This window comes from Aeromicrobium phoceense (assembly GCF_013868155.1).
Lineage (GTDB): Bacteria > Actinomycetota > Actinomycetes > Propionibacteriales > Nocardioidaceae > Aeromicrobium > Aeromicrobium phoceense.
In genome coordinates, this window is sequence record NZ_JACEOG010000002.1 from 273,509 (window position 1) to 328,816 (window position 55,308).

Below are 55,308 nucleotides of genomic sequence, written 5' to 3' on the forward strand. Positions count from 1 at the left end.
GACACGGGCGCCCTCCGGACGGCGATCGAGGGCCGGCGCAGCGCCGCCTGAGTCGTGCGGGACTTCGTCGGCTTCGCGAGGATGGGCGCGTGACGGTGTACCTGGCGTGGACCGCGGCGCAGCTGGACGATCTCGACGGCCCGTGGCAGGAGGCGCGTCCGATCGCGCCGGGCCTGCTGCTCATCGAGAGCACCGAGACGCTCTCGGTGGTCTACCACGCGCTGAAGTGGTCGCTGCCCGGCGACGAGGCGCTCATCGTGACCCCGGTCGACCGCACTCCGAAGTCTCGGGGGATGGCGCCGGGGACGACCACGTGGCTGCGGGAGCGGACGAGTCCGGGCGGGTCCGTCAGCTGAGGTCGAGGTCCTTGAACCAGGACTCGGTGACGTAGTCGGTCTCCCAGCCCAGCGAGCGGTACAGCTCGTCGGCCTTGGTGGGGGAGTCGGCATCGACCTCGAGGGACACCCGATCCCGACCGCTGCGGGCCGCATCGGCGATCACGGTGGCCAGCAACGACTTCGCCACCCCTCGTCCGCGTGCCGCCCGGTTCACGCCGATGTACTCCACGTAGGTGCCCGGGGTGCCGCCCTCGGGGGCCGCGCTCGACGAGCACACCACGGTGCCCGCCGGCACGTGATGGCCGCCGTCGGTGTCGACGTACGCGAGCCACCAGTGGTCCCAGCTGTGGCCGGGATCCTCCCGCAGTCGCTGGACGAACTCCGAGAAGCTCTCGCGGTAGGAGTTGAAGTGGTCCTGGAACGAGGTCTCGAGCATCTGGTGCACGACCTGCAGGTCCGCCGCGACGGGCATCCCGTTCTCGTGCCGCTCGACCGGCCGGACGGTGACGCCGGCGCGGGGCTCGAGCGAGGCCTCGTCCGCGGTGACGGGGCGCTCCATGTGCAGCCACGTGCGGCGCTTGGCGTAGCCCGCCTGCCTCAGCCAGCCGGCCTGGCGCGTGTCACCGGCGAAGGGACTCTCGTCGAGCCGGGTGGCGGTGACGCCGCGGAAGCGGGCCATCGCGACGGCGGCATCCTCCGCCCAGGCGTAGAACGCCTTTGCGATCGCGTCGATCTGCTCCACGTCGCGGTCGAAGTATCCCCAGATCAGCGCACGCCCGGCGGCCCGGTCGTGCACCGTGATCCACGCGCGCGGCACGTCGTCGTCACCCACGGCGACGAGCTGCCGGCGGGTCCAGCTCGCCTGCCCCGCCACCTCGGACTCGATCCCCGCGGGATCGACGTGTGCCTCGCCCGTTCCCTGCAGCTCGTCGAGCCGTCGCAGGGCGACCAGGGCGTCGATGTCGGCGTAGCCGGGAACCCGTGCGCGCCACGGCTCCGGGAGGTTGGGAAGGTCCTGGTGGGTCGCGCTCGTGGTGTCGGGCATCGGGACCATTGTGGTGGAAACGGCGCGAGGCGTCGCCTCCGCCCCGACGTGCCGCCCCGAGCTCAGACCCGCGTGAGGGCCTTGTCGCGGCGCGCCGCCACGGCCGATCCGGACTCCCGGCGGGCCATGCGCTGCAGCAGTCGCGGAGCCAGGACCATCCCGATCACGGCCCACACCGTCAGCACCGCGACCGCCTGCCAGACCCGCCATTCCCCGCCGGGTTCGAGGGTGGCGGCCCAGTCGGGGAGCAGCGCCGCGCGCATCCCGGCCGCGAGCCAGTGCAGCGGGAAGAGCTGCCCGACGACCTCCACCCAGCGCGGCAATCCACCCGTGCTGAAGATCCCCGAGGCGTAGACGAGGGCGCCGATGACGACCATGCCCCAGCCGCCCACCGAGCGGGGGTTCTTGAAGATCGAGCCCAGCACGAAGCCGATCGGCGCGCAGGCCAGCAGGCCCAGCACGATCAGCGCCACGACGCCGAGGAGTCCCGGCACGCCGCGATGCCAGAGGCCGTCCACGAGAGCCGTGGCGGCCGCGAGGATGATCGCGGAGCCGAAGATCGTCTCGTACGTCACCCGCGCGGACTGTCCCACGACATAGCCGCGCATGCCGCGCGGGACACTCTTCGCGCGCAGCAGGGTGCCGTCCTCGCGCTCGGTCACGACCACCGTGGCCAGCCCGTAGGCCGCGCCGAAGACCACCATCATCGCGAGCGCGTTGGGCACGATGAAGTGGGCCACGCTGATGTCGGCGTCCTCGATCATGTTGTCGCGGTTGAGGTACAGCACGACCGCGAGGATCCCGTTGAGGAGCACGTAGTACATCAGGTCCTCGGGGGCGCGGAGGCTGTTGCGGAACTCGATCCAGCCGCGCCGCATCCCGGAGCGGACGGCGACGTCGACGGTGCTCACGCGACCACCTCCCGCGGCTCGTCGGACTGCTCGTGCCGGGCCACCATGGCCAGGTAGGTGTCCTCGAGGGTCGACCGGCGGACCTCGAGGTCGGTGATCCCGTCGGGGTGACGTGCGAGGAGGTCGCGCACGAAGTCGGTGCCGTCGGCGGTGGTGTGCACGTGGGCCTCGCCGTGATGGGTCCACCGCACCTCGGTGGTGCCCGAGATCTGCTCGGCGAGGGAGGCCGCGCTGCCGTCGGCCACGATGCGTCCGTGGTTCAGGATGAGGATCCGGTCGGCGAGCTTCTCCGCCTCGTTCAGGTCGTGCGTCGTCAGCAGGATGGTGGTGTCCTCGAGGTCGCTGAGCCGGCGCACGAGGGCGTGGAAGTCCCGGCGGGCCACGGGGTCGAAGCCGACCGTCGGCTCGTCGAGGAACAGCATCTCCGGGCGGCCGACGATGCCGATCGCGACGTCCAGCCGGCGCCGCTGGCCGCCCGAGAGCGACTTGACCTTCGCGCTGGCCTGGGCCGTCAGGCCGACCCGGTCCAGCAGCTCGTCCGTGTCGTAGGGGCGCGGGTGGTCGGGCGTGGCGTACGGCGCGTAGTACGAGCCGAACTGCTCGAGCAGCTCGCGCACCTGCCAGCGGCCATGGTCGCGCCACGACTGCAGCACCACGCCGACCCGCGAGCGCCACGCCTCGTCGGCCGTGAGCGGCGACTCGCCGAGGACGCGCACCTCGCCGTCGGACGGCTTGCGGAACCCCTCGAGGATCTCGATCGTGGTGGTCTTCCCGGCGCCGTTGGGGCCCAGCAGGGCCACCACCTCGCCGCGGCGCACCTCGAAGTCCAGGCCCTTGAGGACCTCCCGAGGCCCGTAGGACATGCGGAGTCCGGACGCGGTGACGACCGCGGGCTGCTGCGACGGGTCTGGATCCACGGGCTCGCTCTCGACGGGGGAGGTTCGTCCGAACCTAATGCCGCCGCGGCGCCCGCAACAAGGACCCGCGGCTCACGGGCGAGTGGAGATCAGCGGTGCGATCTCGCGAGCGACGTCGCGCGGCGCGTCGACCCAGAAGCCCACCCGGTCCGCGACGAGCTCGCCCTTGGACGAGCGCAGCGTGGTGACACCCGTGAGCTCGAGCTCGAGGTTGGTGCGGCCGCTCACGCCGAGCAGCAGCAGGTCGTCCTCGTGGTGCACGGAGCGGATCGTCCCCGGCATCTCGTGCTCGACGAGCCGGCACCCCGCCACCGCGGAGAGCGGGACGTCGACCCAGGTGCGGGCGCCGCAGCGCAGCCGCAGCCGGTCGTCGTGCAGCAGGTGCGGGCGGACCCGGTAGGACGCCAGCAGCCCGAGCATCCACAGGACGCCCCAGACGCCGAGCACGAGCAACGGAAGCCGGATGGCGTCGGCCCACGCGGCATCGACGTGGCGCAGCACCAGCTCGACCGCGACGGTCTCGGTGGCCGAGCCGAAGATCCACAGCCACAGCATCGGGCCGACGAGCTGCGCGTAGCCGATCGGCGTCGCACCGGCCGGCACGTCCGGACGGCGGGCGATCCAGCGGACGAGGGAGCGGTAGAGGGCGAGCTCCAGCAGCAGCGCCTCCCGCGCCAGGCCGAGCAGCCGCCGGGTGGTCACGTGCTTTCCTGCATGAGTCGCAGGAAGGTCGCGATGGTCTCGTCGAGCGTGGACTCGAACGCGGCCAGCCTGCGCTCGGGAACGTCGCCGAAGAGCTGCCGCGCGAGATTGGCATGGCTCTCACGGAGGTCGCGGATCGTCCGTTCGCCGACCTCGGTCGGGGTCACCAGGATGGCGCGGCGGTCGGTGGGGTGCGGCTCGCGGGTGACGTGTCCCGAGGCGACCAGGCCGTCCACGAGCCCGGTGACGTTCCGCGGCGTCACCTCCAGAGCGGCGGCGAGCGCCTGCTGCGTGCTGGGGCCGGACAGGCCGAGCATCCAGAGCACGTGGGTGCGGGCCGTGGTGAGTCCCGACTCCCGCTCGAACCGGCTCAGGTCGGCCGCCATCAGCGACGAGAGGTGCAGCAGCTTGTCGAGCACGGTCGCCGGTTCGCGGGTCACATCGTGAGTCTACTTCACCATGTACCACGTTCACGAATCGCGATTGGATTGGGAAAAAGCAGAAGGTCCGCCCTCGACGGACGGACCTCGGTGGTGCCAGCGTGCCCCCGGCAGGATTCGAACCTGCGCTCCCGCCTCCGGAGGGCGGTGCTCTATCCCCTGAGCTACGGGGGCCGCTCGCGGTGTGGGATACCGCGGGGACCAACGGTAGCGCACGAGTAGGTTGTAGCCGTGCCCCCCACCGTGCTGGTCGTCGACGACACGGCGTCCATTCGCTTCCTGATCCGCACCAACCTCGAACTGGCAGGCTTCGACGTGATCGAGGCGGAGGACGGACAGGACTGTCTCGACGTCCTCGCGTCCCTCGACGAGCTGCCGGGCCTCATCACGATGGACATGATGATGCCGCGCATGGACGGCGTCACCGCCATCACGCGCATCCGGGCCGATGCGCGTTACGCGGGCGTGGGGCTGGTCATGGTGTCCACCCAGAGCCAGCAGATCGACCTCAACCGCGCCGCGGCGGCCGGCGTCGACGACTACGTCACGAAGCCGTTCGACCCGGACACGCTCGTCGCGACCGTGCGCCGGGTCCTCGAATCCCGGCAGTAGCCCACGCAGATAGGCTGTGCCGGTGACCCCCGACCAGCTTTCCGACGCCATCGTCGCCGCCCTGACGTCCCTCGTGGACGCGGGCCGCGTGACCCTTCCCGACCCGGTCCCCGCCCAGGTCCGCGTCGAGCGACCGAAGGTCAAGGAGCACGGCGACTACGCCACGAACATCGCGATGCAGCTGGGCAAGAAGGCCGGCATGAACCCGCGCGCGTTCGCCGAGCTGCTCGCCGCCGAGCTGGCCGCGTCCGACGGCATCGCCGGCGCCGAGGTGGCCGGCCCCGGCTTCCTCAACATCCGTGTCGCTGCGGGTGCCCAGGGCGAGATCGCGCGCCACGTCCTCGAGGCGGGGGAGGCCTACGGCTACGCGCCGCCCTCCGGCCGCAAGGTCGACATGGAGTTCATCAGCGCCAACCCTACGGGTCCGCTGCACCTCGGTCACACCCGCTGGGCGGCCGTCGGCGACGCGATCGGCCGCGTGATGGCGGCGGCGGGCGACGAGGTCACCCGTGAGTTCTACATCAACGACCGCGGCAACCAGATGGACAAGTTCGGTGCCTCCCTGATGGCGCGGGCCCACGGCCAGGAGCCGCCCGAGGACGGCTACCTGGGCGCCTACGTCGCCGACCTCGCCGCCCGGATCGTCGAGGACGCCCCTTCGATCATGAGCCTGCCCGAGGACGAGCAGCTGGTGGCCTTCCGCGAGGCCGGCTACACGCTGCAGCTGGGCGAGCACCAGTCCGAGCTGGCCGAGTTCAACACCCACTTCGACGTCTGGTTCTCCGAGCGCTCGCTGCACGAGTCCGACGCCGTCGAGCGCGGCATGGTCAAGTTGCGCGAGCAGGGCCGGCTGTTCGAGTCCGAGGGCGCCACGTGGATGCGCACCACCGACTTCGGCGACGACAAGGACCGGGTGCTGCTGCGCGGCAACGGCGAGCTCACCTACTTCGCGTCCGACACGGCCTACTACGTCGACAAGCGCGACCGCGGCTTCGACACCTGCATCTACCTGCTCGGCGCCGACCACCACGGCTACGTCGGGCGCCTCAACGCGATGGCGGCCTGCGTCGGCGACACCCCGGGCGAGCAGATCGAGGTCCTCATCGGCCAGCTCGTGAAGATCATGCAGGACGGCAAGGAGCTCAAGCTCAGCAAGCGCGCGGGCACGATCGTGTCGCTGCGCGAGCTGATCGACCTCATCGGCGTCGACCCGCTGCGGTACACGCTGATCCGGTACCCGGCCGACTCGCCGCTCACGCTCGACGTCGCCGAGATGACGCGCAAGAGCAACGACAACCCCGTCTACTACGTGCAGTACGCGCACGCCCGGCTGTCGTCGATCATCCGCAACGGCGCCGACCTGGGCCTGACCGCCGACCTCGACCGGTTCGACCCGTCGCTGCTCGTCGAGGACCGCGCCGGCGACCTGCTGCGCGCCCTGGCGGAGTTTCCGCGGGTCGTGGCGCGCGCCGCCGAGCTGCGCGAGCCGCACCGGGTCGCCCGGTACCTCGAGGACACGGCCTCCACGTTCCACAAGTTCTACGACGTCTGCCGGGTCCTCCCGCAGGGCGACGAGGAGCCCACGGACACCCACCGCGCCCGGCTCGTGCTGGTCGCGGCCACGCGCCAGGTGGTCGCCACCGGGCTCGACCTGCTGGGCGTCTCGGCGCCGGAACGGATGTGATGATGCGATCGCACGAGGCAGGCGCCCTGCACGGTCAGGCCGGCACCCGTGGCCCCGAGTGGCTGCGCGAGCCCGACGACTCCAACGAGCTCGTGCCGCACCTGTGGTCGGCCAACGTCAGCAAGATCGACGGCGTGCTCACGATCGCGGGGGAGCCGGCCACGGACCTGGCGCAGGAGTTCGGCACCCCGCTCTACGTCGTCGACGAGGACGACTTCCGGGCGCGGGCCCGCGGCTTCCGCGAGGCGTTCCCCGACGCCGACGTCTACTACGCCGGCAAGGCGTTCCTGTGCGTCGCCACGGCTCGTTGGATCGCCGAGGAGGGCCTCAACCTCGACGTGTGCACCGGGGGAGAGCTGGCGGTCGCGCTGCGCGCCGGGTTCCCGCCCGCCCGCATCGGCCACCACGGCAACAACAAGTCCGTCGCCGAGCTGCGCCGGGCCCTCGAGGTCGGCGTCGGCCGCATCGTCATCGACTCGTTCGAGGAGATCGACCGGCTCGCCGCCCTCAGTGCCGAGCTCGACGTGCGCGCGCCCGTGATGGTGCGGGTCACCGCCGGCGTCGAGGCGCACACGCACGAGTACATCTCCACCTCGCACGAGGACCAGAAGTTCGGCTTCTCCATCTCCGACGGCGCCGCGCTCGAGGCCGTCCGCCGGGTACTGGCCGCCGACGGGCTGGAGTTCCTCGGTCTCCACTCGCACATCGGCTCGCAGATCTTCGTCACCGACGGCTTCGAGGTCGCCGCGCGGCGCGTGCTGCGCCTGCACGAGCAGATCGCCCGCGAGCTCGGCGTCACCGCGCCCGAGCTCGACCTCGGCGGCGGCTTCGGCATCGCGTACACGACGCAGGACGACCCCCGGCCCGCCGAGGACCTGGGCCGCGAGATCGTGAAGATCGTCACCGACGAGTGCGCCGCCCTGAAGATCGACGTGCCCCAGCTGTCGATCGAGCCCGGCCGCGCGATCGCCGGGCCCTCCACCTTCACGCTCTACGAGGTGGGCACCACCAAGGCCGTGGGCCTCGACGGCGGCGGCTCGCGGATGTACGTCTCGGTCGACGGCGGCATGAGCGACAACATCCGCCCCGCGCTCTACGGCGCCGACTACTCGTGCACCCTCGCGTCGCGCGAGTCCGAGGCCCGCCCAGTGCTCGCCCGCGTCGTGGGCAAGCACTGCGAGTCCGGCGACATCGTGGTGAAGTCCGAGTTCCTGCCCTCGGACATCGCCGCGGGCGACCTGCTGGCCGTGCCGGGCACGGGGGCCTACTGCCGCTCGCTGGCCAGCAACTACAACCACGTGCCGCGCGCGGCGGTCGTGGCCGTGCGCGACGGCGAGGCGCGCCTCATCCTGCGCCGCGAGACCGAGGACGACCTGCTCGCCCTCGACGTCGAGTGACCTGACGCCCTCCCCGCGCCGATCGGCGCAGGCGCGGACAGGGGCACGAGCGGCAGCGCGTCGCCGCTAGTCTTGCCCGGTGACCACGTCCGCTCCCGCCCGCCCGATCCGCATCGCGATGCTCGGCTGTGGTGTCGTCGGCACCGAGGTCGCCCGGTTCCTCCTGCGCGACGCCGAGGAGCTCGGCCGCCGCGTCGGTGCACCGGTCGAGCTGGTCGGGATCGCCGTCCGTCGCCTCGAGCGCACGCGCAGCCTCGACATCCCCTCCGAGCTGTTCACCACCGACGCCAAGGCCCTCGTCACCCGGGGCGACCTCGACGTCGTCATCGAGGTCATCGGCGGCATCGAGCCCGCCCGCGAGCTCATCCTGGCCGCCCTCGAGAGCGGCGCGTCGGTCGTCACCGCGAACAAGGCCCTGCTGGCCGAGGACGGCGACACCCTCTACGAGGCGGCGGTCAAGGCCGAGCGCGACCTCTACTACGAGGCCGCCGTCGCCGGTGCCATCCCGATCGTCCGCCCGTTGCGCGAGTCGCTCGCCGGCGACCGGGTCGAGCGGGTGCTCGGCATCGTCAACGGCACCACCAACTTCATCCTCGACGCCATGACCACCACGGGCGCGGGCTTCGACGACGCGCTCGACGAGGCCCAGCGCCTCGGGTTCGCCGAGGCCGATCCCACCGCCGACGTGGAGGGCTTCGACGCCGCCGCCAAGGCCGCGATCCTGGCCGGTCTGGCGTTCCACACACGCGTCACCATCGCCGACGTCCACCGCGAGGGCATCACCGAGGTCACCGCCGCCGACGTGGCGTCGGCCTCCGAGATCGGCTCGGTCGTCAAGCTGCTGGCGATCTGCGAGATCGACCCCGAGGGCACCGCGGTGTCCGTGCGCGTCCACCCCGCGATGATCCCGGCCACGCATCCGCTGGCCAGCGTCCGCGGCGCCTACAACGCCGTCTTCGTCGAGAGCGAGGCCGCCGGCCAGCTCATGTTCTACGGGCCCGGCGCCGGCGGTGCACCCACCGCGAGCGCGGTCCTCGGCGACGTCGTCACCGTGGCCCGCCATCGCGTCGACGGCGTCTTCGGCCCCGGCGAGACCGTGCACGCCCAGGTGGAGGTGCTCGACATCGGCCGGGCCCGCACGCGGTACCACGTCCAGATCGACGTCGAGGACCGTCCGGGTGTGCTGGCCGCCGTCGCGGAGGCGTTCGCCGTCCACGACGTCTCGATCAAGACGGTCCGCCAGGAGGGCCGCGGCGGCGACGCCCAGCTCGTCGTCGTCACCCATGAGGCCGACGACGCCGCACTCGCGGCGACGGTGCGTCAGCTCCGCGACCTCGAAATGGTGCGCGGGGTCTCGTCGGTCATGCGAGTCGAAGGAGTGTCGTGATGGCCAGCCCGTGGCGCGGAGTCATCGAGGAGTACCGGGACCGGATCCCGCTCGAGCCGGGCGCGACCGTCGTGTCGCTGGGGGAGGGCGGCACGCCGCTCATCCACTCGGCGTGGCTGTCCGGCCTCGTCGCCGGCGACGTCTGGGTGAAGGTCGAGGGGAACAACCCCACCGGCTCCTTCAAGGACCGCGGCATGACCACGGCGATCTCCGCCGCGGTGGCCGAGGGCGCCAAGGCCGTCGTGTGCGCCTCCACCGGCAACACCTCGGCGTCGATGACGGCCTATGCCGCGCGCGCAGGGCTCACCCCGATCGTGCTCGTGCCCCAGGGCAAGATCGCGGCCGGGAAGATGGCCCAGGCGGTCATGCACGGCGGTGACATCATCCAGGTCCGCGGCAACTTCGACGACTGCCTGAACATGTCGCGCGGGCTGGCCAAGGAGTACCCCGTCGCGCTGGTCAACTCGGTCAACCCGATGCGCCTCGAAGGTCAGAAGACCGCCTCGTTCGAGATCGTCGACGTGCTCGGCCGGGCGCCCGACATCCACGTCCTCCCGGTCGGCAACGCCGGCAACATCAGCGCGTACTGGAAGGGCTTCGTGGAGTACCACGAGTCCGGCGACGCCTCCTCGCGTCCGCGGATGTGGGGCTTCCAGGCCGCCGGCGCCGCGCCGCTCGTGCGGGGCGAGATCGTCACCCACCCCGAGACCATCGCCACCGCGATCCGGATCGGCAACCCGGCCTCGTGGACGCTGGCCGAGAACGCCCGCGACGAGTCGGGCGGCCGGATCGACGCCGTCAGCGACGAGCAGATCCTGCACGCCCAGCGCGAGCTCGGGCGCCACGAGGGCATCTTCGTCGAGCCCGCGTCCGCCGCGGGCGTCGCCGGTCTGCTTGCCGCCGTCCAGGCGGGGGAGGTGCCGACCGGCCTGACGATCACGGTCACCGTCACCGGGCACGGCCTGAAGGACATCGACACGCCGCTGTCGCAGATCGGCTCGATCGTCGACACGGTCGTCGACGCCGACGTGCACGCGGCCGCCGAGGCAGCCGGGCTCGCATGACCTTCGTCGACGTGCCGGTGACCGTCCGGGTCCCGGCCACCAGCGCCAATCTCGGACCCGGCTTCGACTCCCTCGGGATGGCGCTGTCCTGGTACGACGAGGTCACGGCCGAGGTCACCACCTCGGGCCTGACGTTCGACATCGAGGGCGAGGGTGCCGACGAGGTCCCGCGCGACGAGACGCACCTGCTGTACCGCGCGATGGACGCCGCGTTCGACCTCCTCGGCGAGAAGCCGGCGGGCCTGCACCTGACGTGCCGCAACACGATTCCCCACGGCCGCGGCCTTGGCTCCTCGGCCGCGGCGATCGCCGCGGGCGTCGTGCTCGCCCGCGCCCTGGTCGTCGGCGGCGACGAGCGCGTCGACGACACCACGCTCTTCGGCCTGGCCACCGATCTCGAGGGTCACCCCGACAACGTCGCACCGGCGCTGTTCGGCGGCTTCACCATCTCGTGGATCGAGGGCGCCGCGGCCGAGACGCTGCGGCTCGACGTCGAGGCCGACGTCACCGTGTTCGTCCCGCCGGAGCCGGTCGCCACCTCCGTGGCCCGCGGCCTGCTGCCCGAGCAGGTCCCGCACGGGGACGCCTCCTTCAACGCCGGGCGCACGGCCCTGCTGGTGGCGGCACTCACCTCCGCGCCCGAGCGGCTGATCTCGGCCACCGAGGACCGGTTGCACCAGCCGTACCGCGCCGAGGCGATGCCCGACTCCTACAAGTTGGTCCGCCAGCTGCGTGTCGAGGGCGTGCCCGCGGTCATCTCCGGAGCCGGCCCGACGGTGCTGGCATTCGCGCACGGACTCGAGGCCTGGAGCCCGGCCGGATGGGCTCGACGCGAACTGCGCGTGTCGCCCGAAGGCGTGCACTTCCGGTCCTGAGTGCGTGTTACAGTGAAGTTGTCGGAGTCGAGTCTCTCTCCCCGACACCATGCCACCTCTCAGCCCGTCGGATACGGGCGAACCTGAACGAGACGCGACGTCGGCCAACCCGATAGGCGCCCACCCAGGAAGCGTGGCCTCCCGAAAAAGGACAACGTGTGACGGAATCAACCACGGTCGATCCCACGCCCGCGGACGGTGCCGACAAGGCCCCCGCGAAGGCCCCCCGCAAGACCGGGGGAGCGCTCGGCGGAAAGGTGATCGCCGAACTCCAGGAGATCGCCGCCGGCCTCGGCATCGAGGGTGCCGCCAAGATGCGCAAGGGTCAGCTGATCGACGCCATCAAGACCGCCCGCGGTGACGCGAAGCCGGTCGAGGCGCCCCGTGCCAGCCAGGACAGCCAGGACACGCTCATCGACGTGCCGGCCGAGACCACGACCAAGGCCAGGACGACGAAGCGCCCGGCGCGCGCCAGCCGCGCCGCCGGTGCCCCCAAGTCCTCCGCGCCGGTCGAGCAGGCCGAGACGCGCGAGAGCGACGCCGCCGAGACCGCCGGGCCGGCCGAGACGTCCGACCAGGGCGAGACCCGTCGCGACCGCTCGCAGGGCGAGAAGCAGTCCGACCAGGCTCAGGGCGACCGCTCGCAGGGTGAGAAGCAGGCCGAGAAGGGCCAGGGCGACCGCTCGCGCGGCGAGAAGCAGGCCGACAAGGGTCAGGACGACCGCTCGCGCGGCGAGAAGCAGGCCGACAAGGGCCAGGAGGATCGTCGCGACCGCGAGTCCGGCGACCGCGAGGGCAACCGCGGCCAGGGCCGCCAGGATCGCCAGGGCGGCAACCAGAACCGCCAGGACCGCCAGGATCGCCAGGACCGCCAGGGCGGCGGCCAGCGCACCCAGGGTGGCGGCCAGAACCGCGATCAGAGCCGCGACCAGAACCGTGACCAGGACGAGGACGGCGGACGCCGTCGCAACCGTCGCGGCCGCAACCGCGGCGGCAGCACGGGCCGCGGCCTCGAGGACAACCCCACCTTCACCGAGGACGACGTCCTGGTGCCGGCCGCGGGCATCCTCGACATCCACGACAACTACGCGTTCGTGCGCACCACGGGCTACCTGCCCAGCGAGAACGACGTCTACGTCTCGATGGCGCTCGTGCGCAAGCTCGGCCTGCGCCGCGGTGACGCGATCACCGGCCAGGTGCGCCAGCCCCGTGAGGGCGAGCGCAAGGAGAAGTTCAACCCGATGGTCAAGGTCGACTCGGTCAACGGGTCGGACGCCGACGAGGCCAAGCGCCGCGTCGACTTCTCCAAGCTGACGCCGCTGTACCCCTCGGAGCGCCTGCGCCTCGAGGGCCAGGCCGGTGGCCTGACGGGCCGCGTCATCGACCTCGTCTCGCCGATCGGCAAGGGCCAGCGCGGCCTCATCGTCTCGCCGCCCAAGGCGGGCAAGACGATGGTGATGCAGCAGGTCGCCAACGCGATCACCGAGAACAACCCCGAGTGCCACCTGATGATCGTCCTGGTGGACGAGCGTCCGGAGGAGGTCACCGACTTCCAGCGCACCGTCAAGGGCGAGGTCATCGCCTCCACGTTCGACCGTCCGGCCTCCGACCACACCACCGTGGCCGAGCTGGCGATCGAGCGCGCCAAGCGCCTCGTCGAGCTGGGCCACGACGTGGTCGTGCTGCTCGACGGCATCACCCGCCTGGGCCGGGCCTACAACCTGGCCGCGCCCGCCTCCGGACGCATCATGTCCGGCGGCGTCGACTCCTCGGCGCTGTACCCGCCGAAGAAGTTCTTCGGCGCGGCGCGCAACATCGAGGACGGCGGCTCGCTGACCATCCTGGCGACCGCGCTGATCGAGACCGGCTCGCGCATGGACGAGGTCATCTTCGAGGAGTTCAAGGGCACCGGAAACTGGGAGCTGCGCCTGCGCCGCGAGTTCGCGGACAAGCGGATCTTCCCGGCGATCGACGTCGACGCCTCCAGCACCCGCCGCGAGGAGCTGCTCATGGCTCGCGACGAGCTGGCCATCGTGTGGAAGCTGCGCCGCCTGCTCTCGGGCCTCGACGGCCAGCAGGGCCTCGAGCTCATCCTGGGCAAGCTCAAGAAGACGCAGAACAACGTCGAGTTCCTCATGGAGATCAACAAGACGATGCCCGGCGGTGCGAGCAACGGCGAGAACTGATCGCCGGCGGCCGCCGCGCCGCACCTGCTGAGCCTCGAAGGCCCGGTTCCCGCAAGGGGGCCGGGCCTTCGTCGCTAGGCTCGCCACATGACCACCGCCTGGGACTTCAGCGCCACCACGATCGACGGCATGGAGCAGCAGCTCGCCGACTACCGCGGCAAGGTCGCGCTCGTCGTCAACACCGCCTCGCAGTGTGGCTTCACGCCGCAGTACGGACCCCTGCAGGACCTCTACGACACCTACGCCGATCGCGGCTTCGTCGTGCTGGGCTTCCCGTGCGACCAGTTCGGCGGTCAGGAGCCGGGCGCCGAGGACGAGATCGCCACGTTCTGCGAGTCGCAGTTCGGCGTGCAGTTCCCGATGTTCTCCAAGGTGAAGGTCAACGGCTCGGACGCCCACCCGCTCTTCCAGTGGCTGAAGTCGGAGAAGAAGGGCGTCCTCGGGGGTGCGATCAAGTGGAACTTCACCAAGTTCCTGGTCGACACCGAGGGCACGGTGGTCAAGCGCTACGGCTCGACGACGAGCCCCGAGGACATCGCGAAGGACATCGAGGCGCTGCTTCCGGCCTGATCGCTGCCGGTCAGGAGCCGCTGGGGTCCTTGCGGCGCCGTCCGACCTGCTTGTCGTCGCCGGGCAGGATCGTGCGACGGGCGACGGGGCGCTGCTCGTTGCGCAGCGTCGTGTCCTCCTCGGTGAGGATGCGCCGGGCGCTGGTGGCCGTGATGATCGAGACGATCGTGAGGATGACCCACGCCAGCGCGGCGACGAGTCCGACGGCCGCGATCACGGTGATGGCACGGCTGCGGCCGTACTCGGTGGCGATGTAGACCCCGGCGCCGCCGATCACGAGGAGCATCACCAGCGTGATGGCAATGGTCTTGAGTCTCCCGGTCCCCATGAGGGTCATAGTAGGCGGTGCCTCGGGATTTGAGGACAGGGGAACACCCCGGGCCCGATTTGGGTTATACAAGGTGCCACTGGCAGAATCAATCCTTGGTTCCGGTTCACGGTCCGCACCCGCGTCCCGACCCGGCGACCCCACGAGAGGACATCATGAAGAAGGACATCCACCCCGCGTACGTGGAGACCCAGGTCACCTGCACCTGCGGCAACTCGTTCACCACCCGCAGCACGGCCACCGAGGGCTCCCTCCGCGCCGATGTCTGCTCGGCCTGCCACCCGTTCTACACGGGCAAGCAGAAGATCCTCGACACCGGCGGCCGCGTCGCCCGGTTCGAGAAGCGCTACGGCAAGAAGTAGGACTTCTCCGGCGCCGGTCGCTCTGATGGAGCGACCGGCGCCGTTGTCGTGTCCGGGCACCCGAGCGCAGGAGGTGACGACGTGTTCGAAGCAGTCGAGTCGTTGATCGGCGAGCACGCCGAGGTCGAGCAGCAGCTGGCCGACCCCGCCGTGCACTCCGACGCGCGCCGCGCCCGCGACCTCGGACGCCGGTACGCCGAGCTGACGGCGATCATCCGCGTCTACCGCGAGTGGCTGGACGCCGGCGAGGACCTCGTGGCTGCGCAGGAGCTGCACATGACCGAGGAGGCGGCCGACCTCGAACGCCGCGTCCCCGAGCTCGCCGAGCGCCTCGAGCGCATGCTCGTCCCGCGCGATCCCGCCGACGGCAAGGACGTGATCCTCGAGATCAAGGGTGGCGAGGGCGGTGACGAGTCGGCGCTGTTCGCCGCCGACCTGATGCGGATGTACTCGCGCTTCGCCGAGCGGCACGGGTGGAAGGTCGACGTGCTCGACTGCACCGAGACCGCGCTCGGCGGCTACAAGTCGGTCACCGCCGCGGTGAAGGCGAAGGGCACCCCCGAGCCGGGGGAGGCGCCCTACGCGAAGCTCAAGTTCGAGGGCGGCGTGCACCGCGTCCAACGCGTTCCCGTCACCGAGTCGCAGGGGCGCATCCACACGTCGGCCGCCGGTGTCCTGGTGCTGCCCGAGGCCGAGGACGTCGACGTCCAGGTCAACGACAACGACCTGCGGATCGACGTCTTCCGCTCGTCCGGACCGGGCGGGCAGAGCGTCAACACCACCGACTCGGCCGTGCGGATCACGCACCTGCCCACCGGGATCGTCGTGAGCTGCCAGAACGAGAAGTCGCAGCTGCAGAACAAGGAGCAGGCGATGCGCATCCTGCGCTCCCGCCTGCTCGACGCGGCGCAGGCCGAGGCCGACGCCGCGGCCTCCGACGCGCGCCGCTCGCAGGTGCGCACGGTCGACCGCTCCGAGCGGGTGCGCACCTACAACTTCCCCGAGAACCGGATCTCGGACCACCGCACGGGGTTCAAGGCCTACAACCTCGACCAGGTCATCGACGGCGCACTCGACGACGTGATCGGCTCGCTGGTCGAGGCCGACCTGGCCGACCGACTCGCGGCCCTCGAGGACCGCCCGTGAGCACCCGCCGCCTGCTGGAGGAGGCCGCCGCCACGCTCGAGCAGGGTGGGGTCGGGTCCCCGCGCCACGACGCCGAGGTGCTCCTGAGTCACGTCACCGGCACGCCGCGGGCGCTGCTCACGCTCACCGCGCGCGTCGACGACGTCCAGCGCCGCACCTACCTCGAGATGATCGCGGCTCGCGCCCGCCGGGTCCCGCTGCAGCACATCACCGGCACGGCCGCCTTCCGCTACGTCGACGTCGAGGTGGGTCCTGGCGTCTTCGTGCCACGCCCCGAGACCGAGCTCCTCGCGGGGTGGGCGATCGACGCCGCGCGCGAGGTCCTGCAGCAGGGGCTCCCGCCCGTCGTCGTTGAGCTGTGCGCCGGCTCCGGCGCGATCTCGCTCTCGGTGGTGCACGAGGTGCCCGAGGCGCGGGTGCACGCCGTCGAGCTCGACGAGTCCGCCCACGGTTGGGCGATGCAGAACCTCGACGGCACGGGGGTCGACCTGCGTCGCGGCGACATGGCCGACGCGTTCCCCGAGCTCGACGGCACGGTGGACGTCGTGGTGGTGAACCCGCCCTACATCCCGCTCGACGCATGGGAGTCGGTGGCGCCGGAGGCCCGCGACCACGACCCGCAGCTCGCGCTGTGGTCGGGCGACGACGGCCTCGACGCGATGCGCGTGGTCGAGCAGGTGGCCTGGCGGCTGCTGCGCTCCGGCGGGGTCGTCGGTGCCGAGCACGCCGACGCGCAGGGCGAGAGCGCCCCGGCCGTCTTCACCTCGCGCTGGGCCGAGGTCCGCGACCACGCCGACCTCGCCGACCGGCCCCGCTTCGTCACCGCCCGCCGCCCCTGATTCCACCCACTGCCACTCGCGAGGCCGGGGGAGCGGGGAGTCAGGCGACGCGCGCGCGGGGGCCGGCGTCGGCGATGCGGTAGAGGCCCCACGCGATGCCGACGAGGCCGATCGCCTGCAGCGCCAGCGTCCCCGGCGACGTGGGCAGCGACTCCTGGAACAGCACCGACCCGAGCACGATCGACAGCAGCACGGAGGTCACGTTCAGCACGGGCATGGAGTGCGAGAGGCGCGACAACTGGTAGGCCCGCTGGTTGAGCGACATCGCCAGGAACGCGCACGACAGCAGCACCCAGGGCGACCAGGTGCCGAGGAACCCCGGGACGCCGTGCGTGCTGATCGCCTCACCCACGACCTTCATGAGGCAGGCGGTGATGCCGAAGAGCATGCCGGCGGTCATCCCGAGCACGAACGCCGCCATGCCGCGTCGGGGCAGATCGTTGGCGAACCGGGTCACCACCAGCGCGATCACCACGCCGGTGCCGGCCACCGCGAGCATCCAGGAGGTCGGCGCGGTCGCGCCCTCGTGGCTGGTGTCCGCGACCGAGACCACGGCGATCAGCGAGGCGATCGTGACGGTGACTCCCACGAGCTCGTTCCGGCTCGGCCACCGGCGGTCCAGCGACGATCGAACGACGACCGCGAGGACCACGCCCAGCAGGATGATCGGCTGGACCAGCGAGAGGGTGCCGAGGTTGAGCGCGACCGCGTGCAGCAGCCACGCCATCAGGCCGATGGTGCTCCCCGCGAGCCAGCGCGGGCTGCGCAGCAGCTGCAGCAGCACGAGGAGGGGGTGCGTGACGGTGAGGTGGACGCGTCCGGCGGCCAGGTGCTGGAAGGAGGTCGAGAACGCGAAGCCGAGCGCGGAGCCCAGGGCGAACAGCGCGGCCAGCGTCGGGGACGGGGTCATGGGGTCACGACGGTCGGGACCGGCCTGGAGGAACGCATCCTGACGATTCTAACGATCCGTCTCCCGGCAGCCGACGCCGTGGGTGCCGGTGTCGACCCCTAACCTTGGGGTCATGAGGTTCGACTGCGCGACGGAACTCGACCGCGGCGTCGAGGCGGCTGTCTCGGCACTGCGCGATGGCGCGCTGGTGGTCCTGCCGACCGACACGGTCTACGGGATCGCGGCCGACGCCTTCGACCCCTCGGCCGTCGCCCGCCTGCTCGAGGCCAAGGGCCGCGGGCGCGACATGCCGCCGCCGGTCCTCATCGCCGACCCGGTCACCCTCGACGCGCTGGTGGCCGAGCGTCCCGCCGCGTGGCTGCAGACGATGCTCGCGGACCTCTGGCCCGGCCCGCTCACGGTCGTCTTCCGGGCGCAGCCGTCGCTCACCTGGGACCTGGGGGAGACCCACGGGACCGTCGCGGTCCGCGTCCCCGACGACGAGCGCACGCGTGCCGTGCTGCGCCAGTCCGGACCCAGTGCCGTCAGCAGCGCCAACCTGAGCGGGCAGCCGGCGGCCACCACGGTCGACGAGGCCGAGGCGATGCTCGGCGACTCCGTGCGGGTGTACCTCGACGGCGGACCGTCGGCCGGCTCCACGCCGTCCACGATCCTCGACGTCACCGGCCCGGTGCCGCGCGTGCTGCGCGAGGGCGCGATCGACCTGGCCACCCTCCACGGCTTCAACAACACGATCGAGCCCGCCGGCGGTGGAGCCGGTGCGTGAGTACCTCGTCATCTTCGGCGTCGCGATCGGCGTGGCCTACCTGCTGTCGTCGATCGCGCGGCAGACCGCCCAGCAGCTCGGCGCCGTCGCCCAGGTGCGCGACCGCGACGTGCACGCGATCCCCACGCCGTACTTCGGCGGGCCGGCGATGCTCGGCGGCCTCGTCGCGGCCTACCTGACCGCCACCCACCTGCCCTTCCTGTCCGGCGGCGACCCGTCGCTGTTCGCCGACGTCCGCGCCGTGCTGGTGGGCGCCTGCGTCATCTGCCTGGTGGGCATCATCGACGACATCTTCGAGCTCGACGCGCTGAGCAAGTTCGCCGGGCAGGTCCTGGCGGGCGTCATCACGGTCGCCATGGGCCTGCACTTCGTCTACCTGCCGCTGCCCAACACCTACCTCGGGCTCGACCAGGCCCAGGCGATGATCCTCACGGTCTTCCTCATCGTCGCCACGGCCAACGCCATGAACTTCGTCGACGGGCTCGACGGACTGGCCGCCGGCATGGCGGCCATCGGGTCGATCGCCTTCTTCGTCTACGCCTTCGTCCTGGCAGTGGAGAACGGCGAGACCCGCGCGGTCGCAGCCGCGATCCTGACCATCGCTCTCGCGGGCGCGTGCCTGGGAATCCTGCCGCACAACTTCTTCCCGGCCCGGATGTTCATCGGCGACTCGGGCTCGATGCTGCTGGGCTTCGTCCTCGCCTGCTCCTCGATCAGCCTCACCGGCCAGTTCCCCGCCACGAGCCTGTCCGAGGGCATCGGCGGCGCCGACTCGAGCCTGCTGCCGGCGGCGATCCTGCCGCTCGTCCTGCCGTTCGCGGTCCTCATGGTGCCGTTCCTGGACATGGGCCTGGCGGTGCTGCGCCGCACCCGAGCGGGCCGGTCGCCGTTCAGCCCTGACAAGATGCACATCCACCACCGGCTGCTCGAGATCGGGCACTCGCACCGGCGCGCCGTCCTGTTGATGTACGCCGCCGCGGCCCTGGTCGCCTTCGGCGTCGTGGCCATCGGACTGTTCAGCGGCTGGCAGCTCTTCGTGGTGATCGCACTGCTCACCGCCCTGGTGACCGCGGCGATCTTCCTCCTGCCCCGACTCGAGTCGAAGGTGTGGTCGTGAGCCCGCGTCGCTGGGCCCTGCGCGCCGGCCTGGCCACCATCGCGGTGTGCACGGTCGTGGCGGGCCTCGTGGTCGGCACCGAAGGCGTGGTGGGCGCCCTGATCGGCGGGGTCATCGTGCTGGGGTTCTTCGGTGCGACCCCCACCGTGCTCGGCCCGGTCGCCAAGGCCACGCCTGCGCTGTCCTTGATGTTCGCGATGATCTTCTTCCTCACCAAGGTCGTCGCCCTGTTCGCGCTCTTCGTGGTCCTGCGGCGCTCGGCCGGCGAATCCGGTCCGATCGACGCCGAGTCGGTGTCGGTCACCGTGATCGCCACCACGATGGTGTGGCTCGGCGCCCGGGTCCTCGACGCCACCCGGGAGCGAACCCCGATCTACGACCTGCCCGAGCAGAAGCCCGCCGAACCGGGCGAAACGCCTCGGGACTGAACGTTCCGGGCGCTCGTACGGGGCGCCCGCGCGGGGCCGCGCCGACGAAGTGAAAAGTTTCACGACCTGCCTGCAGCGGCTGCAAACGTCCCTGATAGATTCGGGGTGCAATGAACGACGCACCCCCACCGCAGGACCCGTGGGTCGCCTTCGGTCGTGTGGCCGGGGGAGTGATCTTCTACGGTGGAGCAGGGTTCCTGCTCGACCGATGGTGGGACACGTCGTTCATGGTCGCCATCGGCGTGGTGGTGGGTGCCGCACTGGGCATCTACACCGTCGCGATGGCGCAACGCGAGAGCTGATCCGCGTGAACTGCCGACCGACGTCGGGGCCGACAGGGGCTCGACGCCACAGAAGGGTGATCGATTGTCCGCCGTGACGACCACCGTGCTGAACGCCGCCTCGGACTCCGAGGGCGGCTTCGCCGCTCCGGGACCTGGCAGCTTCGAACTCCCGCCGGTCTTCCACATCGGTGACCTCGGTGTCACGAAGCCGATGCTCCTGCTGGCGCTCTCCGTGCCGCTGATCGTGGGCTTCTTCTGGGCCGCGTCCAAGCGCCAGGCCGTCGTGCCGGGCCGCCTGCAGTTCGCCGGCGAGTACGTCTACGGGTTCGTGCGCAACGGCGTCGCTCGGGACTCGATCGGCTCGCACGACTTCCTCAAGTTCGTGCCCCTGCTCTTCACGCTGTTCACCTTCGTCCTGGTGAACAACTACTTCAGCCTCATCCCGTTCCTGCAGTTCCCGTCGTTCTCCCGGTTCGGCTTCGTCGTCCCGATCGCCCTGCTGGTGTGGGTCATCTACAACGGCGTCGGCATCGCAAAGCACGGCTTCGGCGGCTACCTGCGCCACGTCTGCATCCCCGGCGGCATCACCGGCCCGATCCTGGCGCTGATCATTCCGCTGGAGTTCCTCTCCACGATCTTGGTCCGCCCGGCCACGCTGGCACTGCGTCTCTTCGCCAACATGTTCGCCGGCCACCTGCTGCTGATCCTGTTCGCCACGGGCGCTGCCTACCTCATCCTCGACTCCGGCAACCCCTGGTACGCGCCGGTCGGCGTGCTGTCCTTCCTGATGGGCGTCGCCGTGAGCTTCCTCGAGCTGCTGGTGCTGTTCCTGCAGGCCTACGTCTTCACCCTGCTGTCCGCGATGTACATCGGCGGGGCACTCGCCGACGAGCACTGATCGTCGGTCACAACTCCATAACCCTCAGTTTTCGCTAACCGACGGCGCTCGTGCGTCGTCAACGAAAGGAAAAACCCGTGGATCTCGAAACCCTCGGCTCCCTGAACATGATCGGCTACGGCCTGGCGGCCGTGGGCCCCGGCATCGGCATCGGTCTGATCTTCGCCGCGTACATCAACGGCGTGGCCCGCCAGCCCGAGGCCCAGAGCCGCCTCCAGTCGATCGCGATCCTCGGCTTCGCCCTGGCCGAGGCCCTGGCCATCATCGGCATCGCGCTCGCCTTCGTCCTCTGACAACGTCAGGAACTGACTGATGTACTCCACGATTCTCGCCACGGCTGCCGAAGGCGAGGAGCACAACCCGCTGGTGCCGATCCTCTCTGAGGTCGTGCTGTCGCTGGTCGTCTTCGCGATTCTGTACTTCCTCGTGAGGAAGTACGTCGTTCCCAACTTCGAGAAGGCCTACGCCGAGCGCACGGCCGCGATCGAGGGCGGGATCGAGGAGGCGCAGTCGGCGCAGAAGGAAGCCCAGGCCGCGCTCGAGCAGTACACCGCGCAGCTGGCCGACGCCCGGCACGAGGCCGCCGCCATCCGTGAGGAGGCGCGCGAGCAGGGTGCCCAGATCGTCGTCGAGATGCGCGAGCAGGCTCAGGCCGAGTCCGCGCGCATCGTCTCGGCGGCGCAGGCCCAGATCGCTGCCGAGCGCCAGCAGGCGATCGCGCAGCTCAAGTCCGAGGTCGGCGGCATGGCCACCGAGCTCGCGGGCCGGATCGTCGGCGAGTCCCTCGCCGACACCGACGCGCAGCGTCGTTCCGTCCAGCGCTTCATCGACGAACTCGAGGGGTCGGCCAACTGATGCGTGGATCGTCTGCCAAGTCGCTCGACGACACCCTGACCGCGGTCGCCGCGGTCCCGGGTGCGTCGGCGGCCCAGGTCGGCGCCGAGCTCTTCGGCATCGTCTCGGCGCTCGACTCGGCCGTGGCCGCCCGACGCGTTCTGACCGATCCGTCGACCGAGGCCGAGGGCAAGCGCACGCTCGCCGCCGGCATCTTCGAGGGCAAGGTCGCCGCGGACACGCTCACGGTGCTCTCCAGCGCCGTCAGCGGTCGCTGGGCCGCTGGGCGTGACCTGACCGACGGTCTCGAGATCGCCGGCGTCGCGGCCTACACCCGCGCCGCCGACGAGGCCGGCCAGGGCGACATCCTGGAGAACGAGCTGTTCGAGGCCGGACGGGTCATCCACGACTCCGACGAGCTCCGACGGGTCGTCTCCGACCGGTCGGTCCCGGCCTCGGCCCGCACCACGTTGCTCCAGGACGTGTTCCGCGGCAAGGTCTCCGACTCGACCCTGGCCCTGCTCTCGCAGGCAGCGGTGGCTCGCACCGGTTCGTTCGAGCGGGTCCTGGAGGCGTTCAGCCGCCAGGTCGCCGCACGTGAGGACCGGCTCGTCGCCGTGGCTCGCGTCGCGTACGACCTCGACGACACCGAGCGTCAGCGACTCACCGATGCGCTCTCGCGGCGCTACGGACGGGAGATCCAGCTCAACACCGTGGTCGATCCGTCCGTCATCGGCGGCATCGCCGTCTCCGTGGGCGACGAGGTCGTCGACGCCACCATGTCCACCCGCCTCGAGGCCGCACGCCGGCGCATCGCAGGCTGACCAGAACGCACCGTTCGCACAAGAAGGCAGGCACACAGCATGACTGAACTCTCGATTCGTCCGGAGGAGATCCGCGACGCGTTGCAGAAGTTCGTGTCGGACTACACCCCGACGCAGGGCGAGGCCGAAGAGGTCGGCATCGTCGCGTCGGCGGCCGACGGCATCGCGCAGGTCGAGGGTCTTCCCTCAGCGATGGCCAACGAACTGCTCGAGTTCGAGGACGGCACCCTCGGTCTGGCGCTGAACCTCGACGTCCGCCAGATCGGCGTCGTCATCCTCGGTGACTTCGCCGGCATCGAAGAAGGCCAGAAGGTCAAGCGCACGGGCGAGGTTCTCTCGGTCCCCGTGGGCGAGGGCTACCTCGGACGCGTCGTCGACCCGCTCGGCAACCCGATCGACGGCCTCGGCGAGATCACCGGCATCGAGGAGCGTCGCGCCCTGGAGCTCCAGGCGCCGAACGTGATGCAGCGCAAGAGCGTCCACGAGCCCCTGATGACCGGCCTCAAGGCGATCGACTCGCTGACCCCGGTCGGCCGCGGCCAGCGCCAGCTGATCATCGGTGACCGCCAGACCGGCAAGACCGCCATCGCGATCGACACGATCATCAACCAGAAGGAGTTCTGGGAGTCGGGCGATCCGAGCAAGCAGGTCCGCTGCATCTACGTCGGCATCGGTCAGAAGGGCTCGACCATCGCCAGCGTGCGCGGCGCCCTCGAGGCGGCCGGCGCGCTGGAGTACACGACGATCGTCGCATCCCCCGCATCGGACTCGGCCGGCTTCAAGTACCTGGCCCCGTACACCGGCTCGGCCATCGGCCAGCACTGGATGTACCAGAGCAAGCACGTCCTGATCATCTTCGACGACCTGTCGAAGCAGGCCGAGGCCTACCGCGCCGTGTCGCTGCTGCTGCGTCGCCCGCCGGGCCGCGAGGCCTACCCCGGCGACGTGTTCTACCTGCACTCGCGGCTGCTCGAGCGTTGCGCCAAGCTCAGCGACGACCTGGGCGCGGGCTCGATGACCGGCCTGCCGATCATCGAGACCAAGGCCAACGACGTGTCGGCGTACATCCCGACCAACGTCATCTCGATCACCGACGGTCAGATCTTCCTGCAGTCGGACCTGTTCAACGCCAACCAGCGTCCCGCGGTCGATGTCGGCATCTCGGTGTCGCGCGTCGGCGGCTCGGCGATGACCAAGGCGATGAAGGCCGTCACCGGCTCGCTCAAGGTCGAGCTCGCCCAGTACCGCGCCATGGAGGCGTTCGCGATGTTCGCGTCCGACCTCGATGCCGCGTCCAAGGCCCAGCTCGCCCGCGGCCAGCGCCTCATGGAGCTGTTCAAGCAGGCGCAGTACGACCCGTTCTCGATGGAGAAGCAGGTCGTCTCACTCTGGGCCGCCACCACCGGCAAGCTCGACGCCGTGCCGGTCTCGGACATCCACCGCTTCGAGGCCGAGTTCCAGGACTACGTCAAGCGTTCGCACCCCGGGGTGCTCGACGCGATCCGCGAGAGCGGCAAGTTCGAGGACTCCAGCGCCCAGGCGCTTGACGAGGCCTACGACTCGTTCCTCGACCAGTTCGAGACCGGTGACGGTGAGTCGATCAAGGCCGGGCACGAAGAGTTCGACGCCCTCGCCGACGAGGACGTCGAGCAGGAGCAGATCGTCCGACAGAAGCGAGGCTGACGATGGCAGTCTCACTCCGCGAGTACCGCGCGAAGATCAGGTCGACCCAGTCGACCAAGAAGATCACGCGTGCGATGGAGTTGATCGCCGCGTCGCGGATCATCAAGGCCCAGCAGGCCGCGGCCGCGGCCGCACCGTACGCGCGTGAACTCACGCGTGCGGTGTCGGCCCTGGCCACGTACTCCAACGTCAACCACGTGCTGACGACCGAGAACCCCGACGCCAAGCGCGCCGCGATTCTCGTCATCGCCAGCGACCGTGGTCTGGCGGGCGCGTACGCCTCGAGCGTGCTGAAGGAGACCGAGCAGCTCGCCGAGCGTCTGCGTGCCGAGGGCAAGGAGGTCACGTACTTCCTGGCCGGCCGCAAGGCGGAGTCGTACTTCAACTTCCGCCAGCGTCCGTTCGAGACCTCGTGGACCGGCTTCTCCGACAAGCCGACCTACGACGACGCCCGCACGATGGGCGATGCGCTGATCTCGCGCGGTGCCCAGCACGAGTCCGACGAGGACGAGGCGAGCGACGCCCCCGAGATCGACGAGCTCTTCGTGGTCTACACGCGGTTCAAGTCGATGCTGGTGCAGGAGCCGACGGCGATCCGCCTGTTCCCGCTCGAGATCGTCGAGGGTGAGGAGTCCCCGGAGGAGTCCGAGGTTCTTCCGCTCTACGAGTTCGAGCCCAGTGCGGCCGAGGTGCTCGAGGCGGTCCTGCCGAAGTACCTCTACAGCCGCATCTACTCCTGCCTGCTGCAGGCGGCGGCCTCCGAGCTCGCCGCGCGACAGAAGGCCATGAAGTCCGCGACCGACAACGCGCAGGACCTGATCGAGAAGTACACCCGACTGGCGAACCAGGCTCGCCAGGCCGGCATCACCCAAGAAATCAGCGAGATCGTGGGTGGCGCTAACGCGCTCGCCGAGGCCTCCCAGTCCGATTGAGGAAGAGACCATGACTGCAACCGTCGAAGAGACCACCAACGACTCGGCCGCCGTGACCGGCCGCGTCGCCCGGGTCATCGGCCCGGTGCTCGACATCGAGTTCCCGGCCGACCAGATGCCCGAGATCTACAACGCCCTGCTGGTCGACACTGAGGTCGCCGGCACCAAGGAGACGCTGACCCTCGAGGTCGCGCAGCACATTGGCGACGGCATGGTCCGCGCGATCAGCCTGCGACCCACCGACGGCGTCGTCCGCGGTACCCCGGTCACCGACACCGGCGAGCCCATCTCGGTGCCCGTCGGCGACCAGACGCTCGGCAAGGTTTTCAACACCACCGGTCAGGTCATGAACCTGGCCGAGGGTGAGACCTGGGACGTCCAGGAGCGTTGGGGCATCCACCGCAAGGCGCCCGCGTTCGACCAGCTCGAGCCCAAGACCGAGATGTTCCAGACCGGCATCAAGGTCATCGACCTGCTGACGCCGTACGTCCTCGGCGGCAAGATCGGCCTGTTCGGTGGTGCCGGCGTCGGCAAGACCGTGCTGATCCAGGAGATGATCGCCCGCGTCGCCAAGGACCACGACGGCGTGTCGGTGTTCGCCGGTGTCGGCGAGCGCACCCGCGAGGGCAACGACCTCATCGTCGAGATGGAGGAGTCGGGCGTCCTCGACAAGGTGGCGCTGGTCTTCGGCCAGATGGACGAGCCGCCGGGAGCGCGTCTGCGCGTCGCCCTGTCGGCCCTGACCATGGCCGAGTACTTCCGCGACGTTCAGAAGCAGGACGTGCTGCTGTTCATCGACAACATCTTCCGGTTCACCCAGGCCGGCTCGGAGGTCTCGACCCTGCTGGGTCGCGTCCCCTCGGCCGTGGGCTACCAGCCCACGCTGGCCGACGAGATGGGCGTGCTGCAGGAGCGGATCACCTCGACGCGTGGTCACTCGATCACCTCGATGCAGGCGATCTACGTGCCCGCCGACGACTACACCGACCCGGCCCCGGCCACGACGTTCGCCCACCTGGACGCCACGACCGAGCTGAGCCGCGAGATCGCGTCGCTGGGCATCTACCCGGCCGTGGACCCGCTGACGTCGACGTCGCGCATCCTGGACCCCCGCTACATCGCCGCCGATCACTACGCGACGGCGAACCGGGTCAAGGGCATCCTGCAGCGCAACCAGGAGCTCCAGGACATCATCGCGATCCTCGGTGTCGACGAGCTCAGCGAGGAGGACAAGACGATCGTGTCCCGCGCGCGTCGTATCCAGCGCTTCCTCTCCCAGAACACCTACGTGGCCAAGCAGTTCACCGGCATCGAGGGCTCGACCGTCCCGCTCGACGAGACGATCGACGCCTTCACGAAGATCTGTGACGGCGACTACGACCACGTGGCGGAGCAGGCGTTCTTCATGTGCGGCGGTCTGGACGACGTCGACAAGAAGTGGGCCGACATCCAGAAGAACCTCTGAGGTCCGCTGACATGACACTGCAGATCGAGCTCGTCGCCGCCGACCGCGTCGTGTGGTCGGGTGAGGCCCGTGAGGTCATCGCCCGTACCGCCGAGGGCGACATCGGCGTGCTCACCGGCCATGCGCCGCTGCTGTCGCTGCTGGTGCCCGGTGTCGTCGAGATCTTCCCCGTCGAGGGCGACACCGTGCGTGCCGCCGTCGCCGAGGGGTTCATCTCGGTCGCCGCCGACCGCGTGTCGATCCTGTCCGAGGACACGTTCCTCGCCGACGAGGTCGACGAGTCGGCCACCCAGGCTGAGCTGGAGAAGGCCCGGTCGTCCGAGGACGACCTGGCCGTCCGCCGTGCCGAGGCGAAGCTGCGCCTCATCGGCAAGGCGTCCTGATGGTGATCGCGAGGCAGTGATCGATGCCGCTCTGGTTGTGGCTGGTCGACTCCCTCGCGATCATCGTCGTGCTGGGCCTGCTGTTCCTCGGCGGGCTCGTCGCCCGGCGGCGCTGGATCGCCCGCAAGGGCGTGACCTTCGAACTGAGCGTGAACCGTGGCGCCGAGCACTCAGCCTCCGGCTGGGTGCTCGGCGTCGCGGTCTATCGCGACGACGCCATCGACTGGTACCGCACCTTCTCCTTCTCGGCGCGTCCCCGACACCGGTTCGTCCGTGGGGGAGTGCTCATCGAGGGCCGCCGCCAGCCCGAGGGTGCCGAGGCGTACGCGCTGCACGACGGGCACATCGTGGTGCGCACCGAGAACGCCGAGGGGATCGAGCAGTTCGCGCTGAGCCCGAACTCGCTCACCGGGCTGCTCTCGTGGCTGGAGTCCTCGCCGCCCGGGCGCGGCGTCAACAACGTCCTGTGACCTGAACTGGTGCGGCGGACCTTGCCGTTTCGGTTGCCGAGCGCTCGCTTAACCCTCACACTGATGACATGAAGAAGCTCATCGCTGCAGTCCTCCTCGCCCTCGCTGTCGCCGCCGGTACGGTCGCGTCGCCCGCCCAGGCGGACGACACCTCCAGCATCAAGATCCGTGTTCAGGCGATCGACTGGATGTGAGCCGCTGAGGCCACACCTCTAGGGTGAACCCATGGTTCACCTCACGAAGATCTACACCCGAACAGGTGACGACGGCACCACCAACCTCGTCGACTTCAGCCGCACGTCGAAGAACGACGTGCGGCTGATCGTCTATGCCGACGTCGACGAGGCGAACAGCCAGATCGGTGTCGCGCTGGCCACGGGTGAGCTCGACGCCGACGTCACGGCGGTGCTGACGCACATCCAGAACGACCTGTTCGACCTGGGCTCCGACGTCGGCAACCCGATCGTGGCCGAGCCCAAGTACGTCCCGCTGCGGGTCGAGCCCGACTACGTCGAGCGGCTCGAGCAGTGGTGCGACCGCTTCAACGAGGTCACCCCGAAGCTGGACTCGTTCATCCTGCCCGGCGGCACTCTCGCCGCCGCCCACCTCCACGTGGCGCGCACCGTGACGCGCCGCGCCGAGCGTGCCGCCTGGCGCGCGATCGAGGAGCACGGCGACACGGTCAACGTGCTCGTGGCGAAGTACCTCAACCGGCTGAGCGACCTGCTGTTCATCCTCGGCCGCTACGCGAACCGCGAGCGCGGCGACGTGCTCTGGGTCCCCGGCGGCGATCGCTCCGGCGCCTGAGCCACGCGCGGGGGCGAGCGCTGGGTGGACCGTCGTTCGCACGTCCGGGGCCAGCGGTACCCTTGCCGCATGTCAGTGCAGCCTGATCGCCCGTGGGTGATGCGAACCTACGCCGGCCACAGCTCCGCAGCCGAGTCCAACGCGCTCTACCGACGCAATCTGTCGAAGGGCCAGACCGGTCTGTCGGTCGCCTTCGACCTGCCGACGCAGACGGGGTACGACCCCGACCACGTCCTGTCGCGCGGCGAGGTCGGCAAGGTCGGCGTGCCGATCCCTCACCTGGGTGCGATGCGTCGTCTCTTCGAGGACATCCCGCTCTCGGAGATGAACACGTCGATGACCATCAACGCCACGGCCATGTGGCTGCTGGCGATGTACCAGGTGGCCGCCGAGGAGCAGGGTGTCGACGCGTCGGCCCTGGCCGGCACGACGCAGAACGACATCATCAAGGAGTACCTGTCGCGCGGAACCTACGTGTTCCCGCCCGAGGCCTCGCTGCGCCTGACCACCGACATGATCGCGTACACGGTCGCGAACATCCCGAAGTGGAACCCGCTGAACATCTGCAGCTACCACCTGCAGGAGGCCGGGGCCACGCCCGTGCAGGAGCTGGCCTTCGCGATGAGCACCGCGATCGCGGTCCTCGACGCGGTCAAGGACTCCGGCCAGGTGCCCGAAGACCAGTTCGAGCAGGTCGTGGGCCGCATCTCCTTCTTCGTGAACGCCGGCGTGCGCTTCGTCGAGGAGATGTGCAAGATGCGCGCGTTCGGTCGGATGTGGGAGGAGATCACCCGCGACCGCTACGGCGTCACCGACCCGAAGATGCGCCGCTTCCGCTACGGCGTGCAGGTCAACTCCCTCGGCCTGACCGAGGCGCAGCCCGAGAACAACGTCCAGCGCATCGTCCTGGAGATGCTGGGCGTCACGCTCAGCAAGAACGCCCGCGCGCGTGCCGTGCAGCTGCCGGCATGGAATGAGGCGCTGGGCCTGCCGCGGCCGTGGGACCAGCAGTGGTCCCTGCGCCTGCAGCAGGTGCTGGCCTACGAGTCCGACCTGCTCGAGTACGGCGACATCTTCGACGGCTCGCACGTCATCGAGGCCAAGGTCGACGAGCTGGTCGAGGGCGCGAAGGCCGAGATGGACCGCGTCCAGGCGATGGGCGGCGCCGTCGCCGCCGTCGTCTCGGGCTACATGAAGCAGGAGCTGGTCACCTCGCACGCCGAGCGGCGCGCGCGGATCGAGTCCGGCGAGATGAAGGTCGTGGGCCTCAACAGCTTCGTCGAGACCGAGCCGTCGCCGCTGACGGCCGACCTCGACGCCGCCATCATGGTCGCCGACCCGAAGGCCGAGGCGAACGCGATCGCCGACGTCCAGCAGTGGCGCAGCCAGCGCGACCAGGCCGCCGTCGACGCGGCCCTGGAGGCCGTGCAGCAGCAGGCCAAGACCGACGAGAACCTCATGGCCGCCACGCTCGACGCCGTGCGCGCCGGTGCCACCGTGGGCGAGTGGTCCGCGGCGCTGCGCGAGGTCTTCGGCGAGTACCGGGCGCCCACGGGCGTGGCAGGAGTGAGTGGCGTGGCCGAAGCCGGATCCGAACTGACTGCCGTGCGCGAGAAAGTGCGCCAGACCGGCGAGGAGCTGGGCGGACGCCTGCGCTTCCTCGTGGGCAAGCCGGGCCTCGACGGGCACTCCAACGGTGCCGAGCAGGTCGCCGTCCGAGCCCGCGACGCCGGCTTCGAGGTCATCTACCAGGGCATCCGGCTGACGCCCGAGCAGATCGTCGCCGCCGCGGTGGCCGAGGACGTCCACGTCGTGGGCCTGTCGATCCTGTCCGGTTCGCACATGGAGCTCGTGCCCGACGTCCAGAAGGGCCTGGCCGACGCCGGCCTGACGAACGTGCCGATCATCGTGGGCGGGATCATCCCCGACTCCGACGGCCGCAAGCTCGAGGCCGCCGGCATCGCCGCGGTCTTCACGCCGAAGGACTTCGGCATGACCGACATCATGTCGCGCGTCGTCGACGAGATCCGCAAGGCCAACGACCTGCCGGTCTGATCACGAGAGGACAGGCGCGCGAAGGCTCGCCTGTCCTTCGTGGCGACGGCGGGTCCGGACCAATAGGCTCGGCGTGATCGAAGCAGTCGAAGTGATCAGGCGGCCAACGGCTTGGTCTTGGTCTTGGAGGGTTTCGAGGACTTCTTCTTGTCCTTGTCCTTCTTCTTGACCTTGACCAGCTTGCGCTTCTTGACGGTGTAGCCGTCGGGGAGGGTGCCTTCGGCCATCATGCGAATCGGGCAGCGCTTGCAGCGCGGCTTGCTCACGCAGCACTTCTTCTTCGGCGGCTTCGGCACACCCACCACGGTACAGCGCGAAGGTTAGGCTGACCTAGCCAGAGGAGGAAACATGGCTTCCGAGCAGTTCGTGAAGGCCCTGCAGGATCAGATCGGTCACGAGTTCAGCGCGCACCAGCAGTACGTCGGCATCGCGACGTACTACGACGCGCTCACCATGCCGCAGATGGCCGCGCTGTTCTACGCGCAGGCCCTCGAGGAGCGCGACCACGCGATGATGATGGTCCAGTACCTGCTCGACCAGGACCAGCGCGTCGTGATCCCGGCCCTCGCCGCTCCGCGGATGGACTTCGCCGACGTCGTCGAGCCGGTCGCGGCGGCCCTGGAGCAGGAGAAGCGCGTGACCGCGCAGATCAACGAGCTCACCCGCCTGGCGCGCGAGGACAACGACTTCGCCTCCGACCAGTTCATGCAGTGGTTCATCAAGGAGCAGGTCGAGGAGGTCGCGAAGATGAGCGACCTGCTGGCCGTCGTCACCCGCTCGAAGGACGACTACGAGCGCATCGAGGACTGGATCGCGCGCGAGGAGACCGGCGAGGGCTCCGACCCCACCGCGCCGCCGATCGCGGGCGCCTGACGTCGTGAGGGTCGTCCGGGCGCTGCTGACGGTCGTCGCCGTGGCGCTGCTGCTGCTGGCGGCGACACCGTGGATCGACCGGATCGAGCCGTCCTGGCTCCCCGCGGTCCAGGCACTGGGCCGGCTGTGGATCGTGCTCGCCGTCGTGGGCATCGTCCTCAGCCTGCTCACGCGGGCGTGGCTCGCCCTGGGCGCGAACGCCGTGGTGATCGCCGTGGCGCTCGTGACGATCCTCAACGTCAGCAACCGGCCGGCCTGCGACGCGGGGGAGTCCCGCCTGTCGGTGATGACCTTCAACGCGTTCTACGGTGAGGCCGACGTGGCCCAGCTGGCGGCCGCGGTGCAGCGCCATGACGTCGACGTCCTGGTCCTGGCCGAGGCGACCGAGCCGATGATCGCGGCGCTGTCGGCCACGGAGGCCGGCAGCCGCTTCACACACCGCACCGGGCAGACCGTCGAGGGGCGCGACACCGAGGGCACCGCGATCCTGTCGCGGTACCGCGCCACCCGGGTGGAGGTGCCGGCGGGCGAGGCCGACACCTTCCAGCAGCCCGCCCTGTCGGTCGACGTGGCCGGGACGCCCATCCTGGTGCGCGCGGTGCACCCGAAGCCGCCGATCGAGCAGTGGCTCGAGGACTGGCGTGCGGGACTTCTCGAGCTGGGGGAGTGGCAGCGCGCGAACCGCGGCCGACCGCTCGTGATGGCGGGCGACTTCAACGCCTCCTCGGCCCACGCCGCCTTCCGCGATGCCAAGCGCGGCATGTACGACACGGCGGGCCCGTGGCCCACGGCCACCCGGCCCCAGAACCGCGCCCACCCGCCGTTCGCCGACATCGACCACGTGCTCGTGCGCGGGCTGACCGTGCAGGGCAACGGCACCGAGGACATCAAGGGCAGCGACCACCGCGCCGTGTGGGCCGACCTGCGCGTCTGCACCCGCTAGTGCGCGTGATCTCGATATGCGTCTCGCTGCGCTCGCCTGCTACTCGATCGCCGGTGGCGCTGGCTGGATCGCCGGTGGTCGAGTAGCTCGCGAGGGACGAGCGGCGTATCGAGACCACGTCCACCCGGAGGTCAGAACAGGCGCAGGCTCGGGTCGTCGAGTCCGCGCAGCTCGTCGTAGTCGACGACGACGCAGTCGATGCCGCGGTCCTTGGCCAAGGTGCGGGCCTGGGGCTTGATCTCCTGGGCGGCGAAGATGCCGCGCACGGGGCGCAGCTTGGGGTCGCGGTTCATCAGCTCGAGGTAGCGGGTCAGCTGCTCGACGCCGTCGATCTCGCCACGGCGCTTGATCTCCACGGCGACCGAGGCGCCGGCGGCGTCGCGGCACAGCAGGTCGACCGGACCGATCGCGGTCATGTACTCGCGGCGCACGAGCGTCATGCCCTCCTCGAGGGCGACGGTGTGCTCGGCCAGCAGCTCCTGGAGGTGCTTCTCGACACCGTCCTTCTGCAGTCCCGGGTCGACGCCCAGCTCGTGCTCGGAGTCGTGGATGACCTCCTCGAGCCGGATCCGCAGCGTGTCGTCGGTCTTCCTCGCGGTAACGGTCCACTCGGGCACGCCGTCCTCGGCGACTCCCTCGCGCAGCGTGCACGGCGGGCTCATCCAGTTGAGGGGCTTGTAGGAGCCTCCGTCGGCGTGCACCAGTACGGAGCCGTCGGACTTGACCATGATGACCCGCAGGGCCAGCGGCAGGTGGGCCGTCAGGCGTCCGGCGTAGTCGACCTGGCAGCGGGCGACGACGATCCTCACAGGCGCTCGAGCATCCCGAGTTTGAAGTTGATGGTGTCGCCCGAGAGCTCGCCCTCGGTGGTCTCGCCGTCGTCACCGTCGAGGTAGACGATGCCGTCCTCGACCCGGTAGGCGCCGCGACGGAAGTCGACGTTGCCCTCGAAGTCCTCGGTGAACGTGCCGTCGGCCGCGAAGTGCACCGTCCAGTCGGCCTCGTCGGCGCGCCAGGAGCCCACGAGATCGGCCCGCGGATCCTGCGACGGAACGGTGGCGCTGGGCGTCGCCGAGGTCGGGTCGCTGGGCGTCGCGGGCTCCTCCTTGGCACACCCGGCCAGGCCGGTGAACAGGACGAGCGCGACGGCCGTCGCGGCGAGACGTGAGGACATGGGACTCCCATCGAGACATCGGTGCTGTCACGCTACCCTTTCACGAACGCTCGGCGGGAAGCAGCACCGGCGGGCCAAGCCTCCAAGGAGAATCTGATGGCAGAGATCGTCGATAGCATCACCGCCGACGACGAGAAGGGCCGCATCGCGCGGACCCTGCTCTTCCCGTACCTGAACCACGCCGCGACGATGTACGGCGACGGCTACGCGACGGCAGCCGACATCGATGCGGGCATGCGCTTCGGCTGCGGCTACCCGATCGGTCCGCTGGCCCTGATCGACGCACTCGGCGCGAAGACGGTCGTCGACGGTCTCTCCGAGCAGTTCGCCCAGACCGGTGACCCGCTGCACCGCCCGGCCCCCGCGCTGGTCGAGATCGCCGACTCCGGCGCCTCGTTCTCCGGCGAGGGCGCCGACGGCACCCCCGTGCCCGAGGTCAAGCGCCCCGTCGCCTCGGTCGGCGTCGTCGGCACCGGCACGATGGCCTCGGGCATCGCCCAGGTCTTCGCGCAGGCGGGCTACGACGTCGTCTACGTCGGTCGCTCGCAGGAGAAGCTCGACGGCGTCGTCGCCTACGTGACGAAGAACCTCGACCGCGCCGTCGCGCGCGGCAAGCTCGACGAGGCCGGCAAGGACGCCGTGCTCGGCCGTCTCACCGGAGCCACCGAGCGCGAGGCGCTCGCCGACGTCGACCTCGTCGTCGAGGCGATCGCCGAGGACCTCGACATCAAGCTCCAGCTGTTCCGCGACCTCGACCGCGTCTGCAAGCCGGGCGCGATCCTGGCCACCACCACCTCCTCGCTGTCGATCCGGGCGTGCGCCGACGCCACGGCTCGCCCGGCCGATGTCATCGGCATGCACTTCTTCAACCCCGCTCCGGTCATGAAGCTGGTCGAGGTCGTCACCACCGAGGTCACCGACCCCGACGTCGACGAGACGGTGCGCGCCCTGTGCCTGGCCACCGGCAAGCACCCCGTCTCGTGCGGCGACCGCGCGGGCTTCATCGTCAACGCGCTGCTGTTCCCCTACCTGAACGACGCCATCCTGCTGCAGGAGTCCGGTGCGGCCTCCATGGAGCAGATCGACGCCGCCATGAAGGAGACCAAGCTGCCGATGGGCCCGTTCGAGCTGCTCGACGTGGTCGGCAACGACGTCTCGCTGGCGATCCAGCAGACGCTCGTCGACACGTTCGGCCACGAGGGCTGGCAGCCCGCCGAGTCGCTGAAGAAGGTCGTCGCCGAGGGCCGGCTGGGCCGCAAGACCAAGGCTGGCTTCCACACCTACTGAGCAGCACCCGCACGCAGCTCGCGCATGGCCCCGATCGGTACGATCGGGGCCATGTCGCGTCGCAAGGCAGCCGCCGCCCGGGCCGCCCGTCGCGAGCCCCCGGCTCGGCGTGAGGAGCTCGTCCACCGCCGCGCCGGCGACTTCTGGCAGCGCTTCATCACCGGCGCCACGTCCTCGTCGGCGTACCGCTGCCCCGGCTGCGACCAGCTGATCCCGCCGTCGACCCCGCACTTCGTGGTGTGGCCCGACGTGCCGAGCCTGCTGGAGTCCGACGGGATCAACGAGCGCCGCCACTGGCACCAGCACTGCTGGCAGCGGCAGTCCTGACGGCCGCCCGTCGCCGCGTCACCGGCTCGGGCAGGATGGACGTGTGAAGATCACGGGATCGTCGGTGCTTCCCGCCCGACGCGAGGACATCGAGCTCACGACCGCCGCCGGACTGACGCTGGTGGGGGAGCTGGCGCTGCCCGCCGATCGTGATCCCGTCGCCACGATGATCTGCCTGCACCCGCTGCCCACCCACGGCGGGATGATGGACAGCCACGTCTTCCGCAAGGCGTCCTACCGCCTGCCCGCCCTGGCCGACATCGCGGTGCTGCGGTTCAACACGCGGGGCACCGAGAGCGTGCGAGGACGCAGCGAGGGCGAGTTCGACCGGGCCGAGGGCGAGCGCTTCGACGTCGCCGCGGCGATCGAGTACGCCGAGTTCACCGAGCTGCCGAACGTGTGGATGGTCGGCTGGTCCTTCGGGACCGACCTGACCCTCATGTACGGGCTCGAGCCCGACGTGGCCGGCGCCATCCTGCTGTCGCCGCCCCTGCGGTTCAGTCGGCCCGAGCACCTCGAGGCGTGGGCCGCCGACGGCCGTCCCCTCACGGCGCTGGTCCCGGAGCTGGACGACTACCTCCGGCCCGTCGAGGCGCGCGAGCGCTTCGCTGCGGTCCCGCAGGCCGAGGTGATCGCCGTGGACGGCGCCAAGCACCTCTGGGTGGGCGACACCGAGCGCGTGCTCGACGAGATCGTGAGCCGCCTCAACCCGCAGGCCCAGGTGCCGTTGCCGCGCGAGTGGGACGGTCCGATGGAGCGTGCCGACTCCTCGGCCTACGCCGACCGCACCACGGCGGTGTTCAGGGACCAGCCGCGCTGAGGCCGTCGCGCGGTCCCAGGGTGGCCCGCACGATCCGGTGCAGTGCCCACTCGAGCGGCCCCCGGGAGAAGCGCAGGAACCACAGGCTCGCTGCGACGAAGGCGACCCCGAGCGTCCACAGGGCCAGCGCGCCCGAGCCGGACTCGAGCGCGGGGTCGACCTGGATCGCGGCCCAGTAGGCCACGATGTGGCCCACGTAGAGCGTCAGCGCCATGCGCCCGACCGACTCCAGGGGATACGTCAGTCCGCGCGCCTGCGGCGTGAGGGCGATCAGCAGGGCCAACACGGCGACGCAGATCGCCAGGACGGACGCCGCCTCCACCGGGTTCTGCGAGCGGTGGTCCGACGTCAGGGTGGTCAGGACGAGGCTCTCGCGAGCGGCGGGGTCGGCGAGCGTGCGCTGCAGGAGATCGAGCATGAGCTGGTGCAGGAGGATGCCGACTCCGAGACCCACGAAGCCGAGGGCGAGCAGGGTGGACCGGCCGATCCGCAGGCGGCCCAGGCCCAGCCCGACGAGCAGGAAGCCGGTCCACTGGATCGCGGGATAGGGCATGCCGACGAACAGCTCGCCGATCGGGCTGGTGGTCAGCTCGGGCACCCGTTCCACGAGCCACGCGATGATCACGGGGCCGGCGATGCCGAGCACCGAGCCGACGCCGATCAGCACCGGCACGGGCGCTCGCAGGAACGGCAGCGCCGCCACGAAGTACACGGCGTACGAGGCCAGGATGACGGCCACGGGGGTGCCGAGGGCGCTGAGGAAGGCGCCGAGTGCGGCCAGCACCGCGGCGCGCACGAAGATGGCCAGCCGGTCGTCGGCGAGGCGTTCGCCAACGTGGGGCCGTGTCCCGCCGGTGGTGAGCGCGAGCGAGAACCCGGCGACGACGACGAACAGCACGGCGGCACGCCCGTCGCCCACATGCCGCCAGGACGCAGCGACACCCGGATCGAAGTCGATCCGGGTGTCGAGGTGGGCGACCACCATGCCCACGAGCGCGAGTCCACGAGCGGCATCCAGCCCGCGGACTCGCGTCATGTCGGCGATCAGATGCCGCGGAAGCGGTTGATCTCCGTGAGGTACTTGGCGCGCTTCTCCTCGTCAGTGACGCCCAGGCCCTCCTCGGGCGCCAGCGTCAGCACGCCGACCTTGCCCTGGTGCTTGTTGTGGTGCACGTCGAGCGCGGCCTGGCCGGTGTCCTCGAGCTTGTACACCTTCGACACGGTCGGGTGGATGAGGCCCTTGTCGATGAGGCGGTTGGCCTCGTAGGCCTCGCGGTAGTTCGCGAAGTGCGAGCTCTTGATGTTCTTCAGGTTCATCCACAGGTACCGGTTGTCGTACTGGTGCATGTAGCCCGAGGTCGACGCGCAGGTGATGATCGTGCCGCCCTTGCGCGTGACGTAGACGCTGGCGCCGAAGGTCTCGCGGCCCGGGTGCTCGAACACGATGTCCGGGTCCTCGCCGCCGGTGAGCTCACGGATCTTCTTGCCGAAGCGCTGCCACTCCTTGGGGTCCTGGTTGTGCTCGTCCTTCCAGAACTTGTAGCCCTCGGCCGAGCGGTCGATGATGTGCTCGGCGCCCAGCGAGCGCACGATCTCGGCCTTGTCGGGGCTGGAGACGACGCACACCGGGATGGCTCCACCGTTGAGGGCCATCTGCGTGGCGTAGGAGCCCAGGCCGCCCGAGGCGCCCCAGATCAGCACGACGTCGCCCTGCTTCATGTTGGCGCCGTTCTTGCTCACCAGCTGGCGGTACGCGGTGGAGTTCACGAGGCCGGGCGAGGCCGCCTCCTCCCACGTCAGGTGCGCGGGCTTGGGCATGAGCTGGTTCGACTTCACGATGGCCAGCTCGGCCAGGCCGCCGAAGTTCGTCTCGAAGCCCCAGATGCGCTGCTGCGGGTCCATCATCGTGTCGTCGTGGCCGTCGGGGCTCTCGAGCTCGACCGACAGGCAGTGTGCGACGACCTCCTGGCCGGGCTTCCAGGCGTTGACGCCCGGGCCCGTGCGCAGCACGACGCCGGCGAGGTCGGAGCCGACCACGTGGTACGGCAGGTCGTGGCGCTTCGTGTACTCCGAGAGACGGCCGTAGCGCTCGAGGAACCCGAACGTCGAGACGGGCTCGAAGATCGAGGTCCACACCGTGTTGTAGTTGATCGCGCTGGCCATGACGGCGACGAGGGCCTCGCCCGGAGCCAGCTCCGGGAGGGGGACGTCGTCGAGGTGCAGGCTCTTGCGCGGGTCCTTGTCCCGGGTGGCCACGCCCTCGAACATGTTCTGCTCGTCCTTGTGGACGGTGATGCCCCGGTAGGTCTCGGGGAGCTCGAGGTTCTGGTACGTCTCTGCGGTGCGGTCGCCGGACATGATGGCGTCGAGGATGTGCTGCACGGGGGATCCTTCGCGTCGGTATTGCAGGTGGTCTGCGGTGATGTTACTGGCGGGAAACTTGTCCCGCGAGCCGGAGTGGGGTCGGGGTCCGCGAGCCGATCAGTGCGTGGCGGCGGGCTCGACGAGCTCGACGAGGACGCCTCCGGCGTCCTTCGGGTGAACGAAGTTGACGCGACTGTCGGACGTGCCCCGCTTGGGGGTGTCGTACAGGAGGCGCACGCCGCGGTCGCGCAGGGTGGTCGAGACCGCGTCGATGTCGGTGACACGGTACGCCAACTGCTGCACGCCCGGTCCGTTGCGGTCCAGGTACTTGGCGATCGTGGACTCCTCGCTCAGCGGGGCCAGCAGCTGGATGCACGAGCCGGAGTCGCCGACGGCGAGCATCGCCTCGCGGACGCCCTGCTCCTCGTTGACCTCCTCGTGGATCGACTCGAGGCCGAACACGCGCGAGTAGAACTCGATGGCGTCGTCGAGGTCGTGGACGGCGATGCCGACGTGATCGATGGCGGTGAGCAGGTGGCCCGGAACGAGCGATTCGCTGGTCATGCCGGGCAGCCTAGTACGGGCTCGGCGGGCCCTGCGCGTGGACCGCTCCCGGGGTGACAATGGGGTATGGACACCACCGCGATCACCGAGATGACGGGAAACGAGCCGTGGGACTTCGTCGCCGACCACACGTTCGGGCGGCTGGCGCTGACGGTCCTGGGACAGCCTGAGATCTTCCCCGTCAACTACGCCCTGGCCGGGCGCCGCATCGCCTTCCGCACGGCCGAGGGCACCAAGCTCATGGGCGTCGTGCTGGACGGCCACGTCGCCTTCGAGGTCGACGAGGTCACGGCGGAGGGCGCCACGAGCGTCGTCCTGAAGGGCACCGCCCGCAAGATCGAGACCGAGGCGCAGGCGCAGGAGCTCGACCTGGCCGACCTGCACTCCTGGGTACCGACGCTCAAGTACAACCTCGTCGTCATCGACGTCAGCGAGATCAGCGGGCGCCGATTCCGCTTCGGGCCCGAGCCCGAGCTCACCCCCGTGATGTGAGGTGACCCACGTCCGGTCAGGCACTCCGTACCCATGGGTACAGTGACCCCAACGCACGCACCGAAGGAGCACGTTTCATGACCACTTCCGTCATCGTCGCCGGGGCACGGACCCCGATCGGCCGCCTGCAGGGCGGCCTCAAGACCCTGTCCGGCTCCGACCTGGGCGGCGTCGCGATCAAGGGCGCCCTCGACCGGGCCGGCATCAACGGCGACCAGGTCGACTACGTGATCATGGGCCAGGTCCTCGGAGCCGGAGCCGGTCAGGTTCCCGCCCGCCAGGCCGCGTTCAAGGGCGGCATTCCGCTGGACGTCCCCGCGATCACCATCAACAAGGTGTGCCTCTCGGGCATCAACGCGATCGCCCTGGCCGACCAGCTGATCCGCGCCGGCGAGTACGACATCGTCGTCGCCGGCGGCCAGGAGTCGATGACCCAGGCGCCCCACCTGCTGACGGGCTCGCGCGACGGTCACAAGTACGGCAAGGTCACGATGCTCGACCACATGGAGTACGACGGCCTGTGGGACGCGCTCACCGACCAGGCGATGGGCTCGCTCACCGAGCAGCGCAACGCCGCCACCGACACGCTGTCGCGTGAGGCTCAGGACACCTTCGGCGCCCGCTCGCACCAGCTCGCCGCCGCGGCGCAGAAGAACGGCGTGTTCGACGACGAGATCGTCCCGGTCGAGATCCCGCAGCGCAAGGGCGACCCGGTCGTCGTCAGCGCCGACGAGGGCGTCCGCGGCGACACCACGGCCGAGTCGCTCGGCCGCCTGCGTCCCGCGTTCTCCAAGGAGGGCACGATCACCGCGGGCACGGCCAGCCAGATCTCCGACGGCGCCTGCGCCGTGGTCGTCATGAGCAAGGCCAAGGCCGAGGAGCTGGGCCTGACGTGGCTCGCCGAGATCGGCGCCCACGGCAACGTCTCGGGCCCCGACTCCACGCTGCAGGAGCAGCCGGCCAACGCCATCGCCAAGGCGGCGCAGAAGCAGGGCATCGACGTCGCGGACATCGACCTGTTCGAGCTGAACGAGGCCTTCGCCGCGGTCGGCATCGTCTCGGCCGAGAAGCTCGGCGTCAGCGAGGACAAGGTCAACGTCAACGGCGGCGCCATCGCGCTCGGCCACCCGATCGGCATGAGCGGTGCGCGCATCGTCCTTCACCTCGCGCTGGAGCTCCAGCGTCGCGGTGGCGGCACCGGTGCGGCCGCGCTGTGTGGCGGCGGCGGCCAGGGCGACGCCCTGATCATCCGGGTCCCGCAGGCCTGATCGGCCCTCACCCGAATCTGCGGAGTTGAGTCCCAGGAACGTCGACGTCACCGACCTGGTCTCGCGGGCGCAAGCCGGCGAGGCCAGGTCGGTGGCGCGTCTGATCACCCTCGTCGAGACCGAGTCCGACCACCTGCGTGAGGTCAGCGCGGCGCTGGCCCCGCTCGTCGGCGGCGCCCACGTGATCGGCCTCACCGGCTCGCCCGGCGTGGGCAAGTCGACCACCACGTCGGCCTTGGTCACCGAGCTGCGCGCCCGCGGCCGTCGCGTCGGCGTCCTCGCGGTCGATCCCACCTCGCCCTTCAGCGGGGGAGCGCTGCTGGGCGACCGCATCCGGATGCAGGACCACGCCACCGACCCCGACGTCTACATCCGGTCGATGGCCAGCCGGGGCCATCTCGGCGGCCTGTCGTGGGCCACGCCCCACGCCATCCGCGTCCTCGACGCGGCCGGCTGCGACGTGATTCTGCTCGAGACCGTCGGCGTCGGGCAGTCCGAGGTCGAGGTCGCCGGGCTGGCCGACACCACCGTCGTGCTGCTGGCGCCCGGCATGGGCGACGGCATCCAGGCCGCCAAGGCCGGGATCCTCGAGATCGGCGACATCTTCTGCATCAACAAGGCCGACCGGGACGGAGCCTCCACCACGCGCCGTGAGCTGCGCACCATGCTGTCGATGTCCGACCGCCAGGACGGTTGGAAGCGTCCGATCGACCTCACCGTGGCCACCGAGGGCACCGGAGTCCCGGAGCTGGTCGACCACCTGCAGGAGCATGCCTCCCACCTGCGTGCCTCCGGCCAGCTGGCGCGCCGGCGCACCGATCGCCTGCGTCGAGAGATCCAGGCGATCGCCCTCGACCAGGTGCGGCGCCGCTTCGTCGTCGACGGGGGCGAAGAGCTCGACGCACTCGCCGCCCGCGCCTTCGCCGGCGACATCGACCCGTTCTCGGCTGCCGACACCCTGCTGGCCGAATCCGACGCGTAGAAGTCTTCCGCGCGGCGTCCCCGGTTCGGGCCCGCGATTCCGGTAGACATGTGCGCGTGGTGAAGAAGGCAGTGATCCTTTTCGTGGTGGGCTTCGGGCTCTACTACCTGTTCAGCACGCCTGAGGACGCCGCGACGGCCGTTCGTGGGGCCTTCGACGCAGCCATCGGCGCATTCGGACAGGTCGGGGTGTTCGTGTCCGAGCTCCTGTGAGGACCTCGTCATGACCGAGAGACCAGCGATCGAGATGGCGCCCCCGCCGGTCACGTCGCGGTTCTGGCGACGCCTGCGCGAGCCGTTCCCCGACCCTGAGAACCACGTCGCGCTGAATCAGCGCCTCAATCCCCGCAGCGGCGAGCGTGTCCTGCAGATCGTGCCCAAGCACGTGGCCGTCTACTGGACCCTGCCCGCCGCCGCGCTGGCCTCCTTCGGCTGCCTCGTGGTCCTGCTGTTCCACTGGAACTCCGGTCCGGCCCAGGCGCTGTGGCTCGCGTCCCTCGCCGTCACGGCCGCGGCGGCCGTGCGCGCGTTCGTGGAGTGGCGCGACGTCTTCGTCGTCACGAACTGGCGGGTCGTGCGGCTCAGCGGGGGGCTGACCGCGCGGGGCGCGACGATGCCGATCAACCGCATCCTCGACATGACGATGACGCGCACGATGTGGGGCCGCGCCCTCGGCTACGGCCACTTCGTCTTCGAGTCGGCCGCGCAGGAGCAGGGACTGCGCGAGATCAAGTTCGTGCCGGACATCCTGGCGGTCGACCGTGAGATCAACAACGCCGTGAACCGGGAGAACCGCCGGCGTGAGCGGATGATGGCCGCGAGGCACGACAGGCCGCTGGCCGGCGGGCCCGACGAGGGTGAACGGACCGAGCCGATCCGCGGCCTGTGACCGGGCTTCCTAGACTGTCGCCATGAGCTTCTCGCAGCCCGGTGCGTTCGACCTTTCCTCGCTGGCCACGCCGCGTCCCACGACCCCGTCCGGCGGGGGCGCTCCCGCTCCCGAGGGAGCGGTCTACGTCATCGACGTCACCGAGGCCGACTTCCAGCAGGTGGTCGAGTCCTCGATGCAGCACCTCGTCGTGCTGAGCGTCTGGTCGCCCCGCTCCCCGCAGAGCGTCGAGTTCAACGAGGTCCTCGCGCGGGCCACGTCCGCGTACGGCGGAGCGCTGCAACTCGCGAAGGTCGACGCGGACACCAACCCCGGCATCGCCCAGGCGCTGCAGGTGCAGGCCGTGCCGTTCGTGGTGGGCCTCGTGCAGGGCCGGCCCGTGCCGCTGTTCCAGGGCACGGTGGACGACGCCGAGGTGAAGCGGTTCTTCGACGAGCTCGTGAGGCTCGCGCAGCAGAACGGCCTGAACGGCCGTGCCCAGCCGTCCGGGGGCGCTCCCGTCGAGGCCCCCGACGAGGCCGAGGACGACCCGCGCTTCGCCGCCGCCGACGAGGCCTACTCCCGCGGCGACTTCGACGCCGCGATCGCCGAGTACGAGGCGCTGCTGGCGCAGACCCCCGGCGACACCGAGGTGGCCGAGCGGCTGGCGGCCACGAGGCTCTACGCGCGCGTGGCCGGCGCCGACCTGCAGCAGGCGCGGCAGGCCGCAGCCGACGCCCCGGACGACGTCGACGCCCAGCTGCTGGTGGCCGATCTCGACGTCACCGGCGGACACGTCGAGGACGCCTTCCTGCGACTCATCGAGCTCGTCAAGCGCACGGCGGAGGACGACCGCGACCGGGTCCGCGAGCACCTGCTCGAGCTGTTCACGGTGGTCGGTCTGGCCGATCCTCGCGTGGCGCTGGCCCGTCGCTCCCTGGCCGCCGCTCTCTTCTGAGCGGTCAGCGCGCCTGGTCGCGCACGGGGTCGGGCTGGCGCGGCGCCTCGCGGTAGGCGGGCAGCGGCGCGTCGGCGAGCGACTCGAGCAGCTCCGTGGTAGCCAGCGTGGCGCGCTCGCGCACCGTGTCGAGGTCGCACCAGTGCACGGCCGCGATCTCGGTGCGCTGCAGGACCATCTGCTCGACCAGCTCGGCGTCGACGACGCCGAGGTCGAACACGAACAGGCACGCGTCGTCCCAGCGGCTCCATGCAGGGAGCCAGTTCATCGTCACGAGGCCCTCGACCTCGACCGTGATGCCGAGCTCCTCCTCCAGCTCGCGCACGAGGCCGGTGGCGGGGCTCTCGCCGACCTCGACCACGCCTCCGGGCAGGTCCCACTCGCGCTTGTACGTCAGCTCGCACAGCAGGACGCGCCCGTCGCGGTCGCGCAGGATGCCCTGGCCGATCACGCGCTTGCGGGGGAGTCCGGCGTTGAGGATGGCCACGAAGCCGTCGCGGCTGAAGGCGGGCGGGTCGTCGACGATCCGCCCGAGCAGCACGAGGTCGGGCTCGCCCCCGGGCGACCGCGCGATGCCCTCGCGCCGCAGCCCGGCGATCGACGCGGCGCGCTGGCCCAGCGCGTCGTCGGCAGGGACCCGAGCCTCGATCCGCGTCCATCCGAGCTGGTCGAAGGCGTACCCCACGCCCAGCCGCAGGGCTCGGCTGGCCACCATGGCCCCCGGCGCGGAGGAGAGGTTCCAGCGCATCGTCCCGAGCCGTCGGCCCGCCTTGCCGTGGGCGCTCTGCAGCGCCACCGTGCCGATGCGCTCGCCCTCGTGGAGCACCGCGAAGCCGTGCAGGTCGTCGGCACCGGACGTGGGCTCCAGCACCAGGTCGTCGTCGCGCAGGGTGGGGGAGGAGTCGGCAGGCTCGGTCACCTGGCCGAGGCTACCGGCCGTCGTGATGGAATCGGGCCCATGACCGATCCGCGGATCCGCCCCGCCACCCCCGACGACGTCGCCGCGATGGTGCGCCTCGTCCACGACCTCGCGGCGTACGAGCGCGCTCCCGAGCAGTGCGTGCTGACCGAGCCGATGCTCCACGAGCGGCTCTTCGGCGAGCGGCCCGCACTGTTCGCGCACGTCGCCGAGGTGGACGGCGCGGTCGTCGGCCTGGCGGTGTGGTTCCTCAACTTCTCCACGTGGGACGGGGTGCACGGGATCTACCTCGAGGACCTCTTCGTCGACCCGGCGCAGCGCGGCACCGGACTCGGTCACGCGCTGCTGGCCCGACTGGCGCAGGTGTGCGTCGAACGGGGCTACAGCCGCCTGCAGTGGCAGGTGCTCGACTGGAACACCCCGTCGATCGAGTTCTACGAGGCTCTCGGCGCCGTGGACCTGGCCGACTGGCGGACGTATCGCCTCGCGGGCGAGCCGCTCCGGGCCCTCGGCTCGCCGTCCCGACGCTGTCCTATGCTCGCCCCAACCCACACAGGAGGCTCCATCATGGCCGAATTCGTCCGACTCGAAGTGACCGACGGCGTCGGCACGATCCGCCTCGACCGGCCCAAGATGAACGCGCTCGACGCGCGGGTCCAGACCGAGCTGCTGGAGGCGGCTCGCGAGGCCGATCGCCGCGACGACGTCGCCGCGGTGGTGGTGTGGGGCGGCGAGCGGGTCTTCGCCGCGGGTGCGGACGTCAAGGAGATGGCCGACATGGGCTACCCCGAGATGTTCCGCCACGGACACCTGCTGCAGGACTTCACACGGGCCGTCGCCGCGATCGGCAAGCCGACGGTCTCGGCCATCACGGGGTTCGCCCTCGGTGGCGGGCTCGAGCTGGCGCTGGCCACCGACCTGCGCTTCTGCGCCGACGACGCCAAGCTCGGCCAGCCCGAGATCCTGCTCGGCATCATCCCCGGCGCGGGCGGCACCCAGCGCCTGGCCCGCCTGATCGGTCCCTCGAAGGCCAAGGACCTCATCTACACCGGCCGGTTCGTCGGTGCCGACGAGGCGCTCGCCCTCGGCCTCGTCGACGAGGTGCTGCCGGCCGCCGAGGTCCACGACCGGGCCGTGGCATGGGCGTCGCAGTTCGTCGGCGGGCCGTCGATCGCGCTGCGCACGGCCAAGGACGTCGTCGACCGCGGCCTGGAGGTCGACCTGCAGACGGGTCTGGAGATCGAGCGGGCCGGCTTCAGCGCGCTGTTCGCGACGCAGGACCAGTCCGACGGCATGCGCTCCTTCGTGGAGAACGGGCCCGGCAAGGCCACCTTCACCGGGAGGTGACCCATCCCACTGCCGCTGGGATGTCGGCCTTCGTTACCTTTCGGTAACATCAAAGTCAGGAAGGGTCGCCTCACCCGCGAATTGCTTCGCGTGGCAAGGTGGACCCGATAACTCGCGGGTGGTCAAACCGTCTCCCGCGCCCCGAATTCACAGGAGGGTCCTCGTGACCAAGATCGTTGTCGCTGTGAAGTACGTGCCGGACGCCACGGCGGACCGCACGTTCGACGCTGATAACACTGTCGACCGTGAGAACGTCGACGGGCTTCTGTCCGAGCTCGACGAGTACGCGGTCGAGCAGGCCCTGCAGGTCGTCGAGGCCGGCGACGGTGAGGTCACCGTCCTGACCGTCGGCCCCGCCGACGCCTCGGACGCGGTCCGCAAGGCCCTGCAGATGGGCGCCGACGCCGGCGTCCACGTCGAGGACGACGCCATCGCCGGATCCGACGCCTTCGCGACGTCGCTGGTCCTGGCCAAGGCCATCGAGAAGCTCGACTACGACATGGTGTTCTTCGGCATGGGCTCCACGGACGCCGGCATGGGCGTCGTTCCCACGCTGGTCGCCGAGCGCCTCGGCCTGCCGGCCATCACCTTCGCATCGGAGATCTCGGTCGACGGCGACACGGTCAAGATCCGTCGTGACGGCGATGCCGCCACGCACCAGATCGAGGCCACCGGCAAGCTCGTCGTGTCGGTCACCGACCAGACGGGCGAGGCCCGCTACCCGTCCTTCAAGGGCATCATGGCCGCGAAGAAGAAGCCGGTCGAGGAGTGGAGCCTGGCTGATCTGGGCATCGACGCGGCCGAGGTCGGCCTCGACAACGCCTGGACCAAGGTCGAGTCCACGACCCCCCGCCCGCCGCGCACCGCCGGCGAGATCGTCACCGACGAGGGAGACGGCGGCACCAAGCTCGTCGAGTTCCTCGCGTCCAAGAAGTTCGTGTGAGTAGGAGCCTGAATCAATGAGTGAAGTTCTCGTTCTGATCGAAGCCCCCCAGGGCAAGGTCACGAAGCCCTCGCTGGAGCTCCTGACGATCGCCCGTCGCATCGGCGAGCCGTCGGCCGTCGTGTTCGGCGACGCCGACACCAGCGTCCTGACCGAGTACGGCGCGGAGAAGATCTACACCTACGCCGACAGTGCGTTCGAGGAGTACCTCGTGGCGCCCAAGGCCGAGGCCCTGGCCGCGCTGGTCGCCGACAAGGCGCCCGCCGCGGTGCTCGTGCCGTCGTCCTCGGAGGGCAAGGAGATCGCGGCCCGCGTCGCGCTCAAGTCCGACTCCGGCCTGATCACCGACGCCGTCGACGTCTCCGTCGACGGTGGCACGGTCACCACCACCCAGATGGCGTTCGCCGGCAACTTCACCGTCGCCGCGCAGGTCACCAAGGGTGCTCCGGTCATCGCGGTCAAGCCGAACTCGGCTGCCCCGGAGGCCACGGCCGGGGCCGGTGCCGTCGAGGCCGTCTCGTTCGACGTCCCCGACTCGGCCAAGCAGGTCAAGATCGTGGCCTCGGAGCCGCGCGTCTCCACCGGCCGCCCGGAGCTGACCGAGGCCGCCATCGTGGTCTCCGGCGGTCGTGGCACCGGCGGCGACTTCACCGAGGTCGAGGCCCTGGCCGACGCCCTCGGTGCGGCTGTCGGCGCCTCGCGCGCCGCGGTGGACTCGGGCTGGAAGCCGCACACGTTCCAGGTCGGCCAGACCGGCAAGACCGTGTCGCCGCAGCTGTACGTCGCCAACGGCATCTCCGGTGCGATCCAGCACCGCGCCGGCATGCAGACGTCCAAGACGATCGTCGCGGTCAACAAGGACGAGGAGGCGCCGATCTTCGAGCTCGTCGACTTCGGCGTCGTCGGTGACCTCAAGTCGGTCCTGCCGCAGGCGACCGAGGAGATCAACAAGCGCAAGGGCTGATCCAGCCCCCGCTCGGCGGCCCCGCCCCCACCCGGGAGCGGGGCCGCCGTCGTTCCCCCAGGCCCCGTCCACGGGCTCACGACAGGCTGCGACGTTTGGTTGCAGTTCGGTGAAGTCGGCCGCGCGGAGTGGGCTGGGACACCTTCCAGGTGATACCTATGAATCACGCGCGTACATTGCACGTTTTCACCACGTACGCCCTTCACAGGAGGAAATACATGCGAACTCGGCGTTCAGCCCTCGCAGGTGTCGCCCTCGCCGCAGTTGCCAGCCTCACCCTGGCGGCCTGCTCGAGTGGCGGCGACGACGACAACGGCGGTTCGGATTCGACCGATGCGGTCATCACCGCGTACAGCACCGAGCCCCAGAACCCGCTGGTCACGACCAACACGAACGAGGTCGGTGGCGGCAACATCATCGACCTGATCTACGCGGGCCTGGTCTCGTACAAGGCTGACGGCTCCCAGGAGCTCGAGGTCGCCGAGTCGATCGAGTCCGAGGACAACAAGGTCTGGACGATCAAGCTCAAGGACTGGCAGTTCACCGACGGCACTCCGGTCACGGCCGAGTCGTTCGTCAAGGCGTGGAACTACGGTGCCGCGGCTGAGAACGCCCAGCTCTCCTCCTACTTCTACTACCCCATCGAGGGCACCGACGACGAGGGCATCATCCTCGACAAGGGCACCGAGATGTCGGGTCTGAAGGTCGTCGACGAGAAGACCTTCGAGGTCACGCTCAAGAACCCCGAGGCGCTCTTCCCGCTGCGTCTGGGCTACTCGGCCTACTTCCCGCTGCCCGAGGCCGCGTTCGCCGACATGGCGGCGTTCGGCAAGGCCCCGATCGGCAACGGCCCCTACAAGCTCGACTCGTGGGAGAACAACGTCGAGGCCGTCATGTCCGTCAACGAGGACTACGACGGCAACCGCCCCGCCAAGAACGGCGGCGTGACGTTCAAGTTCTACACGAACCCGGACTCGGCCTACTCCGACGTCCAGGCGGGCAACCTCGACGTGCTCGACCAGGCTCCGCCGAGCGCCCTCACGACGTTCAAGACCGACGACTCGGTCCAGGCGTTCGAGGCGGCCGGCACGGTCAACAGCACGATCACGATCCCCGAGTCGCTGGAGCACTTCTCCGGTGAAGAGGGCAACCTGCGTCGCCAGGCCCTGAGCCGCGCGATCAACCGCAAGGAGATCACGGACAAGATCTTCGACGGCACGCGTTCGCCGGCGAAGGAGTTCAGCTCCGAGCTGATGCCCGAGTACACCGAGGACATCGAGGGTGCCGAGGTCCTGGAGTTCGACGCCGATGAGGCCAAGAAGCTCTGGTCCGAGGCCGACGCGATCGCTCCGTGGTCCGGCAAGTTCGTCATCGCGTACAACGGTGACGGCCCGGGCAACAAGGAATGGGTCGAGGCGCTGACCAACCAGCTCAAGAACAACCTCGGCATCGATGCCCAGCCCAAGGCCTACGCCACGTTCGCCGAGCTGCGCACGAAGGTCACCGACCGCACGATCGGCACCGCGTTCCGTACCGGTTGGCAGCCCGACTACCCGTCGGTCTACAACTACCTCGGTCCGATCTTCGGCACGGGTGCCGGCTCGAACGACGGCGACTACTCCAACAAGGAGTTCGACAAGCTGCTGTCCGACGCGCTGAGCGCCGAGGGCGACGAGCAGGCCAAGCTGCTGGCTGACGCCCAGGGGATCCTCATGAAGGAGCTCCCGGCTCTCCCGCTCTGGAACACCAACGTCGCGGCTGTCGCGGCCACGGGTGTCGAGAACGTGGAGTTCAACTGGCAGAACAAGCCGGAATACCAGAACATCACCAAGTGATGCTTCGCTGATGTGGGGCGGCACCAACCCGGTGCCGCCCCACACTCATGACCGAAGGCGACCCGGCCGCGCGCTCGAACCGCGGGCCAAAGGTACGCTTAATCGATGCACGGGTCGACCCTCGTGCTGCGGAGGTTCCTAACTATGTGGTGGTACATCGGCCGGCGGATCCTGCAGGCCATCCCAGTCCTCCTGGGTTCCACGCTGCTCATCTATGCCATGGTCTTCGCCATGCCCGGCGACCCCATCGTGGCGCTGTTCGGCGAGAAGCCCGTCTCCGACGCGGTCCGGGCCGAGATCGAGCAGCAGTACAACCTCGACAAGCCGTTCCTGGTGCAGTGGCTGCTCTTCCTGGGCAACGCGGCGCAAGGTGACTTGGGCGTCTCGTTCTCGGGCCGCCCCGTCAGCGAGCTGCTCGCGGAGACCATCCCGGTCACGTTCAAGCTCGCGTTCATGGCGCTGATCATCGAGGGCGTCCTGGGCATCGCCGCCGGCTTCTTCGCCGGCCTCAAGCGCGGCAAGATCTTCGACTCCACGATGCTGGTGACCTCGCTGCTGGTCATCGCGGTCCCGATCTTCGTCTTCGGCTTCACGATGCAGCTGATCTTCGGCGTCAAGCTCGGCTGGGCCCCGGTCACGGTCGGCGGCGACGCCAGCTGGGACCGCCTCATCATCCCGGCGTTCGTCCTGGGGCTGGTGTCGTTCGCCTACGTGCTGCGCCTCACGCGCACCTCCGTGGTGGAGAACCTCACCGCCGACCACGTGCGCACCGCGCGAGCCAAGGGCCTCAACGACGGGCAGGTCAACCGGCGACACGTGCTGCGCAACTCGCTGATCCCCGTCGTGACCTACCTCGGTGCCGACCTGGGCACCCTGATGGCCGGCGCCATCGTGACCGAGGGCATCTTCAACATCCCCGGTCTGGGCAACCTCGCCTTCCGCGCCATCCAGCAGAAGGAGGGCCCCACGATCGTCTCGGTCGTCACGGTGATGGTCCTCATCTACATCGTCATGAGCCTGATCGTCGATCTCCTCTATGCCTGGCTCGACCCGAGGATCCGTTATGCCTGAGTTCCCCATCGACCTCCCCCCGAAGACCCTGCCCGGCCAGGAGCGCTTCGTCGCTCCCGTCGAGGTGACGCCCCTGGCGGACACCGGTGCGTTCGACGAGTCCCGCAGCCCCGAGAGCCAGTGGAAGCAGGCGTGGAAGCGCCTGCGGAAGAACTGGATCTTCTGGGTCTCGGTCGTCATCTTGTTCTTCGTCACGATCGTCGTGCTGTTCCCGCAGCTGTTCACCGACATCGACCCCACGCGCGCCGACCTGAGCCGCAGCCTCGAGGGCCCCAGCGAGGGCCACATCGCCGGCTTCGACAAGCAGGGCTACGACGTGTTCGCCCGCACCATCTACGGCGCCCGCGCCTCGGTGCTGGTGGGCTTCCTGTGCACGCTCGTGGTCACCATTCCCGGTGTGCTCTTCGGCGCGATGGCCGGCTTCTACGGCGGCCTGTCCGACACGTTCATCTCCCGCGTGGCCGACATCTTCTTCGCGATCCCGCTGCTGCTCGGTGCGCTGGTCGGCCTGTCGATCATCAACAACCTGTGGCCCGACCGCGGCTACTGGGGCTTCATCCTCACGGTGGTGTTCGCCCTGGCGGCGTTCGGCTGGCCGCAGGTGCTGCGCATCTCGCGCGGTGCCGTCCTGGAGGTGAAGAACCTCGAGTTCGTCGACGCGGCGCGCGCCATCGGCAAGACCCGCCGCGCCAACCTGTGGGGCCACGTGGTGCCGAACTCCCTCGCCCCGGTGATCGTGCTGGCGACCGTGTCGCTGGGCGTCTACATCGTGGCCGAGGCCACGCTGTCGTTCCTGGGCCTGGGCCTGCCGACCAGCATCGTCTCGTGGGGCAACGACATCTCCGCCGCGCAGAACCAGGTGCGCTCGGGCGAGCGGCTCGGCGTCATGTTCTGGCCCGCCTCGGCGCTGGCCCTGACGTCGCTGGGATTCATCCTGCTGGGCGACGCCGTGAGCGACGCCCTCGATCCGAAGTCGAGGAACCGCGAATGAACGCCACCCCGCTGCTCGAGGTCACCGACCTGCACGTCGCGTTCCGCCAGAACAAGGAGGACATCCCCGCCGTCCGCGGTGCGAACCTCACGGTCTACCCCGGTCAGACCGTCGCGATCGTGGGCGAGTCCGGATCGGGCAAGTCCACCACGGCCCACGCCATCATCGACCTGCTGCCGGGTACCGGCCGGGTCACGGGCGGGTCCATCCTCTTCGAGGGCAAGGACATCGCCCAGTCCAGCAAGAAGGACATCCTGGCCGTCCGCGGCTCGCGCATCGGCCTGGTGCCCCAGGACCCGATGAGCAACCTGAACCCGCTCGTCAAGGTGGGCAAGCAGATCGCCGAGGTCCTGGTGGCCAACGACGTGGTCAAGGGCAAGGACGTCGAGCGACGGGTCGTCGAGCTGCTCGAGGAGGCCGGCCTGCCCGACGCCGAGCAGCGTGCGCGCCAGTACCCGCACGAGTTCAGTGGCGGCATGCGCCAGCGCGCGCTCATCGCGATGGGCCTGGCCGCCCGGCCGAAGCTGCTCATCGCCGACGAGCCCACCAGCGCGCTCGACGTGACGGTGCAGAAGCAGATCCTGGACCACCTCGACCAGCTGACCGCCGACCTGGGCACCGCGGTGCTGCTGATCACGCACGACCTGGGTCTGGCCGCCGAGCGCGCCGACCACCTGGTCGTCATGTACAAGGGCCAGATCGTCGAGTCGGGTCCCGCGCTGGACATCCTTCAGGACCCGCAGCACCCCTACTCCAAGCGCCTCATCTCCAGCGCCCCGTCGCTGGCCTCGCAGCGGCTGCTGTCGCAGCAGCGTGCCGAGGTGCGCGAGCAGGCGCAGGAGGTCGCCGAGGAGCTGGCCGGGGAGGTCGCCCAGCTCGAGTCGGAGTTCGGCGCGGGCTCCGACATCGTGCTCGAGGCCAAGGGCCTGCGGAAGGTGTTCAGCATCCCCGGCTCGGCTCCGTGGCGCAAGAACGAGTTCGTCGCCGTCGACGACGTCTCGTTCAAGCTGCCCCGCGGCACCACCACCGCCATCGTGGGCGAGTCCGGCTCGGGCAAGTCCACGGTCGCGCGCATGGTGCTCGACCTGCTGGAGCCCACGAGCGGCACCGTCGAGTTCGACGGGGTCGACATCTCGACCCTGCGCACCAAGAAGCAGCAGCTGGCCTTCCGCCGGCAGATGCAGCCGGTGTTCCAGAACCCGTACGCCTCCCTCGACCCGCAGTACACGATCTTCCGGGCGATCGAGGAGCCGCTGGGCACGCACGGCATGGGCTCGAAGGCCGAGCGGGAGGCGCGGGTCCGCGACCTGCTCGACAAGGTCTCGCTGCCGTGGACCGTCTCGCAGCGGTTCCCCAACGAGCTCTCCGGCGGCCAGCGTCAGCGCGTCGCGATCGCTCGTGCCCTGGCGCTGCAGCCCGAGGTCGTGATCCTCGACGAGGCCGTCAGCGCTCTCGACGTGCTGGTCCAGGCGCAGATCCTGTCGCTGCTGGCCGACCTGCAGGCCGAGCTGGGCCTGTCGTACCTGTTCATCACCCACGACCTGGCGGTCGTGCGCCAGATCGCCGACGACGTGCTGGTGATGGAGCGCGGCAAGCTGGTCGAGCACGCCTCGGTCGACGAGGTCTACAGCAACCCCAAGCAGGCGTACACGCGCCGGCTGCTCGACGCGATCCCCGGTGGATCCATCGAGCTCTCGCGCTGATCGCGCGGACACCTCACCGCGGGTGGTGGGCCTGAGGGCCTACCACCCGCGGTGTCGTCTCCGATGTGGGGGTTCGTGTTGACTCCTTCGAACAGGTGTTCGATCATGGAGGGGTGAGTCTCGCCGTCCCTCCTGCCGCCTTGGTCGATGACCTGCGGGCCAAGATCGGCCGGATGCAGGGACGTCCGTCGGTGCTGTCGATGCCCACGCATCCGGCGCTGTCGGGACTGCTGGCGCTGCAGCCCGGTGGCAGCTACGCGGTCGACTCCACCAGCCTGGCCCTGCTGCTGATGGCGGGCCCGTCCCGCGACGGCGCCTGGTGCGCGATGGTCGGCAGCGACCAGGTCGGCTTCGAAGCCGCGGCCGAGGTGGGGGTCGACCTCGATCGCACCGTGTGGGTGCCCGACGTGGGCACCGACCCGGCCTCGGTGCTGGGTGCGCTGGTCGACGCGGTCGGCGTGGTGATGGTCGACCGGGTCACACTGCCCGAGCGCGAGGTCGCCCGGCTGAGGGCCCGGCTGCACCGGCGCCAGGGCGTCCTCGTGGCCGTGGGGGACTGGCCGCGGGCCGATGCCCGGCTGCGCCTGCGCGACACGGTCTGGGCGGGTCCCCAGGACGGGCACGGGCACCTGGTGGCGCGCCAGGCCACCGTCGAGGTCGAGCGCGGGGGCCGTGTCACGGGCTCGCGTCGGCTGTGGTTCCCCAGCCGCGAGCTGCGCGTGGCCCCGGTCGCCCTCGGCCGGTCGGCGGACCGTGACTCCCGCCTCGGGTCGTCGATGGAGCAGGTGGCGGGCTGATGCGCACGATGGTGGTGTGGGTGCCCGACTGGCCGGCGCTCGTGCACCAGGGCGAGCTGGCCGAGGCGGCGCGCGGCGGTGGCGAGCCCTCGCCCGCGCTGGCGGTGTTCGACAAGGGCGTGGTGCTGGCCTGCACGCCCGCGGCGCGCGCGCTCGGCGTGCGCCGGGGGATGCGTCGCCGCGACGCCCAGTCGCGCTGCCCCGACCTGGTGGTCTGCGACCACCGCCCCGAGGTGGACGCCCGCGCCTTCGAGCAGGTCGTCACCACGCTGGAGGAGCTCAGCCCCGGCGTGGCACCCCTGCGGCCGGGCCTGTGTGCGCTGTCGGTGCCCGAGCGGTACTACGGCGGCGAGCCCGAGGCGGTCGCGGTGATGGCCGAGCACCTCGTCGGGCTCGGGGTGTGGGACGTGCGCTTCGGCATCGCCGACGGCGTCTTCGTCGCCGAGCTGGCCGCACGCCGGGCCCCGGCGCAGGACAGCGTGATCGTGGCGCCCGGCGGCAACGTCGACTTCCTGCGCGACCTGCCCGTGGAGGTGCTGGAGGTGCCGGCCCCCGCGGGCCCGGCCGCGCCCGGACTCGACCTCGTCACGGTGCTGCGCCGGCTGGGGATCCGCCGGGTGGGGGAGTTCGCGGCGCTGCCCGCTCCCGACGTGCTGGCCCGCTTCGGCGCTCACGGGGCCCTGATGCACCGCTGGTCCCGGGGCGAGGAGGTGCGCCGCATCTCGCGTCGCACCCCGCCGCCCGAGCTGGTGGCGTCGGTGGGCTTCGAGCCGGCGCTGGAGCGCGCCGATGCGGTGGTCTTCAGCGCGCGCCAGACCGTGGAGGACTTCGTCCGCCGGCTCGACGCGGCGGGCCTGGTCTGCTCCACCCTGCGGATCGAGGTGGACGCCGAGGTGGCGGGGGAGCCCCGGGTGTCCAGCCGGCTGTGGCGCCACCCCCGGTGGTTCGGGTCGGTCGACGTGCTCGACCGCGTCCGGTGGCAGCTGTCGGCCGCCCCTCCCGGCGGGCCCGTCGTGGCGGTGCGCTGCGTCCCGGGCGAGGTCGGGCCCCCCGGCAAGCATGCCGAGAGCCTGTTCGGGGGCGGGCCCGACGACCAGGTGGAGCGGTCGGTGGCGCGGGTCCAGGCGCTGGTGGGCCCCGAGGGGGTCCGCTCGGTCGGG

The 55,308-nt window shown here is 70.3% G+C and carries 63 protein-coding genes and 1 tRNA gene (2 of these 64 only partly in view); 49 read left to right on the forward strand and 15 right to left on the reverse strand.

Annotation, left to right across the window (positions count from 1 at the left end):
- On the forward strand, window positions 1–51 hold the 3' end of the coding sequence (locus H1W00_RS14615) for a Clp protease N-terminal domain-containing protein (RefSeq protein ID WP_181756555.1). Its footprint begins 480 nt before the window's first position; only the last 51 of its 531 coding nucleotides appear in the window; the start codon falls outside the window, past its left edge; the stop codon is at window positions 49–51.
- A gap of 38 nt (window positions 52–89) precedes the next feature.
- Complete coding sequence (locus H1W00_RS14620; RefSeq protein ID WP_181756556.1) at window positions 90–356, forward strand: hypothetical protein; 267 nt, start codon at window positions 90–92, stop codon at window positions 354–356.
- Here the strand turns inward: H1W00_RS14620 and H1W00_RS14625 are convergent.
- The 6 genes from H1W00_RS14625 to H1W00_RS14650 form a co-directional block, all read right to left on the reverse strand.
- Window positions 349–1,383, reverse strand: a complete 1,035-nt coding sequence (locus tag H1W00_RS14625; RefSeq protein ID WP_241733212.1) for a GNAT family N-acetyltransferase — start codon at window positions 1,381–1,383, stop codon at window positions 349–351. The genes H1W00_RS14620 and H1W00_RS14625 overlap by 8 nt on opposite strands.
- A gap of 62 nt (window positions 1,384–1,445) precedes the next feature.
- Window positions 1,446–2,294 carry an ABC transporter permease gene (locus H1W00_RS14630; protein ID WP_181756558.1) on the reverse strand — a complete coding sequence of 283 codons (849 nt, stop codon included), beginning with the start codon at window positions 2,292–2,294 and terminating at the stop codon, window positions 1,446–1,448.
- Window positions 2,291–3,211, reverse strand: a complete 921-nt coding sequence (locus tag H1W00_RS14635; RefSeq protein WP_338072920.1) for an ABC transporter ATP-binding protein — start codon at window positions 3,209–3,211, stop codon at window positions 2,291–2,293. Before H1W00_RS14635 ends, H1W00_RS14630 begins: the two co-directional genes overlap by 4 nt.
- A 72-nt stretch (window positions 3,212–3,283) precedes the next feature.
- On the reverse strand, window positions 3,284–3,913 hold the full coding sequence (locus H1W00_RS14640; protein ID WP_181756559.1) for a hypothetical protein: 630 nt from the start codon (window positions 3,911–3,913) through the stop codon (window positions 3,284–3,286).
- The gene (locus H1W00_RS14645; RefSeq protein ID WP_206680090.1) at window positions 3,910–4,353 is read right to left on the reverse strand and encodes a MarR family transcriptional regulator; all 444 of its coding nucleotides are present in this window, start codon (window positions 4,351–4,353) and stop codon (window positions 3,910–3,912) included. The genes H1W00_RS14640 and H1W00_RS14645 overlap by 4 nt, the downstream gene beginning before the upstream one ends.
- A 102-nt stretch (window positions 4,354–4,455) precedes the next feature.
- A tRNA-Arg gene (locus H1W00_RS14650) sits at window positions 4,456–4,527 on the reverse strand.
- A gap of 57 nt (window positions 4,528–4,584) precedes the next feature.
- Between H1W00_RS14650 and H1W00_RS14655 the strand changes: the two genes are divergently transcribed.
- From H1W00_RS14655 to H1W00_RS14690, 8 genes are all read left to right on the forward strand, one after another.
- Entirely contained in the window at window positions 4,585–4,965 is a 381-nt protein-coding gene (locus H1W00_RS14655; RefSeq protein WP_181756560.1) for a response regulator, read from the forward strand.
- Between the two features lie 22 nt (window positions 4,966–4,987).
- Window positions 4,988–6,649: an arginine--tRNA ligase gene (argS, locus tag H1W00_RS14660; protein ID WP_181756561.1), complete on the forward strand. Its 1,662-nt coding sequence runs from the start codon at window positions 4,988–4,990 to the stop codon at window positions 6,647–6,649.
- Window positions 6,649–8,046 (forward strand): diaminopimelate decarboxylase, encoded by a 1,398-nt coding sequence (gene lysA / locus H1W00_RS14665; RefSeq protein WP_206680091.1) that lies wholly within the window; start codon window positions 6,649–6,651, stop codon window positions 8,044–8,046. Before argS ends, lysA begins: the two co-directional genes overlap by 1 nt.
- A gap of 79 nt (window positions 8,047–8,125) precedes the next feature.
- On the forward strand, window positions 8,126–9,433 hold the full coding sequence (locus H1W00_RS14670) for a homoserine dehydrogenase (protein WP_181756563.1): 1,308 nt from the start codon (window positions 8,126–8,128) through the stop codon (window positions 9,431–9,433).
- A complete protein-coding gene (gene thrC / locus H1W00_RS14675; protein WP_181756564.1) occupies window positions 9,433–10,497 on the forward strand; it encodes a threonine synthase in 1,065 nt (354 codons plus the stop codon). Before H1W00_RS14670 ends, thrC begins: the two co-directional genes overlap by 1 nt.
- Window positions 10,494–11,372: a homoserine kinase gene (gene thrB, locus H1W00_RS14680; RefSeq protein ID WP_181756565.1), complete on the forward strand. Its 879-nt coding sequence runs from the start codon at window positions 10,494–10,496 to the stop codon at window positions 11,370–11,372. The genes thrC and thrB overlap by 4 nt, the downstream gene beginning before the upstream one ends.
- A gap of 158 nt (window positions 11,373–11,530) precedes the next feature.
- Window positions 11,531–13,558 carry a transcription termination factor Rho gene (gene rho, locus H1W00_RS14685; protein WP_181756566.1) on the forward strand — a complete coding sequence of 676 codons (2,028 nt, stop codon included), beginning with the start codon at window positions 11,531–11,533 and terminating at the stop codon, window positions 13,556–13,558.
- 87 nt (window positions 13,559–13,645) lie between these two features.
- A complete protein-coding gene (locus H1W00_RS14690; protein ID WP_181756567.1) occupies window positions 13,646–14,128 on the forward strand; it encodes a glutathione peroxidase in 483 nt (160 codons plus the stop codon).
- Window positions 14,129–14,138: 10 nt separating this feature from the next.
- Here the strand turns inward: H1W00_RS14690 and H1W00_RS14695 are convergent, their stop codons facing one another.
- On the reverse strand, window positions 14,139–14,456 hold the full coding sequence (locus tag H1W00_RS14695) for a hypothetical protein (RefSeq protein WP_181756568.1): 318 nt from the start codon (window positions 14,454–14,456) through the stop codon (window positions 14,139–14,141).
- Between the two features lie 155 nt (window positions 14,457–14,611).
- Between H1W00_RS14695 and rpmE the strand changes: the two genes are divergently transcribed.
- The 3 genes from rpmE (at window position 14,612) to prmC (ending at window position 16,803) form a co-directional block, all read left to right on the forward strand.
- Entirely contained in the window at window positions 14,612–14,818 is a 207-nt protein-coding gene (rpmE, locus tag H1W00_RS14700; RefSeq protein WP_078700513.1) for a 50S ribosomal protein L31, read from the forward strand.
- 81 nt (window positions 14,819–14,899) lie between these two features.
- Window positions 14,900–15,964, forward strand: coding sequence for a peptide chain release factor 1 (prfA, locus tag H1W00_RS14705; protein WP_181756569.1), 1,065 nt, complete (start codon window positions 14,900–14,902; stop codon window positions 15,962–15,964).
- The gene (prmC, locus tag H1W00_RS14710) at window positions 15,961–16,803 is read left to right on the forward strand and encodes a peptide chain release factor N(5)-glutamine methyltransferase (protein ID WP_181756570.1); all 843 of its coding nucleotides are present in this window, start codon (window positions 15,961–15,963) and stop codon (window positions 16,801–16,803) included. Before prfA ends, prmC begins: the two co-directional genes overlap by 4 nt.
- A 40-nt stretch (window positions 16,804–16,843) precedes the next feature.
- On the opposite strand, the gene H1W00_RS14715 is transcribed toward prmC, so the two are convergent.
- Complete coding sequence (locus H1W00_RS14715; RefSeq protein WP_181756571.1) at window positions 16,844–17,713, reverse strand: DMT family transporter; 870 nt, start codon at window positions 17,711–17,713, stop codon at window positions 16,844–16,846.
- Between the two features lie 112 nt (window positions 17,714–17,825).
- Here H1W00_RS14715 and H1W00_RS14720 point away from each other — a divergent pair, with 112 nt between their 5' ends.
- From H1W00_RS14720 to H1W00_RS14790, 16 genes are all read left to right on the forward strand, one after another.
- Window positions 17,826–18,479, forward strand: coding sequence for an L-threonylcarbamoyladenylate synthase (locus tag H1W00_RS14720; protein ID WP_181756572.1), 654 nt, complete (start codon window positions 17,826–17,828; stop codon window positions 18,477–18,479).
- Window positions 18,472–19,596 (forward strand): MraY family glycosyltransferase, encoded by a 1,125-nt coding sequence (locus H1W00_RS14725; protein ID WP_181756573.1) that lies wholly within the window; start codon window positions 18,472–18,474, stop codon window positions 19,594–19,596. The genes H1W00_RS14720 and H1W00_RS14725 overlap by 8 nt, the downstream gene beginning before the upstream one ends.
- Window positions 19,593–20,024 carry a Cg1360 family ATP-synthase-associated protein gene (locus H1W00_RS14730; protein WP_181756574.1) on the forward strand — a complete coding sequence of 144 codons (432 nt, stop codon included), beginning with the start codon at window positions 19,593–19,595 and terminating at the stop codon, window positions 20,022–20,024. Before H1W00_RS14725 ends, H1W00_RS14730 begins: the two co-directional genes overlap by 4 nt.
- A gap of 110 nt (window positions 20,025–20,134) precedes the next feature.
- Window positions 20,135–20,326 carry a hypothetical protein gene (locus H1W00_RS14735; RefSeq protein ID WP_153303013.1) on the forward strand — a complete coding sequence of 64 codons (192 nt, stop codon included), beginning with the start codon at window positions 20,135–20,137 and terminating at the stop codon, window positions 20,324–20,326.
- A gap of 73 nt (window positions 20,327–20,399) precedes the next feature.
- On the forward strand, window positions 20,400–21,206 hold the full coding sequence (atpB, locus tag H1W00_RS14740; protein ID WP_181756575.1) for a F0F1 ATP synthase subunit A: 807 nt from the start codon (window positions 20,400–20,402) through the stop codon (window positions 21,204–21,206).
- Window positions 21,207–21,313: 107 nt separating this feature from the next.
- On the forward strand, window positions 21,314–21,499 hold the full coding sequence (gene atpE, locus H1W00_RS14745) for an ATP synthase F0 subunit C (protein ID WP_049798293.1): 186 nt from the start codon (window positions 21,314–21,316) through the stop codon (window positions 21,497–21,499).
- Between the two features lie 19 nt (window positions 21,500–21,518).
- Window positions 21,519–22,061, forward strand: a complete 543-nt coding sequence (locus H1W00_RS14750) for a F0F1 ATP synthase subunit B (RefSeq protein ID WP_181756576.1) — start codon at window positions 21,519–21,521, stop codon at window positions 22,059–22,061.
- Complete coding sequence (locus H1W00_RS14755) at window positions 22,061–22,864, forward strand: F0F1 ATP synthase subunit delta (protein WP_181756577.1); 804 nt, start codon at window positions 22,061–22,063, stop codon at window positions 22,862–22,864. Before H1W00_RS14750 ends, H1W00_RS14755 begins: the two co-directional genes overlap by 1 nt.
- Window positions 22,865–22,903: 39 nt before the next feature.
- Entirely contained in the window at window positions 22,904–24,547 is a 1,644-nt protein-coding gene (gene atpA / locus H1W00_RS14760) for a F0F1 ATP synthase subunit alpha (RefSeq protein WP_181756578.1), read from the forward strand.
- 2 nt (window positions 24,548–24,549) lie between these two features.
- On the forward strand, window positions 24,550–25,479 hold the full coding sequence (locus H1W00_RS14765; protein ID WP_078700523.1) for a F0F1 ATP synthase subunit gamma: 930 nt from the start codon (window positions 24,550–24,552) through the stop codon (window positions 25,477–25,479).
- Window positions 25,480–25,489: 10 nt separating this feature from the next.
- A complete protein-coding gene (gene atpD / locus H1W00_RS14770) occupies window positions 25,490–26,944 on the forward strand; it encodes a F0F1 ATP synthase subunit beta (RefSeq protein WP_181756579.1) in 1,455 nt (484 codons plus the stop codon).
- Between the two features lie 11 nt (window positions 26,945–26,955).
- The gene (locus H1W00_RS14775) at window positions 26,956–27,327 is read left to right on the forward strand and encodes a F0F1 ATP synthase subunit epsilon (RefSeq protein WP_181756580.1); all 372 of its coding nucleotides are present in this window, start codon (window positions 26,956–26,958) and stop codon (window positions 27,325–27,327) included.
- A gap of 23 nt (window positions 27,328–27,350) precedes the next feature.
- Window positions 27,351–27,797: a DUF2550 domain-containing protein gene (locus tag H1W00_RS14780; RefSeq protein ID WP_181756581.1), complete on the forward strand. Its 447-nt coding sequence runs from the start codon at window positions 27,351–27,353 to the stop codon at window positions 27,795–27,797.
- 68 nt (window positions 27,798–27,865) lie between these two features.
- A complete protein-coding gene (locus tag H1W00_RS16885) occupies window positions 27,866–27,991 on the forward strand; it encodes a hypothetical protein (protein ID WP_269456861.1) in 126 nt (41 codons plus the stop codon).
- 31 nt (window positions 27,992–28,022) lie between these two features.
- Window positions 28,023–28,604, forward strand: coding sequence for a cob(I)yrinic acid a,c-diamide adenosyltransferase (locus tag H1W00_RS14785; protein WP_181756582.1), 582 nt, complete (start codon window positions 28,023–28,025; stop codon window positions 28,602–28,604).
- 69 nt (window positions 28,605–28,673) lie between these two features.
- Entirely contained in the window at window positions 28,674–30,659 is a 1,986-nt protein-coding gene (locus H1W00_RS14790; RefSeq protein WP_181756583.1) for a protein meaA, read from the forward strand.
- A 95-nt stretch (window positions 30,660–30,754) separates the two neighbouring features.
- On the opposite strand, the gene H1W00_RS14795 is transcribed toward H1W00_RS14790, so the two are convergent.
- Window positions 30,755–30,955 carry a hypothetical protein gene (locus tag H1W00_RS14795; protein ID WP_153303014.1) on the reverse strand — a complete coding sequence of 67 codons (201 nt, stop codon included), beginning with the start codon at window positions 30,953–30,955 and terminating at the stop codon, window positions 30,755–30,757.
- A 52-nt stretch (window positions 30,956–31,007) separates the two neighbouring features.
- Here H1W00_RS14795 and H1W00_RS14800 point away from each other — a divergent pair, with 52 nt between their 5' ends.
- Together H1W00_RS14800 and H1W00_RS14805 are read left to right on the forward strand one after the other, a co-directional pair.
- Window positions 31,008–31,532, forward strand: a complete 525-nt coding sequence (locus H1W00_RS14800; protein ID WP_181756584.1) for a ferritin — start codon at window positions 31,008–31,010, stop codon at window positions 31,530–31,532.
- A gap of 4 nt (window positions 31,533–31,536) precedes the next feature.
- A complete protein-coding gene (locus H1W00_RS14805) occupies window positions 31,537–32,475 on the forward strand; it encodes an endonuclease/exonuclease/phosphatase family protein (RefSeq protein ID WP_181756585.1) in 939 nt (312 codons plus the stop codon).
- A 131-nt stretch (window positions 32,476–32,606) separates the two neighbouring features.
- Here the strand turns inward: H1W00_RS14805 and nucS are convergent, their stop codons facing one another.
- A complete protein-coding gene (nucS, locus tag H1W00_RS14810) occupies window positions 32,607–33,284 on the reverse strand; it encodes an endonuclease NucS (RefSeq protein ID WP_181756586.1) in 678 nt (225 codons plus the stop codon).
- Window positions 33,281–33,649, reverse strand: a complete 369-nt coding sequence (locus H1W00_RS14815) for a hypothetical protein (RefSeq protein WP_181756587.1) — start codon at window positions 33,647–33,649, stop codon at window positions 33,281–33,283. The genes nucS and H1W00_RS14815 overlap by 4 nt, the downstream gene beginning before the upstream one ends.
- A gap of 96 nt (window positions 33,650–33,745) precedes the next feature.
- Between H1W00_RS14815 and H1W00_RS14820 the strand changes: the two genes are divergently transcribed.
- The 3 genes from H1W00_RS14820 to H1W00_RS14830 are packed head-to-tail and all read left to right on the forward strand — an operon-like array spanning window position 33,746 to window position 36,083.
- Window positions 33,746–34,936 (forward strand): 3-hydroxyacyl-CoA dehydrogenase NAD-binding domain-containing protein, encoded by a 1,191-nt coding sequence (locus tag H1W00_RS14820; protein WP_181756588.1) that lies wholly within the window; start codon window positions 33,746–33,748, stop codon window positions 34,934–34,936.
- A 51-nt stretch (window positions 34,937–34,987) separates the two neighbouring features.
- Window positions 34,988–35,263 (forward strand): hypothetical protein, encoded by a 276-nt coding sequence (locus H1W00_RS14825; protein WP_153303015.1) that lies wholly within the window; start codon window positions 34,988–34,990, stop codon window positions 35,261–35,263.
- 43 nt (window positions 35,264–35,306) lie between these two features.
- Complete coding sequence (locus tag H1W00_RS14830) at window positions 35,307–36,083, forward strand: alpha/beta hydrolase (protein WP_181756589.1); 777 nt, start codon at window positions 35,307–35,309, stop codon at window positions 36,081–36,083.
- Here H1W00_RS14830 and H1W00_RS14835 read toward each other — a convergent pair.
- The 3 genes from H1W00_RS14835 to mce form a co-directional block, all read right to left on the reverse strand.
- On the reverse strand, window positions 36,064–37,119 hold the full coding sequence (locus tag H1W00_RS14835; protein ID WP_181756590.1) for a DUF418 domain-containing protein: 1,056 nt from the start codon (window positions 37,117–37,119) through the stop codon (window positions 36,064–36,066). The genes H1W00_RS14830 and H1W00_RS14835 overlap by 20 nt on opposite strands.
- 8 nt (window positions 37,120–37,127) lie before the next feature.
- Window positions 37,128–38,465 (reverse strand): crotonyl-CoA carboxylase/reductase, encoded by a 1,338-nt coding sequence (gene ccrA / locus H1W00_RS14840; protein WP_286929119.1) that lies wholly within the window; start codon window positions 38,463–38,465, stop codon window positions 37,128–37,130.
- A gap of 99 nt (window positions 38,466–38,564) precedes the next feature.
- The gene (mce, locus tag H1W00_RS14845) at window positions 38,565–39,011 is read right to left on the reverse strand and encodes a methylmalonyl-CoA epimerase (RefSeq protein ID WP_181756591.1); all 447 of its coding nucleotides are present in this window, start codon (window positions 39,009–39,011) and stop codon (window positions 38,565–38,567) included.
- A 66-nt stretch (window positions 39,012–39,077) separates the two neighbouring features.
- On the opposite strand from mce, the gene H1W00_RS14850 reads away from it, so the two are divergent.
- From H1W00_RS14850 to H1W00_RS14875, 6 genes are all read left to right on the forward strand, one after another.
- Window positions 39,078–39,503: a pyridoxamine 5'-phosphate oxidase family protein gene (locus tag H1W00_RS14850; RefSeq protein ID WP_181756592.1), complete on the forward strand. Its 426-nt coding sequence runs from the start codon at window positions 39,078–39,080 to the stop codon at window positions 39,501–39,503.
- Window positions 39,504–39,580: 77 nt separating this feature from the next.
- Window positions 39,581–40,771, forward strand: a complete 1,191-nt coding sequence (locus tag H1W00_RS14855; RefSeq protein WP_181756593.1) for an acetyl-CoA C-acetyltransferase — start codon at window positions 39,581–39,583, stop codon at window positions 40,769–40,771.
- 25 nt (window positions 40,772–40,796) lie between these two features.
- Window positions 40,797–41,753, forward strand: a complete 957-nt coding sequence (meaB, locus tag H1W00_RS14860; RefSeq protein WP_181756594.1) for a methylmalonyl Co-A mutase-associated GTPase MeaB — start codon at window positions 40,797–40,799, stop codon at window positions 41,751–41,753.
- 56 nt (window positions 41,754–41,809) lie between these two features.
- Window positions 41,810–41,965, forward strand: coding sequence for a hypothetical protein (locus H1W00_RS14865; protein WP_181756595.1), 156 nt, complete (start codon window positions 41,810–41,812; stop codon window positions 41,963–41,965).
- 10 nt (window positions 41,966–41,975) lie between these two features.
- Window positions 41,976–42,641, forward strand: coding sequence for a PH domain-containing protein (locus H1W00_RS14870; protein ID WP_241733213.1), 666 nt, complete (start codon window positions 41,976–41,978; stop codon window positions 42,639–42,641).
- A gap of 22 nt (window positions 42,642–42,663) precedes the next feature.
- The gene (locus H1W00_RS14875; protein WP_181756596.1) at window positions 42,664–43,578 is read left to right on the forward strand and encodes a tetratricopeptide repeat protein; all 915 of its coding nucleotides are present in this window, start codon (window positions 42,664–42,666) and stop codon (window positions 43,576–43,578) included.
- Between the two features lie 4 nt (window positions 43,579–43,582).
- Here the strand turns inward: H1W00_RS14875 and H1W00_RS16285 are convergent, their stop codons facing one another.
- On the reverse strand, window positions 43,583–44,497 hold the full coding sequence (locus H1W00_RS16285; RefSeq protein ID WP_206680092.1) for an NUDIX domain-containing protein: 915 nt from the start codon (window positions 44,495–44,497) through the stop codon (window positions 43,583–43,585).
- Window positions 44,498–44,536: 39 nt separating this feature from the next.
- Between H1W00_RS16285 and H1W00_RS17220 the strand changes: the two genes are divergently transcribed.
- The 9 genes from H1W00_RS17220 to H1W00_RS14925 form a co-directional block, all read left to right on the forward strand.
- A complete protein-coding gene (locus tag H1W00_RS17220) occupies window positions 44,537–45,844 on the forward strand; it encodes a GNAT family N-acetyltransferase (protein WP_181756597.1) in 1,308 nt (435 codons plus the stop codon).
- Between the two features lie 163 nt (window positions 45,845–46,007).
- Entirely contained in the window at window positions 46,008–46,787 is a 780-nt protein-coding gene (locus H1W00_RS14890) for an electron transfer flavoprotein subunit beta/FixA family protein (RefSeq protein WP_078700548.1), read from the forward strand.
- A gap of 16 nt (window positions 46,788–46,803) precedes the next feature.
- Window positions 46,804–47,751 (forward strand): electron transfer flavoprotein subunit alpha/FixB family protein, encoded by a 948-nt coding sequence (locus H1W00_RS14895; protein WP_181756598.1) that lies wholly within the window; start codon window positions 46,804–46,806, stop codon window positions 47,749–47,751.
- 218 nt (window positions 47,752–47,969) lie between these two features.
- Window positions 47,970–49,586, forward strand: coding sequence for a peptide ABC transporter substrate-binding protein (locus H1W00_RS14900; protein ID WP_181756599.1), 1,617 nt, complete (start codon window positions 47,970–47,972; stop codon window positions 49,584–49,586).
- 144 nt (window positions 49,587–49,730) lie between these two features.
- A complete protein-coding gene (locus tag H1W00_RS14905; protein WP_181756850.1) occupies window positions 49,731–50,657 on the forward strand; it encodes an ABC transporter permease in 927 nt (308 codons plus the stop codon).
- Window positions 50,650–51,648 (forward strand): ABC transporter permease, encoded by a 999-nt coding sequence (locus H1W00_RS14910; protein WP_181756600.1) that lies wholly within the window; start codon window positions 50,650–50,652, stop codon window positions 51,646–51,648. Before H1W00_RS14905 ends, H1W00_RS14910 begins: the two co-directional genes overlap by 8 nt.
- The gene (locus H1W00_RS14915) at window positions 51,645–53,351 is read left to right on the forward strand and encodes a dipeptide ABC transporter ATP-binding protein (protein ID WP_181756601.1); all 1,707 of its coding nucleotides are present in this window, start codon (window positions 51,645–51,647) and stop codon (window positions 53,349–53,351) included. The genes H1W00_RS14910 and H1W00_RS14915 overlap by 4 nt, the downstream gene beginning before the upstream one ends.
- Window positions 53,352–53,464: 113 nt before the next feature.
- On the forward strand, window positions 53,465–54,148 hold the full coding sequence (locus H1W00_RS14920; RefSeq protein ID WP_181756602.1) for a hypothetical protein: 684 nt from the start codon (window positions 53,465–53,467) through the stop codon (window positions 54,146–54,148).
- A protein-coding gene (locus tag H1W00_RS14925; protein ID WP_181756603.1) for a DNA polymerase Y family protein crosses the window boundary here: on the forward strand, window positions 54,148–55,308 show its 5' portion. The gene runs 411 nt beyond the window's last position; only the first 1,161 of its 1,572 coding nucleotides appear in the window; its start codon is at window positions 54,148–54,150; its stop codon lies off the right edge, out of view. Before H1W00_RS14920 ends, H1W00_RS14925 begins: the two co-directional genes overlap by 1 nt.

Bases quoted from the DNA above. Each gene is read 5' to 3' on its own strand.
- H1W00_RS14625 (WP_241733212.1), bottom strand. From the start codon at position 1,383: ATGCCCGACACCACGAGCGCGACCCACCAGGACCTTCCCAACCTCCCG.
- lysA (WP_206680091.1), top strand. From the start codon at position 6,649: ATGATGCGATCGCACGAGGCAGGCGCCCTGCACGGTCAGGCCGGCACC.
- thrC (WP_181756564.1), top strand. From the start codon at position 9,433: ATGGCCAGCCCGTGGCGCGGAGTCATCGAGGAGTACCGGGACCGGATC.
- thrB (WP_181756565.1), top strand. From the start codon at position 10,494: ATGACCTTCGTCGACGTGCCGGTGACCGTCCGGGTCCCGGCCACCAGC.
- H1W00_RS14690 (WP_181756567.1), top strand. From the start codon at position 13,646: ATGACCACCGCCTGGGACTTCAGCGCCACCACGATCGACGGCATGGAG.
- H1W00_RS14695 (WP_181756568.1), bottom strand. From the start codon at position 14,456: ATGGGGACCGGGAGACTCAAGACCATTGCCATCACGCTGGTGATGCTC.
- rpmE (WP_078700513.1), top strand. From the start codon at position 14,612: ATGAAGAAGGACATCCACCCCGCGTACGTGGAGACCCAGGTCACCTGC.
- H1W00_RS14715 (WP_181756571.1), bottom strand. From the start codon at position 17,713: ATGACCCCGTCCCCGACGCTGGCCGCGCTGTTCGCCCTGGGCTCCGCG.
- H1W00_RS14720 (WP_181756572.1), top strand. From the start codon at position 17,826: ATGAGGTTCGACTGCGCGACGGAACTCGACCGCGGCGTCGAGGCGGCT.
- H1W00_RS14735 (WP_153303013.1), top strand. From the start codon at position 20,135: ATGAACGACGCACCCCCACCGCAGGACCCGTGGGTCGCCTTCGGTCGT.
- atpE (WP_049798293.1), top strand. From the start codon at position 21,314: ATGATCGGCTACGGCCTGGCGGCCGTGGGCCCCGGCATCGGCATCGGT.
- H1W00_RS14750 (WP_181756576.1), top strand. From the start codon at position 21,519: ATGTACTCCACGATTCTCGCCACGGCTGCCGAAGGCGAGGAGCACAAC.
- H1W00_RS14755 (WP_181756577.1), top strand. From the start codon at position 22,061: ATGCGTGGATCGTCTGCCAAGTCGCTCGACGACACCCTGACCGCGGTC.
- atpA (WP_181756578.1), top strand. From the start codon at position 22,904: ATGACTGAACTCTCGATTCGTCCGGAGGAGATCCGCGACGCGTTGCAG.
- H1W00_RS14765 (WP_078700523.1), top strand. From the start codon at position 24,550: ATGGCAGTCTCACTCCGCGAGTACCGCGCGAAGATCAGGTCGACCCAG.
- atpD (WP_181756579.1), top strand. From the start codon at position 25,490: ATGACTGCAACCGTCGAAGAGACCACCAACGACTCGGCCGCCGTGACC.
- H1W00_RS14775 (WP_181756580.1), top strand. From the start codon at position 26,956: ATGACACTGCAGATCGAGCTCGTCGCCGCCGACCGCGTCGTGTGGTCG.
- H1W00_RS14780 (WP_181756581.1), top strand. From the start codon at position 27,351: ATGCCGCTCTGGTTGTGGCTGGTCGACTCCCTCGCGATCATCGTCGTG.
- H1W00_RS16885 (WP_269456861.1), top strand. From the start codon at position 27,866: ATGAAGAAGCTCATCGCTGCAGTCCTCCTCGCCCTCGCTGTCGCCGCC.
- H1W00_RS14785 (WP_181756582.1), top strand. From the start codon at position 28,023: ATGGTTCACCTCACGAAGATCTACACCCGAACAGGTGACGACGGCACC.
- H1W00_RS14790 (WP_181756583.1), top strand. From the start codon at position 28,674: ATGTCAGTGCAGCCTGATCGCCCGTGGGTGATGCGAACCTACGCCGGC.
- H1W00_RS14800 (WP_181756584.1), top strand. From the start codon at position 31,008: ATGGCTTCCGAGCAGTTCGTGAAGGCCCTGCAGGATCAGATCGGTCAC.
- H1W00_RS14815 (WP_181756587.1), bottom strand. From the start codon at position 33,649: ATGTCCTCACGTCTCGCCGCGACGGCCGTCGCGCTCGTCCTGTTCACC.
- H1W00_RS14820 (WP_181756588.1), top strand. From the start codon at position 33,746: ATGGCAGAGATCGTCGATAGCATCACCGCCGACGACGAGAAGGGCCGC.
- H1W00_RS14825 (WP_153303015.1), top strand. From the start codon at position 34,988: ATGTCGCGTCGCAAGGCAGCCGCCGCCCGGGCCGCCCGTCGCGAGCCC.
- H1W00_RS14835 (WP_181756590.1), bottom strand. From the start codon at position 37,119: ATGACGCGAGTCCGCGGGCTGGATGCCGCTCGTGGACTCGCGCTCGTG.
- mce (WP_181756591.1), bottom strand. From the start codon at position 39,011: ATGACCAGCGAATCGCTCGTTCCGGGCCACCTGCTCACCGCCATCGAT.
- H1W00_RS14850 (WP_181756592.1), top strand. From the start codon at position 39,078: ATGGACACCACCGCGATCACCGAGATGACGGGAAACGAGCCGTGGGAC.
- H1W00_RS14855 (WP_181756593.1), top strand. From the start codon at position 39,581: ATGACCACTTCCGTCATCGTCGCCGGGGCACGGACCCCGATCGGCCGC.
- H1W00_RS14870 (WP_241733213.1), top strand. From the start codon at position 41,976: ATGACCGAGAGACCAGCGATCGAGATGGCGCCCCCGCCGGTCACGTCG.
- H1W00_RS14875 (WP_181756596.1), top strand. From the start codon at position 42,664: ATGAGCTTCTCGCAGCCCGGTGCGTTCGACCTTTCCTCGCTGGCCACG.
- H1W00_RS17220 (WP_181756597.1), top strand. From the start codon at position 44,537: ATGACCGATCCGCGGATCCGCCCCGCCACCCCCGACGACGTCGCCGCG.
- H1W00_RS14895 (WP_181756598.1), top strand. From the start codon at position 46,804: ATGAGTGAAGTTCTCGTTCTGATCGAAGCCCCCCAGGGCAAGGTCACG.
- H1W00_RS14900 (WP_181756599.1), top strand. From the start codon at position 47,970: ATGCGAACTCGGCGTTCAGCCCTCGCAGGTGTCGCCCTCGCCGCAGTT.
- H1W00_RS14905 (WP_181756850.1), top strand. From the start codon at position 49,731: ATGTGGTGGTACATCGGCCGGCGGATCCTGCAGGCCATCCCAGTCCTC.
- H1W00_RS14910 (WP_181756600.1), top strand. From the start codon at position 50,650: ATGCCTGAGTTCCCCATCGACCTCCCCCCGAAGACCCTGCCCGGCCAG.
- H1W00_RS14915 (WP_181756601.1), top strand. From the start codon at position 51,645: ATGAACGCCACCCCGCTGCTCGAGGTCACCGACCTGCACGTCGCGTTC.